General features: G+C 29.3%; 60 protein-coding genes, 3 tRNA genes and 1 other annotated feature (1 of these 64 running past the window's edge). Of the genes, 13 read left to right on the forward strand and 50 right to left on the reverse strand.

Going from position 1 to position 57671, the window contains the following annotated elements; genetic code table 11:
* Positions 1-259 precede the first annotated feature (259 nt).
* From proS to B5E92_RS03465, 21 genes are all read right to left on the reverse strand, one after another.
* Positions 260-1696, reverse strand: a complete 1437-nt coding sequence (proS, locus tag B5E92_RS03370; protein ID WP_204245226.1) for a proline--tRNA ligase — start codon at positions 1694-1696, stop codon at positions 260-262.
* Between the two features lie 66 nt (positions 1697-1762).
* Positions 1763-4795, reverse strand: coding sequence for an AAA family ATPase (locus tag B5E92_RS03375; protein WP_087299235.1), 3033 nt, complete (start codon positions 4793-4795; stop codon positions 1763-1765).
* The gene (locus tag B5E92_RS03380; protein ID WP_087299237.1) at positions 4785-5921 is read right to left on the reverse strand and encodes an exonuclease SbcCD subunit D; all 1137 of its coding nucleotides are present in this window, start codon (positions 5919-5921) and stop codon (positions 4785-4787) included. Before B5E92_RS03380 ends, B5E92_RS03375 begins: the two co-directional genes overlap by 11 nt.
* Positions 5922-5933: 12 nt before the next feature.
* The gene (locus tag B5E92_RS03385) at positions 5934-6338 is read right to left on the reverse strand and encodes a GNAT family N-acetyltransferase (RefSeq protein ID WP_087299239.1); all 405 of its coding nucleotides are present in this window, start codon (positions 6336-6338) and stop codon (positions 5934-5936) included.
* 136 nt (positions 6339-6474) lie between these two features.
* Entirely contained in the window at positions 6475-6969 is a 495-nt protein-coding gene (locus B5E92_RS03390; RefSeq protein ID WP_087299241.1) for a shikimate kinase, read from the reverse strand.
* 9 nt (positions 6970-6978) lie between these two features.
* On the reverse strand, positions 6979-8097 hold the full coding sequence (pheA, locus tag B5E92_RS03395; protein ID WP_087299243.1) for a prephenate dehydratase: 1119 nt from the start codon (positions 8095-8097) through the stop codon (positions 6979-6981).
* 3 nt (positions 8098-8100) lie between these two features.
* On the reverse strand, positions 8101-9171 hold the full coding sequence (gene aroC / locus B5E92_RS03400) for a chorismate synthase (protein ID WP_087299245.1): 1071 nt from the start codon (positions 9169-9171) through the stop codon (positions 8101-8103).
* Positions 9149-10429, reverse strand: a complete 1281-nt coding sequence (aroA, locus tag B5E92_RS03405) for a 3-phosphoshikimate 1-carboxyvinyltransferase (RefSeq protein ID WP_087299247.1) — start codon at positions 10427-10429, stop codon at positions 9149-9151. The genes aroC and aroA overlap by 23 nt, the downstream gene beginning before the upstream one ends.
* A gap of 1 nt (position 10430) precedes the next feature.
* Complete coding sequence (gene aroB / locus B5E92_RS03410; protein WP_087299249.1) at positions 10431-11489, reverse strand: 3-dehydroquinate synthase; 1059 nt, start codon at positions 11487-11489, stop codon at positions 10431-10433.
* A 61-nt stretch (positions 11490-11550) separates the two neighbouring features.
* Positions 11551-12567 carry a 3-deoxy-7-phosphoheptulonate synthase gene (gene aroF / locus B5E92_RS03415; RefSeq protein WP_087299251.1) on the reverse strand — a complete coding sequence of 339 codons (1017 nt, stop codon included), beginning with the start codon at positions 12565-12567 and terminating at the stop codon, positions 11551-11553.
* A gap of 38 nt (positions 12568-12605) precedes the next feature.
* Positions 12606-12852 (reverse strand) — a binding site (T-box leader).
* A gap of 207 nt (positions 12853-13059) precedes the next feature.
* On the reverse strand, positions 13060-13395 hold the full coding sequence (locus tag B5E92_RS03420; protein ID WP_087299253.1) for an inorganic diphosphatase: 336 nt from the start codon (positions 13393-13395) through the stop codon (positions 13060-13062).
* Between the two features lie 122 nt (positions 13396-13517).
* Entirely contained in the window at positions 13518-14069 is a 552-nt protein-coding gene (locus B5E92_RS03425) for a Sir2 family NAD-dependent protein deacetylase (protein ID WP_087299254.1), read from the reverse strand.
* Between the two features lie 179 nt (positions 14070-14248).
* Positions 14249-15169 carry an NAD-dependent epimerase/dehydratase family protein gene (locus B5E92_RS03430; protein ID WP_087299256.1) on the reverse strand — a complete coding sequence of 307 codons (921 nt, stop codon included), beginning with the start codon at positions 15167-15169 and terminating at the stop codon, positions 14249-14251.
* Positions 15170-15340: 171 nt separating this feature from the next.
* Positions 15341-16033 carry a class I SAM-dependent methyltransferase gene (locus B5E92_RS03435; protein ID WP_087299258.1) on the reverse strand — a complete coding sequence of 231 codons (693 nt, stop codon included), beginning with the start codon at positions 16031-16033 and terminating at the stop codon, positions 15341-15343.
* A 34-nt stretch (positions 16034-16067) separates the two neighbouring features.
* Positions 16068-16499, reverse strand: a complete 432-nt coding sequence (locus tag B5E92_RS03440) for a MerR family transcriptional regulator (protein WP_087299261.1) — start codon at positions 16497-16499, stop codon at positions 16068-16070.
* 137 nt (positions 16500-16636) lie between these two features.
* On the reverse strand, positions 16637-17134 hold the full coding sequence (locus B5E92_RS03445) for a GyrI-like domain-containing protein (protein WP_087299264.1): 498 nt from the start codon (positions 17132-17134) through the stop codon (positions 16637-16639).
* Positions 17135-17203: 69 nt separating this feature from the next.
* The gene (locus B5E92_RS03450) at positions 17204-17644 is read right to left on the reverse strand and encodes a GNAT family N-acetyltransferase (protein ID WP_087299266.1); all 441 of its coding nucleotides are present in this window, start codon (positions 17642-17644) and stop codon (positions 17204-17206) included.
* 143 nt (positions 17645-17787) lie between these two features.
* Entirely contained in the window at positions 17788-18906 is a 1119-nt protein-coding gene (locus B5E92_RS03455) for a 5-methyltetrahydropteroyltriglutamate--homocysteine S-methyltransferase (RefSeq protein ID WP_087299268.1), read from the reverse strand.
* A 117-nt stretch (positions 18907-19023) separates the two neighbouring features.
* Positions 19024-19161 (reverse strand): hypothetical protein, encoded by a 138-nt coding sequence (locus tag B5E92_RS15615; protein WP_204245227.1) that lies wholly within the window; start codon positions 19159-19161, stop codon positions 19024-19026.
* Positions 19136-19624 (reverse strand): flavodoxin family protein, encoded by a 489-nt coding sequence (locus B5E92_RS03460; protein ID WP_204245228.1) that lies wholly within the window; start codon positions 19622-19624, stop codon positions 19136-19138. Before B5E92_RS03460 ends, B5E92_RS15615 begins: the two co-directional genes overlap by 26 nt.
* Positions 19625-19682: 58 nt before the next feature.
* Positions 19683-19916, reverse strand: a complete 234-nt coding sequence (locus tag B5E92_RS03465) for a hypothetical protein (protein ID WP_087299270.1) — start codon at positions 19914-19916, stop codon at positions 19683-19685.
* 132 nt (positions 19917-20048) lie between these two features.
* Here B5E92_RS03465 and B5E92_RS03470 point away from each other — a divergent pair, with 132 nt between their 5' ends.
* Together B5E92_RS03470 and B5E92_RS03475 are read left to right on the forward strand one after the other, a co-directional pair.
* A complete protein-coding gene (locus B5E92_RS03470; RefSeq protein WP_087299272.1) occupies positions 20049-20930 on the forward strand; it encodes a LysR family transcriptional regulator in 882 nt (293 codons plus the stop codon).
* A gap of 95 nt (positions 20931-21025) precedes the next feature.
* A complete protein-coding gene (locus B5E92_RS03475) occupies positions 21026-22501 on the forward strand; it encodes a glycoside hydrolase family 1 protein (protein WP_087299274.1) in 1476 nt (491 codons plus the stop codon).
* Between the two features lie 57 nt (positions 22502-22558).
* Here the strand turns inward: B5E92_RS03475 and B5E92_RS03480 are convergent, their stop codons facing one another.
* Positions 22559-23479, reverse strand: a complete 921-nt coding sequence (locus tag B5E92_RS03480) for an aldo/keto reductase family oxidoreductase (RefSeq protein WP_087299276.1) — start codon at positions 23477-23479, stop codon at positions 22559-22561.
* A gap of 23 nt (positions 23480-23502) precedes the next feature.
* The gene (locus B5E92_RS03485) at positions 23503-24627 is read right to left on the reverse strand and encodes an aldo/keto reductase (protein ID WP_087299278.1); all 1125 of its coding nucleotides are present in this window, start codon (positions 24625-24627) and stop codon (positions 23503-23505) included.
* 127 nt (positions 24628-24754) lie between these two features.
* Between B5E92_RS03485 and B5E92_RS03490 the strand changes: the two genes are divergently transcribed.
* The 3 genes from B5E92_RS03490 (at position 24755) to B5E92_RS03500 (ending at position 27223) form a co-directional block, all read left to right on the forward strand.
* The gene (locus tag B5E92_RS03490; protein WP_087299280.1) at positions 24755-25522 is read left to right on the forward strand and encodes a YdcF family protein; all 768 of its coding nucleotides are present in this window, start codon (positions 24755-24757) and stop codon (positions 25520-25522) included.
* Between the two features lie 67 nt (positions 25523-25589).
* Positions 25590-25934, forward strand: a complete 345-nt coding sequence (locus B5E92_RS03495; protein WP_087299281.1) for a hypothetical protein — start codon at positions 25590-25592, stop codon at positions 25932-25934.
* A 227-nt stretch (positions 25935-26161) separates the two neighbouring features.
* Positions 26162-27223, forward strand: a complete 1062-nt coding sequence (locus B5E92_RS03500; protein WP_087299283.1) for a WYL domain-containing protein — start codon at positions 26162-26164, stop codon at positions 27221-27223.
* A gap of 355 nt (positions 27224-27578) precedes the next feature.
* On the opposite strand, the gene B5E92_RS03505 is transcribed toward B5E92_RS03500, so the two are convergent.
* From B5E92_RS03505 to B5E92_RS03515, 3 genes are all read right to left on the reverse strand, one after another.
* Positions 27579-27654, reverse strand: a tRNA-His gene (locus B5E92_RS03505).
* Positions 27655-27680: 26 nt separating this feature from the next.
* Positions 27681-27756: transfer RNA gene (locus tag B5E92_RS03510), tRNA-His, on the reverse strand.
* 160 nt (positions 27757-27916) lie between these two features.
* Positions 27917-28258 carry a phenylpyruvate tautomerase MIF-related protein gene (locus tag B5E92_RS03515; protein ID WP_087299285.1) on the reverse strand — a complete coding sequence of 114 codons (342 nt, stop codon included), beginning with the start codon at positions 28256-28258 and terminating at the stop codon, positions 27917-27919.
* A 331-nt stretch (positions 28259-28589) separates the two neighbouring features.
* Between B5E92_RS03515 and B5E92_RS03520 the strand changes: the two genes are divergently transcribed.
* The gene (locus B5E92_RS03520; protein ID WP_087299287.1) at positions 28590-28793 is read left to right on the forward strand and encodes a cold-shock protein; all 204 of its coding nucleotides are present in this window, start codon (positions 28590-28592) and stop codon (positions 28791-28793) included.
* Between the two features lie 33 nt (positions 28794-28826).
* Here the strand turns inward: B5E92_RS03520 and B5E92_RS03525 are convergent, their stop codons facing one another.
* Positions 28827-29603, reverse strand: a complete 777-nt coding sequence (locus B5E92_RS03525) for a Cof-type HAD-IIB family hydrolase (protein ID WP_087299288.1) — start codon at positions 29601-29603, stop codon at positions 28827-28829.
* Positions 29604-29744: 141 nt separating this feature from the next.
* Between B5E92_RS03525 and B5E92_RS03530 the strand changes: the two genes are divergently transcribed.
* The 3 genes from B5E92_RS03530 to B5E92_RS03540 all read left to right on the forward strand — a co-directional run bounded on the left by B5E92_RS03530 (position 29745) and on the right by B5E92_RS03540 (position 37181).
* Positions 29745-30539: an MBL fold metallo-hydrolase gene (locus B5E92_RS03530; protein WP_087299290.1), complete on the forward strand. Its 795-nt coding sequence runs from the start codon at positions 29745-29747 to the stop codon at positions 30537-30539.
* 71 nt (positions 30540-30610) lie between these two features.
* Entirely contained in the window at positions 30611-33490 is a 2880-nt protein-coding gene (locus tag B5E92_RS03535) for a PD-(D/E)XK nuclease family protein (protein ID WP_087299292.1), read from the forward strand.
* Positions 33480-37181 (forward strand): UvrD-helicase domain-containing protein, encoded by a 3702-nt coding sequence (locus tag B5E92_RS03540; RefSeq protein ID WP_087299294.1) that lies wholly within the window; start codon positions 33480-33482, stop codon positions 37179-37181. Before B5E92_RS03535 ends, B5E92_RS03540 begins: the two co-directional genes overlap by 11 nt.
* Before the next feature lie 36 nt (positions 37182-37217).
* Here B5E92_RS03540 and B5E92_RS03545 read toward each other — a convergent pair whose 3' ends face one another.
* The gene (locus B5E92_RS03545; RefSeq protein ID WP_087299296.1) at positions 37218-38225 is read right to left on the reverse strand and encodes a nucleoid-associated protein; all 1008 of its coding nucleotides are present in this window, start codon (positions 38223-38225) and stop codon (positions 37218-37220) included.
* Between the two features lie 67 nt (positions 38226-38292).
* Between B5E92_RS03545 and B5E92_RS03550 the strand changes: the two genes are divergently transcribed.
* Positions 38293-39021, forward strand: coding sequence for a YaaA family protein (locus tag B5E92_RS03550; protein ID WP_087299298.1), 729 nt, complete (start codon positions 38293-38295; stop codon positions 39019-39021).
* An 18-nt stretch (positions 39022-39039) separates the two neighbouring features.
* Here B5E92_RS03550 and hisC read toward each other — a convergent pair whose 3' ends face one another.
* Genes hisC through pfkA form a run of 3 tightly spaced genes read right to left on the reverse strand, consistent with a single transcriptional unit; the run spans position 39040 to position 41869 of the window.
* A complete protein-coding gene (hisC, locus tag B5E92_RS03555) occupies positions 39040-40095 on the reverse strand; it encodes a histidinol-phosphate transaminase (RefSeq protein ID WP_087299300.1) in 1056 nt (351 codons plus the stop codon).
* A 12-nt stretch (positions 40096-40107) separates the two neighbouring features.
* Complete coding sequence (locus B5E92_RS03560; RefSeq protein WP_087299303.1) at positions 40108-40896, reverse strand: Cof-type HAD-IIB family hydrolase; 789 nt, start codon at positions 40894-40896, stop codon at positions 40108-40110.
* Positions 40897-40909: 13 nt separating this feature from the next.
* A complete protein-coding gene (gene pfkA, locus B5E92_RS03565; RefSeq protein ID WP_087299305.1) occupies positions 40910-41869 on the reverse strand; it encodes a 6-phosphofructokinase in 960 nt (319 codons plus the stop codon).
* A gap of 265 nt (positions 41870-42134) precedes the next feature.
* On the opposite strand from pfkA, the gene B5E92_RS03570 reads away from it, so the two are divergent.
* Entirely contained in the window at positions 42135-42476 is a 342-nt protein-coding gene (locus tag B5E92_RS03570) for a helix-turn-helix domain-containing protein (protein ID WP_087299307.1), read from the forward strand.
* 74 nt (positions 42477-42550) lie between these two features.
* On the opposite strand, the gene B5E92_RS03575 is transcribed toward B5E92_RS03570, so the two are convergent.
* The 10 genes from B5E92_RS03575 to B5E92_RS03620 all read right to left on the reverse strand — a co-directional run bounded on the left by B5E92_RS03575 (position 42551) and on the right by B5E92_RS03620 (position 50225).
* Complete coding sequence (locus tag B5E92_RS03575) at positions 42551-43426, reverse strand: zinc ribbon domain-containing protein (RefSeq protein ID WP_087299309.1); 876 nt, start codon at positions 43424-43426, stop codon at positions 42551-42553.
* Positions 43427-43434: 8 nt separating this feature from the next.
* Positions 43435-43950 carry a thioredoxin family protein gene (locus B5E92_RS03580; protein ID WP_087299311.1) on the reverse strand — a complete coding sequence of 172 codons (516 nt, stop codon included), beginning with the start codon at positions 43948-43950 and terminating at the stop codon, positions 43435-43437.
* Positions 43950-45467 (reverse strand): 2,3-bisphosphoglycerate-independent phosphoglycerate mutase, encoded by a 1518-nt coding sequence (gene gpmI / locus B5E92_RS03585; RefSeq protein WP_087299312.1) that lies wholly within the window; start codon positions 45465-45467, stop codon positions 43950-43952. Before gpmI ends, B5E92_RS03580 begins: the two co-directional genes overlap by 1 nt.
* Positions 45468-45564: 97 nt before the next feature.
* Complete coding sequence (locus B5E92_RS03590) at positions 45565-45747, reverse strand: hypothetical protein (RefSeq protein WP_087299313.1); 183 nt, start codon at positions 45745-45747, stop codon at positions 45565-45567.
* A gap of 49 nt (positions 45748-45796) precedes the next feature.
* Positions 45797-46177: a hypothetical protein gene (locus B5E92_RS03595; RefSeq protein WP_087299315.1), complete on the reverse strand. Its 381-nt coding sequence runs from the start codon at positions 46175-46177 to the stop codon at positions 45797-45799.
* Entirely contained in the window at positions 46158-46751 is a 594-nt protein-coding gene (locus tag B5E92_RS03600) for a CDP-alcohol phosphatidyltransferase family protein (RefSeq protein WP_239406382.1), read from the reverse strand. Before B5E92_RS03600 ends, B5E92_RS03595 begins: the two co-directional genes overlap by 20 nt.
* Positions 46752-46812: 61 nt before the next feature.
* The gene (locus B5E92_RS03605; protein ID WP_087299317.1) at positions 46813-47241 is read right to left on the reverse strand and encodes a GNAT family N-acetyltransferase; all 429 of its coding nucleotides are present in this window, start codon (positions 47239-47241) and stop codon (positions 46813-46815) included.
* Positions 47241-48158, reverse strand: a complete 918-nt coding sequence (locus tag B5E92_RS03610) for an alpha/beta fold hydrolase (protein ID WP_087299319.1) — start codon at positions 48156-48158, stop codon at positions 47241-47243. The genes B5E92_RS03605 and B5E92_RS03610 overlap by 1 nt, the downstream gene beginning before the upstream one ends.
* A 42-nt stretch (positions 48159-48200) precedes the next feature.
* Positions 48201-49397, reverse strand: a complete 1197-nt coding sequence (locus B5E92_RS03615; protein ID WP_087299321.1) for an AI-2E family transporter — start codon at positions 49395-49397, stop codon at positions 48201-48203.
* An 87-nt stretch (positions 49398-49484) separates the two neighbouring features.
* The gene (locus B5E92_RS03620; protein ID WP_087299323.1) at positions 49485-50225 is read right to left on the reverse strand and encodes a copper homeostasis protein CutC; all 741 of its coding nucleotides are present in this window, start codon (positions 50223-50225) and stop codon (positions 49485-49487) included.
* A gap of 254 nt (positions 50226-50479) precedes the next feature.
* Here B5E92_RS03620 and B5E92_RS03625 point away from each other — a divergent pair.
* Positions 50480-50556: transfer RNA gene (locus tag B5E92_RS03625), tRNA-Arg, on the forward strand.
* A 210-nt stretch (positions 50557-50766) separates the two neighbouring features.
* On the opposite strand, the gene xerC is transcribed toward B5E92_RS03625, so the two are convergent.
* The 4 genes from xerC to B5E92_RS03645 form a co-directional block, all read right to left on the reverse strand.
* Positions 50767-52212 (reverse strand): tyrosine recombinase XerC, encoded by a 1446-nt coding sequence (gene xerC / locus B5E92_RS03630; protein WP_087287469.1) that lies wholly within the window; start codon positions 52210-52212, stop codon positions 50767-50769.
* A gap of 19 nt (positions 52213-52231) precedes the next feature.
* Positions 52232-52432, reverse strand: coding sequence for a helix-turn-helix domain-containing protein (locus B5E92_RS03635; RefSeq protein WP_087287472.1), 201 nt, complete (start codon positions 52430-52432; stop codon positions 52232-52234).
* Between the two features lie 472 nt (positions 52433-52904).
* Entirely contained in the window at positions 52905-53141 is a 237-nt protein-coding gene (locus B5E92_RS03640) for a helix-turn-helix domain-containing protein (RefSeq protein ID WP_087287475.1), read from the reverse strand.
* Positions 53142-53143: 2 nt separating this feature from the next.
* Positions 53144-53560 carry a sigma-70 family RNA polymerase sigma factor gene (locus tag B5E92_RS03645; RefSeq protein ID WP_087287479.1) on the reverse strand — a complete coding sequence of 139 codons (417 nt, stop codon included), beginning with the start codon at positions 53558-53560 and terminating at the stop codon, positions 53144-53146.
* 574 nt (positions 53561-54134) lie between these two features.
* Here B5E92_RS03645 and B5E92_RS03650 point away from each other — a divergent pair.
* Positions 54135-54491: a helix-turn-helix domain-containing protein gene (locus B5E92_RS03650; RefSeq protein WP_087287267.1), complete on the forward strand. Its 357-nt coding sequence runs from the start codon at positions 54135-54137 to the stop codon at positions 54489-54491.
* A 155-nt stretch (positions 54492-54646) separates the two neighbouring features.
* On the opposite strand, the gene B5E92_RS03655 is transcribed toward B5E92_RS03650, so the two are convergent.
* The 5 genes from B5E92_RS03655 to B5E92_RS03675 all read right to left on the reverse strand — a co-directional run.
* On the reverse strand, positions 54647-54838 hold the full coding sequence (locus B5E92_RS03655) for a cysteine-rich KTR domain-containing protein (RefSeq protein ID WP_087287263.1): 192 nt from the start codon (positions 54836-54838) through the stop codon (positions 54647-54649).
* A 43-nt stretch (positions 54839-54881) separates the two neighbouring features.
* Positions 54882-55772: an alpha/beta fold hydrolase gene (locus B5E92_RS03660; RefSeq protein WP_087299325.1), complete on the reverse strand. Its 891-nt coding sequence runs from the start codon at positions 55770-55772 to the stop codon at positions 54882-54884.
* Positions 55773-55782: 10 nt separating this feature from the next.
* Positions 55783-56424: a TetR/AcrR family transcriptional regulator gene (locus B5E92_RS03665; protein WP_087287259.1), complete on the reverse strand. Its 642-nt coding sequence runs from the start codon at positions 56422-56424 to the stop codon at positions 55783-55785.
* 191 nt (positions 56425-56615) lie between these two features.
* On the reverse strand, positions 56616-57518 hold the full coding sequence (locus B5E92_RS03670) for a conjugal transfer protein (protein ID WP_204215280.1): 903 nt from the start codon (positions 57516-57518) through the stop codon (positions 56616-56618).
* 18 nt (positions 57519-57536) lie between these two features.
* Positions 57537-57671 carry the final stretch of a bifunctional lytic transglycosylase/C40 family peptidase gene (locus tag B5E92_RS03675; RefSeq protein WP_087287254.1) on the reverse strand. It continues 870 nt past the right edge of the window, so 135 of the gene's 1005 nt are visible here — the last part of the coding sequence; its start codon lies beyond the right edge, outside the window; the stop codon is at positions 57537-57539.

Here is a 57671-nt window from a genome sequence, read left to right on the forward strand (position 1 = left end):
ATTAGAAAATATCATAAAATGATGATGGAGAAGCGAAAAAAAGAAGCTCTAATTAATTAAAAAGATCCAAAAAGTCCTTGAAAAAAAACTGATTTTGAAACAGATACCCTTATTGCGCCTAAAAAAGGCTTTTTTTTTAGGCAAAAATTAATTAAAAATAGCAAAAAAATTAAATTTTCCAAAAAATAATCTTCAAAACAAAAAAAGAAGCTGTAACGCTTCATTAAAGGTTAAAAAAACCTCCTTTCGTTACAGCCTCTTAATATGACTTAGCAAAATAAACAACTTTTTTAGCTGGCTTTCCACATACTGGGCAAACATCACTAAACGCTTCTTCGTCTTCTTTAATACAACGACTAGTAGCAGTAGTATCTGCTTTAATTTTATTTTCGCATTCTTCATCACCACACCACATGATTTTTACATATCCGCCTTTAGTAGCAATAATATCTTTGAATTGATCATATGTTGTAGCTTGTCTAATATTTTCATCACGATGTTTCAATGCCTTTTGATACATTTCATCATGAATAGTATCTAACAATTTATTAATTGTATCAGGTAATGTTTCATCTAATGAATAAGTATTTTTAGTTCCATCGTTTCTTTTAGCAATAACGCAAGCATTATTTTCAATATCACGAGGTCCAATTTCAATTCTTAGTGGAATACCACGCATCTCAGCATCCGAGAACTTCCATCCAGGTGTTTTATCACTAGCATCAACTTTAGCACGAATACCTGCTGCTTTTAATTGTTCCATAACTTCATTAGCTTTATCAAGAACACCAGGTTTTTGTTGTTGAATTGGAATGATCATTACTTGAATAGGAGCAACTCTTGGTGGTAAAACTAAACCATTGTTATCACCATGAACCATGATAATCGCTCCAATCAAACGTGTTGAAACACCCCATGATGTTTGGTAAACATATTCTAATTTATTTTCTTTTGATAAAAATTTCATATCAAATGCTTTTGCAAAACCTTGTCCAAAATAGTGACTTGTTCCTGATTGTAAAGCTTTACCATCATGCATTAAAGCTTCAATTGTATATGTTGCTTCAGCACCAGCAAATTTTTCTTTTTCAGTTTTACGACCAGTAACCATTGGAATTGCTAATAATTCACGAGCAGTGTCTTCGTAAATCTTTAACATTTGCAATGTTTCTGCCCAAGCTTCTTCTTTAGTAGCATGAACAGTATGACCTTCTTGCCATAAAAATTCAGCCCCTCTTAAAAATGGTCTAGTTGTTTTCTCCCAACGAACAACAGAACACCATTGATTATATAACTTAGGTAAATCACGATAAGAATTTACAATTTTAGCATAATGTTCGCAAAAAAGTGTTTCAGAAGTTGGACGAATTAATAAATTTTCTTCAAGAGTATCTAAACCACCTTTTGTAACAGTTGCACACTCAGGAGCAAACCCTTCAACATGATCTGATTCCTTTTGTAATAATGATTGGGGAATTAATAGCGGCATATATACATTTTCATGCCCTGTTTCTTTGAATTTTTTATCCATATATTGCTGGATCATTTCCCACATTGCATAGCTATAAGGACGATAAATAATAAATCCTTTAATACTGCTATAATCCATTAATTCCGCTTTTCTACAAACATCAGTATACCACTGCGCGAAATCATCTTCCATTGCTGTTATCGCTTCATTTTTTTTATTAGCCATCATTTCTCCTCATTTCATTATAATCTTTCCCTATTTTACTATTAAAAGCTATAATATGCAAGATAGTTATTCAATTGATATTTTTGTTTGCTTATTTATTCTTGTAAGAACTATTTTTTGATCAATACGTTCTTTTAATTCACTAACATGTGAAATAATGCCAATTAATTTACCATCTTGTTGCAAATCTATTAAACAATTAATTGCCTGATCCAAAGACTGGCTATCTAAAGAACCAAAACCTTCATCAATAAACAACGTATTTAACTCAATACCACCAGCATAATCCTGAATCATTTTAGAAAGCCCTAATGCTAGTGATAATGCTGCTTTAAACGATTCTCCGCCAGATAATGTTTTAACATCACGAATCATACCACTTTCCATATCTAAGACATCTAAATCTAAACCTTGCTTACCAGCACCCTTACTTCGATTATCACGACGATATAATTGATAACGGCCTTGAGACATTCTTTTAAGTAAAACATTGGCATATACTAAAATATTTTCAAAATAAGCCGCTAACACATAACGCTCAAAAGAAATACGATATTGATTTTTACCAGAAGCAACCTCGCTTAAATCTAAATAACACTTATATTTATCATAACTTTTGCTTAACTTTTTATCGATTGTATTAATATCATTTACTGTCTTTTTAATTGTTAAAAACTGCGCCTGATTAATGTTTAATTGTTTAGCCTTGGCATCTAACTCTTCTTTTAGAATTTTAACATCTTTTTCATATTCTAAAAGATCGGTTTTATTTTGATTAGTTAATTCTTTTTCTAATTGCATAATCTGCTTTTCTAATGTTTCTCTAGAAACTAAATAATTTTGATACTTATTTTCCAATATTTCTAAATTATCAATATCTTTTAAAGCTAATAAAAACATCTCTTCATTTTCAAATAATTGTTTTAATTTAGTTTGATATTCAGGAAAATATTTTTGATAGTTATTATTTTGTTCATCAATTTGTTTTTTTAACGATTCTTGTTTCGAATTAAGCTTTATTGTTACTTCTTTAATTTGTTGATAGTTTTGTTCGGTTTGAGTAATTAAATTAGTTAATGACGTTATTTTATCTTGCTTTACTTTTATGGTTTTAGCAATCTGTGAATCATCAAAATCTTTTAAATCATCATTTTGACTGTTTCGACCAATTAACTGATTTATCTTTGCTTGATATTCTTGAATTAAAAGATTATTTTTATCAACTGTTTTACTTAATTGTCCAACATCATTTTGGTATTTTTCGACACTAACTTTCAGTTTTTTTAAATAACTTATTTCTTCACTTATTTCTTTAGCATTTTTTAATAAATGACGCTCTTTAATATTAACTGACCCCAATACTTTAATAAAAACTTCTTTCCCTAGTTCATCATCAATACCTAATCTTTTAGCATCTTCATCTAAATGCTTTTTCATTAATTCAGTTTCTTTATGTTTTAACATCAGTTCATTAAAAATTTCATTTCGTCTTTCACTAAAATGATCAAACTTCTGTTTTGCCCTTTTTAAATCATCATGATCGACAATTTCAAAATCTATACTAGCTGGATGGGGATGCTTTAATGAACCGCAAACAGGACATGGCTGATTATCTTGTAACTGGCTAGCTAAAATACCTGCCTGACTGATTCGATAACGATGTTCAATATCATCGTAAACTTTCTTTTCATACTGATAATCTTTTTCAATATCTTGATATTGTTCACGAAGTTCACAACAACTATAATCACTTAAAACATAATTATCATACTCACTATTTAAAGTATGGATTTCTAATTTATGCTGATGAATTTTTTCATATTCCTGGTTTGTTAATTCATACTTACTTTTTAATGAATCCAAGCGACTTATAGTTAAAGTATCTTTTTCAATTAATTTATTATATTTAGCTAATTTATTTTCTAATTCAATGTTTTTGTCTTTTAAAAGCTGCCATTTTTTTTCAACCTTTTCTTTTTCCAAAATATCCTTTTGATATTCAGTAAAACGTTTTTTTGTTTCCAACAACTTTTCATATTCAATTTGTTCATTTGCTAATTGATTACGATAATTAGGAATCTGTTGATATTTTTCTAATTGCGTATTCAAAACACTTTGTTTATTTGATAATTCTTTTTGTAAATCATCTAATTGTATCGTTAATTTATCAAGATTTATTTTAGTATTTTTTACTTGATTATAGCTATTTTGTAATTTAGTAGCTTTTTTTAATTTTGTAATTGTTTCTTTTAATGAATTATACTCAACTTTTTGTTTTTCAATTTTTTCAAATTTATTTTTTAACTGTTCTAATTGTTCAAATCGTTGATTTATCAAACGATGAAGATTCAATTCCTGATTCTTTTTATTATACTCATTTTGTACTTGGCGATATTGCTTTTCCTCTTTAGTAATTTTATCTTGATACTCTTTGATATACTCTTCTAAATTAATTTCATTATTTTCTAAATTTAAATTTTGATATAAAAGATTACGCTGATTAAATAATAAATCATATTTACTTTTATATTCCCGCACCTCATCTTTTAAGCGTTCTTGTAATAAACCTAAATTATCTGTTTTAAATAAATTTCTTAATACCTTTTCTCTATCTTCACTAGTTGCATAAATCAATCTAGTAAATTCACCTTGAGCAATCATTACAATCTGTTTAAATTGCTTATCATCAATACCTAACAATTCTTTGATCTTTAAATTTACTTCCTTAACCCCTTCAATCATTTTGCCATCAGGCATTGTCAAAATTGCACTAGGCATTTTTGGAGTTTTACGATTAGTTAAATAATATTTAGGAGAACGTCTAACTTTGTAGTTTGCTTGATGTAAAACAAATTCTAATTCTACATATGTTGGAGTGTCATTACCAGCTAGATCACTACGAAATTGTTCGCTACTACGTTCACTACCACTTGAAACGCCATATAATGCAAACATAATAGCATCAAAAATCATAGTTTTACCAGCTCCGGTAGGACCTGTGATTAAAAAAAGACCATTATTAATGAAATTTTCAAAATCAATATTAACAGTCTGTAAATATGGCCCAAATGCTGACATTGTTAATTTTTTAGGCAGCATTATCATCACCTCCAAGCAAAATTTCTGTTACAATTTTTTTACCCTCATCACTTAATTGTTCGCCTTTTATTTTATTATAAAACTGCTCAAACAATTCTACGGGATTTAATTTTTCAAATCCACTATCAGCTTTAGTCAAATTATGTTCATCCTGTTCATTTACTAAAGATGGATAAGTTATTTGTAGAACATTTAAAAATTTAGATCTTAAATAATCGATGGCATTTGGAATCAATGATTTATCTAATAATTCAATCGCAATAAAATCTAGATTATTACCTGGATAAGTATCAGCCATCAATTCATCAAAATAGCCACTGATTTTGATTAGATTTTGTTTAGGCTTAAGACTAATTAATTGATAAGATACATTTTTATTGCTGATTTCAACATCAACAATACTTTTACTTTGATTAACTTCATCAAATGAATAAGCCATTAAACTACCACTATAACGAATTGCTTCTTTAGAAATTTTTTGTGGTGCATGAAGATGTCCTAAAGCAACATAATCAAATTGCTTAACTAAATTAACATCAATAATTTCTGTTCCACCTACATTTAAAATAGCTTCACTATCACTTCTAATATTATCTTGATTACCGGCAATAAATTGATGCGTAATTAAAACATTGGTTTTAGAATAATCTATATTTTGATTTTTTAAATAGCATGCAAAAGCATCCTGATATGTAGTAATTTTTTCATCTTTAAATAAATAACGAATATAAGAAGGTTTAAAAAAAGGCAGTAAATAAAAATTCACTCCATCTATTGTAACAGGTTTTAATTCTTTAGGTGGGTAAGCTTCAATATATAACCCTTCTTGTTTTAATAATCCACTAGCAAATTGCAAACGACTTGCACTGTCATGATTACCAGCAATCATCAACACTTTTTTATGATGTTTTAAAATCACTTTAGTTAAAAAATCATTTAAGACATCAACTGCTTCATTACTTGGGATACTACGATCATAAATATCACCTGCCATGATCAATACATCAATATCATTATCAACTAAATAATTGCATACCTGATCTAATAAATCTGCTTGAATATCTAACAAGCTTTGCTGGTAAAGCCATTTGCCAAGATGAATATCTCCGATATGAACAAATCTCATTTTTATACTCCTTTATAATTCTATTATATAAATTTCTTTAACTCTTTCATCATCCCTGAAATCTTTTTGATATTCTGGTGGTATCGTTTTTGTTTCAAGATATTTAGCGTTTAATTTTTTTATCGTTTTTTTAGAAGCAATATTATCAGGTGAACAAGTAATTACTAACTGTTCAAAGCCTAATCTTTTAGCTATCTTTTTTAGTTTTATTACTGCCTGATAGGCATAATTATGACCACGGTATTGCGGCTCTACACTATAGCCAATATGGCCATCATAATAACGCTGCTCGATTGTTCCTTCACGTAAAACAATTTTTCCAACTTCTTCATTATTTACCTGAATTATAAATATATAATATGGTTTCCAGCCTTGAGGTAAATCTTTATCGACATATGCTTGTTTAATTAATTCCATTTCTCTCACCTAAGCTAAATTATAGCATAAATATAAATCATATCGAGACAAAGAATAAAAAATACAGGTATAAGTGAAATGAACACCATTATTTGCATGTCCAAATAACGAAATCCATTTCAACATCCTGTATTTATTAATTATCATTAATTATTGAAATAATATTATTAACAATGTTTTCTAAACTGCTATCATTAATCAAATGATAATCACAAGCATCTAAATATAACTGGTGTCTTTGTTTATCAAGATCATAAAGTTTTTGTGGTCCTTCTTGTAATAATGGTCGTGAAGCAACATGAACATCTTCGATAATATTATCAATAGGACGATCAATATAGAAAACAATTCCATTTTTCTTCAAATAATCAATATTTTCCTTTTTTAAAATAACTCCACCACCAGTAGAAATTATATGGCCTTGAATATCAGCAAGATTTTTACAACATGCTGTTTCATTTTGACGAAAATAATCTTCGCTAATTGCAAACATCTCATTAATTGATTGATTATATTTTTCAACAATATATTCATCAATATCAATAACCGGACGCTGTAATTTTTCAGCTAATAATTTAGAAATAGTAGTCTTACCACAACCCATGATACCAATTAATACAATATTTTTCATTTTAACCCCCTATGCATGTTGATAATTTCCAATTACTCGTAGTGTTAAACATTTAGTTTTCATTTGTTCAAGTGCCAGTTTAACATTATCATCATGCAAACTGCCTTCAAAATCAATATAAAAATAATATTGCCAGCGTTTATCTTTTATTGGGCGCGATTCTATTCTTGATAAATTAATATGATGGTCTCTGATTGTTTTTAAAACACTATGTAAACTTCCAACTTGATGTTCTAAAGTAAAAACAATACTAACACGATCAGTTTGTTCATGATCTTCTAAATGTTTACCGATAATAATAAACCTTGTATTATTACTTTGTTCATTATGAATATTTTCTTGAATTATATCTAAATTATATAATTTAGCAGCAATTTTTGAAGCAATTGCTCCTTTAGTTTTATCATTACTTTCACTGACAAATTTAGCTGCTGCTGCTGTATTTGAATAATCATGAACAGTTATATTTTGATGAGCTCGTAAATAATTAGACGATTGCATAATTCCTTGAGGATGGCTATAAACATCTTTAATATCTTCAATTTTTGCACCTTTTAATCCAAGCAAATGCTGAGTAATATCAACGCTATGTTCGCCAACAATATAAAAATCATAATCACGAACTAAATCATAATTATCGTTAATAGCCCCGGTTGATGAATTTTCTAAAGGTACGATACCATAATCAATTTCATCATTTTTCAAAGCTTCATAGACATCTTTAAAATTAACATAATTAATATTATTAACATCACCAAAATACTCAAGCATCGCCTGATGAGCAAAAGCCCCAGGTACTCCTGCATATCCTACTTTTACATTTTCATGTTTTCGACAAGCTAGATGATAAGCATCTTTTAAAGGAATGAAAGTAGCCTGATAACTTTTTCCAATATCCATGATGTCTTGAACAAATTTTTTAGCATACTCTTTTAATTCACTATTTTCAATTCGAGCCGCATTTTTTTCAATTACTTCATGTTCACGTTGAGGCTGGAAAATTTCCATATCATGCGCTAATTTATAGGTTACTACTTCTTTACTTAACGACATCCGTTTTTCAAAAAGTTTTATTAATTGTTTATCTATTTCATCAATTTCTTGTCGACACTGTTTTAAATCTTTCATAATCTACCTCACCAAATCTAACATTGCTAATGCAGCCATCGCTTCAACTACAACTGTTGCTCTAAAAACAATACAAGGGTCATGGCGTCCTTTAATAGCAAGGGTAGTATTTTCCTGATGTTTTACATCAATAGTTTTTTGCTCTTTTCCAATTGATGGTGTTGGCTTGATTCCTACAGTAAAAACAATTGGCATACCATTAGAAATACCACCAGTAATACCACCATTATTATTAGAAGTAGTTTTTACTTTTCCCTCTTTATCATAATAATAACAATCATTAGCTTCACTACCATATAATTCACTGATTTTATCATTACCAAAAGCAACTGATTTTACCGCTGGAATAGAAAATAATAAACTTGATAAATGACTTTCAATCGAATCAAAAAATGGTTCCCCAAAACCAGGTTCTAATCCAACTATTGCACATTCAATTTTTCCCCCAACTGAATCTAAATTCATTCGAGCTTGATCAACCGTTTCAACAAACTGATCATAAATTTCCTGATTAATTACTGGATAATGCTGCTTGCTAAGATAATTTAATGTATCTAATGATAATCTTTGATCAAAATTTTCATCATATATATTTTTAATACTTAAAATATGTGCCCCAATATAAATCCCTTTTTGCATTAAAATCTGCTTTGCAATAGCACCAGCAAAAACAATTGGCGCAGTAATTCTACCTGAAAAATGACCACCACCACGAACATCATTAAAACCTTTATACTTAACAAATGCTGGATAATCACTATGACCAGGACGCATTTTTTCTTTCAATAATGAATAATCTTTAGAATGCTGATCACTGTTATAAATCATCCCGCAAAGAGGTGCCCCAGTTGTAATTCCATCTTGAATACCGCTAATAATTTCTACCTGATCAGCTTCTTTACGGCTCGTTGACATTTTATCCTGCCCTGGCGCACGGCGTTTCATTTCCTTTGCTACAGCATCGAAATCAATTTTAATACCACTTGGCAAATTTCCAAGAACAATTCCGATTGCTTTTCCATGCGATTCACCAAAAATTGTAATTTCAATATTATTTTTCCATGTCGATGACATCAATAATTCCTCCTAATGATTGATAGTCTTGCCAAAAACTTGGATACGACTTTTCAACGCATTCCATATTATCTAAAATAATTGGTCTATTACAGCGAGTAACAGCGATAGCTAGCATCATAGCAATTCGATGATCAGCAAAACTTTTACAATTACCACCATCAAATTCTTTTACGCCATTTATAATCATTCCCTCATCTAGTTCTTGAACTTTACCACCAATTTGATTAATTTGGGTAGTTGTTGCAACAATTCGATCACACTCTTTAATTCTTAGTCTTCTTGCATTAACTACTTCACTTTTACCATTAGCTAAAGCCAAAGCAACACTTAAAACTGGAATGACATCAGGACATTGACTAGCATCAACCTTTATAGCACTTAAATTATCGCTAATAACTTTAATACCGTCACTTACAACATCAATCTTAGCTCCCATAGCCGCTAAATAATCTAATATCATTTTATCGCCCTGTAAAGAATCTAAATTTAAATCTGTCAAAACTACATCATTACCAATCGCACCGGCAACCAGGAAAAATGCTGCCTGAGAAAAATCAGCCTCAACGCGATAATTATGCGGATAATATTTTTGATTGCCAGGAATTTCAAATTTTTGATAATCATGATTTATTACTTTTATTCCGTATTGATTTAATATTTGTAAAGTTAAATCAATATAGCCTTTAGATTCTAATGGCGATGTAATTTTTATTGTTGAATCACCATCTAAAAGCGGTAAAGCAAATAATAATCCTGTAATAAACTGTGACGAAATATTACCAGGTATTTTAAAACAATCTGGCTTTAATTTTCCATTGATATATAAATCTAAAATATCTTGTTTATATAAATAACCTATATTTTGCTCATCAAAAATTTCATAATAAGTATCTAATGGTCTTTTTCCTAAATTACCACGACCTGTAAAATGGACTTTATTGGAACAAACAATAGAAATAGGTACCATAAATCTTAAAGTAGACCCTGATTCTTCACAGTCGATCTCACAATTTTGTTTAGTATAAGTAGTAGTTCCATCAATAATTAAATAATCATCATATTGTTCAATTGTAGTACCTAAAGATACCATTGCTTTGATTGTTGCTTGAATATCCTTTGAATATTCAATATTATCAATTCGACTAATTCCCTTAGCCAAACTAGCTGCAATTATTGCTCGATGAGCTAATGATTTAGATGGTGGAACCTGAATAGTTCCTGATAATTTAGTTGGTGTTATTTTTACTGCTGTCATTTTATATCCGATCCTTTGCTTTTATTAATGAATAATCACTTTGATAAACATAACTATCACCAATATCTTTTAATAATATCAATGATAATTTTTTATTTATATTTTTCTTATCTAAACTGATTGCATCGATTAATTTTTCAGTTTCCACATTACTAACTACTGGTAAATGATACTTTTGACAAAGTTCTTGTATTTGTAGATGCAATCCTTGTGGTGATAAATTATGTTCTTCAGCAATCTTTGTAAGTTGTACCATTCCAATACTTACTGCTTCACCATGTGAATATTTTTGATAATGATAATATTGTTCTAAAGCATGACCTAAAGTATGACCAAAATTTAAGACTAACCGATCACCAAAATCAAATTGATCTTTTTCAACTACATCACGCTTAATATCAACACAACGATATATAATTTGATCAATATCTTGATATAAATCATTAAAATCTTGATAACTATTTAATTTATCAAATAATCTTTTATCTTTAATACAACCGTATTTTATTACTTCAGCCATCCCATCATAAATAAAACGTTCTGGTAAAGTTTTTAAAGTAAGCGGGTCAATCAATACCATTTTGGGATGATAAAAAGCTCCAACTAAATTTTTTCCCTCTGGTAAATCAACCGCTACTTTACCACCTACTGATGAGTCAACTTGAGCTAATAAAGAAGTAGGAATCTGAACAAATTTTATTCCTCTTAAAAACGTTGCCGCCACAAATCCAGCCAAATCTCCGATGACACCACCACCTAAAGCAATAATTAAATCTGTTCTTGTCAATTTAAAATTCAATAATGCTTTATATAACGATGGTAAGATATCAAACTGTTTTGATTGCTCTCCGTGTTCTACTATTACATGATCAACTAGATAATCTTTACTTAAAAGATCCGTCAATTGTTTACCATAATAGCCATAAACCTGATCATCGGAAATTATCATTATTTTATTGCCTTGAAATATTTGTTTAATATATTTATCTGCATGATTTAAAATTCCACTTTCAATATAAATTGGATAACTATTTTCTTTTAAAGATACCATTAAATCCATCGTTATAACTCCTTATATAATATTTTGTATGAAAATAAGACTCTTTAACTACTAGCAAAGATTACATTTTTTTACCAACTACAGTAGCAATTTGTGATATCTGTTTTAATAAATTTTCATATTTTTCTGGTCTTAATGATTGTGGTCCATCGCATAATGCTTTTTCTGGATTGTTATGCACTTCTACCATTAATCCATCGGCTCCCGCTGCTATCGCTGCTTTTGCCATTGGTTCTACTAACCACCATTTTCCTCCGGCATGACTTGGATCGATTACTATTGGTAAATGAGTTAATTTCTTTACTACTGGGATTGCCTGTAAATCCAATGTGTTTCTAGTATAGCTTTCGAATGTTCTGATCCCTCTTTCACATAAGATGACATTTGGATTTCCACTTGCCATTATATATTCTGCTGACATGATCCATTCTTCAAATGTTGCACTCAAGCCTCTTTTTAATAAGATTGGTTTTTTAGTCCCGGCTCCGACTTTTTTCAATAAATCGAAGTTTTGCATATTTCTTGCCCCTATCTGGATCAAATCAACTTTTTCATTGAATTCATCTAAATATGATGCATCCATCAATTCCGAACAGATTGGCAGTCCTGTTTCTTTTTTAGCTGCTACTAAAATATCTAATCCTGATGATCCCATTCCCTGGAATGCATATGGTGAAGTTCTTGGTTTGAAAGCACCACCTCTTAAAATATTAGCTCCTGAAGCTTTGATTGATTTAGCTATTTCAATTACCTGTTCTTCACTTTCAACAGAACATGGTCCAGCAATCAAAGCCAGATTATCACCACCAACTTTAACCCCAGCTACATCGACAATTGTATCTTCAGGATGAAAAGCTCGGTTAGCTAATTTATATGGTTCAGAAACCTTCATTACTTTTTCAACACATTCTTCTACTTCAATTACTTTAGGATCGATTCTGGTAGTATCTCCTACCATTCCAATAATTGTTTGAATTTCTCCTTTTGATACATGTGGTTCAGCACCATTATCACGAATTATCCCTTCAATTTTTTTAATATTTTCATCATTAGTATGCGGTTTTAAAACAATAATCATTTAATTTTCCTCCTTATATAACAAAAAAACTCGTCCTAGCAAAGGACGAGATAACTTCGTGGTACCACCTTTATTCACTAATAGGTCACCCTATCAGCCTCATCAAGTACGCCATATTAATTATGGTTCATACTCTAACACGATAACGGGTGTTCCCGGAGATGCCTACTATTTTCAACATTCTACTCCTTGATGTATTCAACTATTTGTTTGGATATCGTCACACCACACCGATACTCTCTTTGCCTAAACGCCTAGCCTACTAGTTCAATTCTTCGTATTTAATTTATTATGTTATTAACATAATACTAGTAAATAATTTTTTTGTCAATTAATAAATATTTATTTTTTTATCTCTTCTAACGCCATTCTAATTAGTAATAGGATTACCATACAAAAATAACTTATTATATAATGACTAAACTTTATTCATTTAATCATCTTTTGATTATTTCGTAAATATAGATATACATACATTTATAATGCTAGGGTTCATCTTATAATTATATGTTTAAAAAAACGTTCTTGAAATTCTACTAAAGCTTCAATTTGCTCATTACTATAGTTTTTATTCGTTGGAACTATTACTAATTTATCATCATTATCATCGATTCTATGAATCAATGCGATACATTTTCCAGTAAAATATTTTATTGGTCCAAATACTCCTAATATATAACAATCTAATTCTTCACTATCCCCACTAATGGTATTTGGAACATACCCATAATTAATTGGATAAATAAAACCATAGTCAGGATGTTTACTTCCAAATTCTCTGTCTATTTTAACCTCAAGAATCCTTCCAACATATTTTTTATTATCCAAATTCAGTTACCTCCATAAATAAAATTTGTATAAAACATATAATAATATATTAAAAGCATCCTATTTTCTTACTGTACTGATCCAAAAGTTTTATACTGATACTCCTTTTTTTAAAATCATATTTACTTAATCAATTTATCCAATACTTTCCTAACATTATGAGCAGCATCATCTTGAATTTCAATAATTCTTGCTCCCCTTGACTTAGCAACCTCTCTTAAATCAACAGCTATTGCGGTATGATAAGAACATCCAATCACTAAAAATACATCACCAGGTCCTAGACCATAAACCATTTCATATGCTTTTTGATAATTTGGCGCAGGGTCACCATATAAAACCGGCTTATTATATAATGACCAGGCTTGATCCATTTCATCATCTTCAGGTAAACCACCATGCATTTCTAATGCATCACTTCCAGCCAACTTATGTAATCCGTCAATATTCATTGTAATAACTGGAATTTTATATTCAGCTAAAGCAATATGGGCATCATTTGGTTTTGCCCCATTCATATTAGCTTTTAATTGTCTAATAACTTCGTTATATTCTTCATGATGAGTATTAGCATAATCTCTAAACAACTTTTCTCTAACTTCAGGCTGTTCCATAAAAGTAGGAATATTAGATTGCTTTGATATTCCCGCACCTGTAAAAGCTAAAATTTTCATTAAAACCATCTCCTTTATTTTATATTAAACATTTAATTTTAAATTATAGTTATTTTTATTTGCAATAAAACTTATTTATCATAATTATACTTGATTTATAGTATAAAATAAAATAAAAGATACTCAATAGAATAGTAATTAAACTCTCAAGTATCTTGCAATAACACTAAAACAACATCTTATAATTCATTTGTTTTATTAGACATATTATTATCAATAAATTCAATGAATGGCTTTTTATTTACCTCATCCATGTTTTTTATATACCACTCATATGACTCTTTTAAACCATCTTCTAATGATAGTGTTGATGATATTAAAGTATCTTGATTTGTAACATCCAAATAATATTCGTAATCATAAAAACTAAAATATTTTCTTTGATTTATATTATCATAAACATTTATAAACTTAGGCTTTTTATTCAACACACCATAACAAGCTTCTACCCATTCTTTGATAGTAATTGCTTCTTTATTTCCTACATTAAAAATGTGTTGTACCGGTTTATTTTCTATAAGAAAATCTATAACCCGACATAAGTCTTTAACATGGAAAAATTGTAATTTCATTGAACCATCTTTAGGCAAATAAAATGGTCTATCATCAATTGCACAATCAAAAACAAAAGCTTCTCGATATACATTATTCATCGGTCCATATAAATATGGTGGTCTAAGAATATAAGCATCACTCACTCTTTGCATAAGTGTTTTTTCAGCAGCGATTTTATCAGTCCCATATTTTCCCCAAAACTTATTTTTTGCTAAAACACTATTCTCTTTAAAAGGCTGACTGCCATATTCAGGATAAACCGCACTAGAACTTATCATGATATATTGTTTAAAATTACCTAAACCATCTAATAAATCATTAATATCATTTTCATTATATGCAACAACATCGATAACTACATCAAAACTCATATTCTTTAACTTTTCTTGCAGGTGATGCCTATTGACTTCAATTAGTTTAACTCCTCGAGATTGCAATCTTGTATTTCTGTTTAATACATAGACACTATCTCCTTTAGAAACATAATACTCAGCGATATATCTACTTAAAAAAACCGTACCACCTGTTACTAATATCTTTTTCATCTTTTTCTCCATATTCTTTTTATTAATTGAACAATAATATATTATCAAATATTTTTAATTGGGTCATATTTAGGTAAAGATGAAGCAAATTTATTTAGATTAATAATTTTAAATTTGTCGTTTTTTATAAAAATTACAACTTATTACTTATAATAAATATTTTTCGTTTTATCAATCTTTTCTTGCTTTAAACATTCCCGCATGTGTTGTTAAATAAAAAATCTTATTTTTGTCAAAATAATGTTTTAAATATTGGTAAAATTGCACTTTTTTTCTATATAACGGTTCTAAATTAGGACTCAGTCCTTTTCCGCTTAATATAAATTGATAAAATAAATCCATATCTGTAATTTCATAAGTTTCTTTACGATCAAATGATTCAACATTGTAAAAATATTTGATTAATTTTTCTTTACCATTTTCATATCCAAATCGGTTATATAATATCTCTTGATCAAATGATATTTTAGAATCAAATTTTTTTAACATCTCATCTCTTTCTACCATCATATCCTTAGCTATTGTCGAACAATATATAGTACCTCCTTTTTTTAGTACCCTATATATTTCTTTTAAAGCCTGATCTAAATTTTCAAAATACATTAAAACATGATTAATGATTATAATTTCAAAACTTTCATCATCATATGGCAAATGAAAACAATCAGCCAAATCAAAAGATTTTATTTGTGAGATGTCATAAAGTTTCAAATAACTTTCATCTATCATCTTTTGAGAAATATCACTTAAAATTATTTCAATATTTTTAGGAATCCTATCTTTATTACATTGCCATAATGTACCATCTCCACAACCTATTTCTAAAATCTTGTCACTATCGTTAAATTGATAATGATCAAACATCCATTCATGAAAGTTTTGATCAAAATGGGTATGTTTATGATGAAATAAAACCCTTGTTTTTTAATCCATCTGGTGTTTCAAATTGAAGTTGTAAATTTTGTCTATTTTGAATTTGTAAAAATTTTGTATATATTTTTGAAATATTCATGTTATTTTCATTTTGTATTTCATCAATAAGAGATAACATTATTTTAGTATTAGTTAACTGTATATTTAATAAATCTTTTTGCATGACTATTTGTTCTTCAATGTTTTTATCCTTAATAATGTATTTGATTTCTTCTAGAGTATAGCCTGCTTTCTTTAAAAGCTGTATTGTCTGTAATTGTATAAAATAATCTTCTTCAATATATTTTCTACCATTTTCAATAACTGGTATAATCAAATTTATGCTTTCATAATATCTTAAAGTTCTAAGTGTTGTATGAGTAATATTTGCAAATTCTCTATAACTATATTTTTCCATTACCTTCACCTCTTGATTAGATTATAATTTGGAACGTAACGTCACTGTCAACTGAAATTTCTATTAATATCTTTTATTATTTTAATCCAAATTATTTATACCCATATCAAAAGTATACATCATTCTATATCAATAAATTATTTTTTTAGCTTAACAGGAATCCAGATCTCACTATATGCATAATCTTCTTTATATTCATTCATTTTAGTAAAAGAAAAGGAAAAAGAAAATGCTAATTCATAATTAGAAGCAGGCAGCCATTTTGAATATATTTTGGCCATCGTATTTTGTAGTGTAGAAGGAAATGGCCCTTTATTTGGAAAAACTGCCCATGTACAAGCTGGCATTGAACACTTATCAAATTGATTACTAAAATCCTCTCGTGTAGTTAAAACCCCAACTAAATGTGTTAAATGGCCTTTTTCTTCAAGAAAATCGCTATCAGAATCATAAGATACATTTACTACTTCAAATGGTTCAATATTTTGTAATTCACGTAACTCCTTCCATTGATTTTCTGTTATTCCTTGTGTCAATTTTACTATTTCGTTATTTACACCTTCAAATTGCAAGGCTACGCGTTTACTGACTCCAACAAAATTAAATGCTTCTTTTTCAACAATTTTAAAATCCATACTTTTCTCTTTAAACGATAATAAATTCTTTAAAAAATCATTTATTTTAATTCATTTATTAATAACTTCCTATATTTTTTTCTGATATATTTTTTCAATCTTTCCATGCCGATTTTCTTTATAATCACATATTTTAAAGCCATATTTTTCATATAAATTTACATGATCTGATACTATATATACTGCTGTAAATCCTAAACTGCTTGCATAATCAATAGCCTTATCTATCATTTTTTTACTTAATCGGTAACCTCGATATTTTTCATCAACATAAATATAGCCAATAAATGGTCTATAATTTACATCTTTAATGCAATCTTCTTTAGTAAATGTACAAAAAGCAATAATATTATTATCTTTTAAAACAATCAAAACACGCTGCCAATCATTAAAATAGTTATTAATCATTTTACTAGCTAATGATTTTCCAGCTTTCCACGGACAATTTTGGATATATTCTATTGCTTTTTGCCATTCTTTGTCATTTGATGTAATAAATTTTAATTCCATTTTATCTTCCTTATAATAGTAATATTTTAATGTAATTATTTTATCAAACAATAATATTATTTTAAATCTCTTCAATTACTTTTAGTATAATTTTAATAAACAAAAAAGAAGATCTCTTTGACCTTCTTTTGCCTATTTTAAGATTATTTCCAAATTTCATCTGCTATTTCTTTAACTAACTCTAATTTTGCCCATTGCTGTTTTTCAGTTAGTTTATTTCCAATTTCACAAGAAGCAAAGCCACATTGGGGACTTAAGCATAGTCTATCTAATGGAATATATTTTTTAGCCTCATTGATTCTAGCGATAATCTCTTCCTTATTTTCTAAAACTGGTGATTTTGTTGTAATTAAACCTAAAACAACTTTTTTATCTCCAGACACTTTTGCCAGTGGTGCAAATCCACCAGATCTTTCATCATCAAATTCTAAATAAAATGCATCAACATTTTGATTGCCAAATAAAACATCGGCTACTGGATCATAGGCACCACTATTGGCATATGTAGAATGGAAATTTCCTCTACAAACATGCATACTAATGACCATATCTTTTGGCGCATTAGCAATAACCTTATTATTAATATCTTTATGAATCTTTTGGATTTCTTTTAGTCCTTCTGGAGTAGTTCCATATGCAAGATGACCAGTTTTATCAGCCATCATTCCCCAAGTACAATCATCAAATTGTAAATTTCGACATCCTGCATTATACAAATCATCAATTACCTTTTTATAACCAGCAACAATATCATTAATTAATTCTTCATCACTTGAATAATACTTTTCAGTATTTTCTCTATTAAAAGGCATTATAAATTGTGCTAAAAATTGAGCTGGTGCAGGAATTGTTTGCTTAGCTACTGTATTTTCATCTTCTAATGCTTTAATAAATCTAAAATGATCAACAAATGAATGTTCATGTGTTAATTTAACTTTACCAGTTAAATAAGTATCATCAATCATTGCTGCCTCACCATGAAATGGTAAACCAGTATTTGTCTTAGAATGCCCTACTCCTTCAAAATCCCACATAAAATCTAAATGCCAAGTAGCACGTCTAAATTCACCATCAGTAATAACATGATATCCTAGTTTTTTTATTTTAGTTACCAAATCAATAATACATTCATCTTCGACATTTTTTAATTCACCGTAAGATATTGAACCAGCCTCAAATTCTTTTCGAGCGTTTTTTAATTTCTCTGGTCGTAAAAAACTACCGACAAAATCATATTTAAAAGGTATTTGTAAGTTACTCATTAATTCATCCTCCTATAATATCTACCGGATATTTTAACAAGCTAATTACTATTTGAAAAATATAAAAATTTATCGGTTTACTATAGTTTTTATCTATAGCAAAAAAATTTTAAGCCTTTAAATTCTTTTTGAATCATTTCCATCACTTTTTTTTAACCTTTTTAAAACATATGCCATATTCTGACCAATATTTTTCATGTTTTCGATTCCTTCTAAATCAGTTTCAACATCACCTGGTAATTGACCATAAACCATATTCCAATATGTTGAACCAACAATAATCATTTGCTGATTCAAGAAAAAAATGATTCATTGCATCCACTGCATTTAAACCACCACCACGTCGAAGTGATACGATGGATGCTCCTGCTTTATATTTAATTGAAAGGGTTTCTTTATTCATATCCAATACAACTGCAGCTCTTTCTAATAAAGCTTGCATAGATGAAGATATATTAGCCATATATACTAGTGAGCCTAATATGATTCCATCAGCAGTCATTATTTTGTTAAAAACATCATTAAAATCATCTTTATAAACACAATTTTTTCTACTATTACAAGCAAAGCAGGCACGACAGGAATTAATTTTTTTGTCATAGAGAGTTACTAATTCTGTTTCTATTCCTTCCTTATTTAACTCTTTAAAAATATATTTAATAAGTATTGTAGTATTACTATCTTTTCTAGAACTACCGTTTATTCCTATTACCTTCATCTTTTCTCCTCAATTTATTTTCATTAATACTATATTTAATTGATATAGAACAGTTATTTTATTCAATATCTTTTTTTAATTTACATAATAAATAATCCAAACTATCAATTTGACGATGATATTGATGCAATTTATCTATAAGCTTATTTCGATGTTTTGATAAAACATAAATCAACGAATCAATTTGTTGTGCTTTTTTCAATAATTTACATTTTTCAATCATTTCATGATCACATCCAGCATCCAATAAATTTTCTATAAAACAACTATTTTGATCATAATAATCTGGCAATAATATCACCCCCTATTAATTAAATAACATTCTAATTTTCAGTCATTAAAATGTCTAATATTTATAATTTATATCAAGTTATTCTTTTTAAGAATAATTATCTTCTGTATAATAAACATAGAGGTGATTAAAATGGAAATAAGAGTTTTACGTTATTTTCTAGCAATCGCAAGAGAAGAAAATATGACTAGAGCTGCAAAATATCTTCATGTAACCCAACCTACCTTATCTAAACAAATAAAGCAATTAGAAGAAGAAATTGGTAAAAAGTTATTTATCCGCAGTAATTATAGTATTAAATTAACTGACGAAGGTCTTCTTTTAAGAAAAAGAGCTGAAGATATTTTAAGCATGGTTGATAAAACGATGGAAGAATTCCAGGCATTAGATGATATTACTGGTGGCGATATCTATATTGGTGCTGCTGAATCTGAATCATTTAGCTATTTTGCAACAGTTGCTAAAGATTTACAGCTTCAATATCCAAATGTAAAATTTCATTTATACAGTGGTAATACTGAAGTTATCGCTGAAAGACTAGATCGAGGTTTATTAGATTTTGCCATAATTGTTCAAGAAGTAGATTTATCTAAGTATAACTATATTAAAATACCTACCAGTGATACTTGGGGAGTTATTATGCGTAAAGATAGCCCACTAGCAAAAAAAGAATATATCACTATCGAAGATTTAATTGATCTACCTTTAATTGTATCAAGACAAGGAATCACTGAAGATTATCCAAAGTTATTTAAAGAAAAATTAGATCAACTACACATTGTAGCAACTTTTGACCTTATTTATAACGCTTCTATCATGGTCAAAGAAGGATTTGGCTACGCATTAAGTTTTGATAAAATCGTCGATACTAGTGAAAATAGTGAGCTTTGTTTTCGAGTACTAAAACCAGAATTAAAAACTAATATGTATATTATCTGGAAAAAATATCAAGTATTTACACCTATTGCTGAAAAGCTATTATCAAAGATGCAACAACACTTCAATGATAGATAAATAGAATAATTAGATATAAAATATAAATATTGGATATTTCTTTACCATCTTTATACAATAAAATCATCAAAATTTTATTGAAAGGATGGATAATAATGAGTTTTAAAGAAGATTTTTTATGGGGTGGCGCTACAGCAGCTAATCAACATGAAGGAGGCTATAACAAAGGAGGACGTGGCCTAAGTACATTTGATGTTGTAACTGGTGGTGGATATAAGGTTCCTAGAAAAGTTACTTTTAAAACCGCTAACGGGAAAATAGGTGCAGTTCCTGTTGATAGCACTATGACAGGACCAGTACCAGAAAATAGTACAGGCTATATTAAAGAAAATACTTATTACCCTAGTCATGAGGCGACTGATTTTTATCATCATTGGAAAGAAGATATCGCTTTAATGGCCAAGATGGGATTTAAATGTTTTCGAATGTCAATTAGCTGGTCTAGAATCTGTCCTAATGGTATGTATGAAATCAATGAAGAAGGACTTAAGTTCTATGATCTTATCTTTGATGAGTTATTAAAATTTGGTATTGAACCGGTGGTGACAATTAACCATTTTGAAATGCCTATGTATTTAGCTGACCATTATGATGGCTGGCTAAGTCGCGAAGTCATTGATTTTTTCCTTTTTTATACTAAAACTATTTTTGAACGTTATAAAAATAAAGTAAAATACTGGATGACATTTAATGAAATCAATGTCTTATCTGGATGGTGTCAAATCGGCGTTCATAATAATAATCCTCAAAATTTATATCAAGCTCATCATCATATCTTTGTTGCTAGCGCGAAAGCTGTTAAATTAGGTCATCAAATTAACCCCAATTTTAAAATTGGAATGATGGTATCTTATACACCTAGTTACCCAATGACATGTAAACCAGAAGATGTTATGGAAGCAATTAAATTTAATCGTCAAAAAGAATTTTATATGGATGTTCAAGTAAGAGGATATTATCCTGAATATCAATTAAAGAAATTTGAAAGAGAAAATATTCATATCAAAATGGAAAAAGATGATTTGAAGATTATTGAAAATGAAACTGTAGACTATATTGGTTTTAGCTACTATATGTCAACTGTTTCTTCAACTGATCCAAATGCTAAAAAAACTGAAGGAAATCAATTTATAGCATATAAAAACCCTTATTTAAAAACATCAAATTGGGGTTGGACTGTCGATCCCCTTGGACTAAGAATTGCTTTAAATCAAATTTATGACCGTTATCATAAACCAATGTTTATCGTTGAAAATGGTTTAGGTGCCAAAGATGTTATTGAAAAAGATGGAACTATCAATGATGATTATCGTATTGAATATTTAAAGAATCATATCAAAGCAATGAAAGATGCTGTTGAATTAGATGGTGTTGATTTAATCGGATATACAGTATGGGGCTGCATTGATATTGTTTCAGCAGGAACTGGAGAAATGAAAAAAAGATATGGTCTTGTTTATGTAAATAAACACGATGATGGAAGTGGCGATTTTTCTAGAATAAAGAAAAAATCGTTTAATTGGTATAAAAACGTTATTCAAAGTAATGGCGAAAGCCTCGATAATTACTAAATAAAAAAGAAGCATCGCTTCTTTTTTATTTAGTGTGTTAAAGCATAAAACCAAAATCTATGGTAATGGTTTATCACTAGCTAAATATAAATCATACCATTGTTGTCTAGTTAGTTTAACATTTATAGCCTCTACACTTTCTTTTAAATGAACCGGTGAAGTTGTTCCAACAATAGGCTGCATATTAGCTGGATGACGTAATATCCAGGCAATAGCAATAGCCGTTTTACTAACATGGTATTCATTAGCTAATTTTTCTAACTCCTGATTTAATTTAGCGTAATCAGGATTATCAATAAATGTTCCTTCAGCCCAAGAAGCCTGAATAACACTCCATGGTTGAATAGTGATATCATTTAAACGACAAAAATCTAAAACGCCACCATCTTTATCTTGAGCCCAATCTTCTTTCATATTCATATTTAATCCTGAATCAATCATAACAGAATGAACAATTGAAAGTTGTAATTGATTAATGATGATTGGATATTTTGAATACTTTTGTAATAATTTGATTTGATATGGCGTATGATTAGAAACACCAAAATATCTTACTTTTTTACTTTCATACAATTCATCAAAAGCTTCAGCCACTTCTTGAGGATCACATAATGCATCAGGTCGATGCAATAATAAAATATCAACATAATCGCAATTCAATCTTTTTAAAGATTCATTAACACTATTAATGATATGTTCTTTAGAAAAATCATAACGTTTACCTGGAACAATGGCACATTTAGTTTGAATAATCATCTTTTCACGATATTCAGGATGTTTTTTTAAAACTGCTCCAAATAATTCTTCAGATTTTCCCCCACCATAAATATCAGCATGATCAAAGAAATTAATGCCTAAATCTAAAGCTGTAGCAATTAGCTCTTCAACTTCTTCAACGCTTTTATCAGCAATTCGCATACATCCTAAAGCAATCTTTGAGACCTTTAAATCTGTTTTTGGTAATTGATAATATTCCATAATAAACTCCTTTTATATTATTTTTAATTATCAAAATTTAAATATTCAGAAACTTTTTGTAAATCATCACGAATTGAAAGTTGTTGTGGACATAGTTTTTCACATTTACCACACTTACGACAATTTTCAGCTTTAGCTTCTGGTTTCATGCTTGCTAGTTTATCCTTGAATTGTTCATGGCTATCATAAACAAATGCATTATTCCAGTATTTAAAATTGCTAGGAATATCGACACCAAAAGGACATGGCATACAGTAACTACATCCAGTACATCCGTTTTTCATACGAGCTTTTAAAGTATCACGAACTTCTTGAATCAACATTAATTCATCTTGATTTAAATATTCAAAATTTTCAAATGTCTTCAAATTATCAAGTACTTGATCGTAAGTTGACATTCCACTTAAAACTACTTTAACATTTGATAAACTAGCTACATAACGTAATGCCCATGATGAAATACTAGCATCAGGATTATAATCTAAGAATTTTTGAGCAATATCTTTTGGTAAGTTAGCCAAAGAACCACCTTTAATTGGTTCCATAACTACAATTGGTACTTGCATTTTTTCAGCTAACTGATACCCTTTCATACCAGCTTGAATATCCATATCCATATAATTTAATTGTAACTGACAAAAATCCCAATTATGATATTCCAAAATTTCTTTAAATACAGGATATTCATCATGAAAACTAAATCCTAAATAACGAATTTTTCCAGCTTCTCTTAATTTTTCACACATCCCAATCAAATCATATTCGATTACTTTTTGCCATTTTTCACTATCTAAAGCATGTAATAAATAGAAGTCAACATATTCAACATCTAATCTTTTTAACTGATCTTCAAAAATCTTTAAAGCCTCTTCTTGACTATTAACCTTCCATACTGGTAATTTTGTTGCCAAAAAGAAACTATCACGACGATATTTTTTTAATACTTTACCAACAAAAGGTTCACTATCGCCATTATGATATGGATAAGCAGTATCAATATATGTTACCCCTGAAGCGATTGCTTTATCAATCATTTTTTCGGCTTCTGTTTCATTAATCTTACCATCTTCAGTTAATGGAAAACGCATACATCCAAATCCTAATAATGATGGTTCAATTCCTAATTTTTCAAATCTTTTAACTTTCACTATTATTTCCTCCTACAACATACTTTTATTATACTACTAAGTAATAAATTAGTGCAATTTTAAATATTTTTAAGAAATTTCTTTAAATATTTATGATAGAATGATAAAAAGGAGTTTTTTAAACAATATGATAAAGAATTGTCGAATATTTGATTATTTATTAATTACTTTGAGTATAATTTCAATCATTTATTTTATAATCTTAGTAATTAATTCTAGATTTATAACTGCTTATTTTATTTACCCTATTTTTTCAATAATTACTGGTTTTTATAGTTTTTATGAACTAAAAAATAAAGTTAGTATTTTATCTAATTTACCCAAAGGGATAAATTACAGTATCAAAGCTATTTTAATTTTAGGAATTACAGTATTTGTAGTAATTGAAAGCTTAATTATTTATGAATCTAACAATAAATATAATCATGAATGTGATTATGTAATTGTTCTAGGAGCTAGATTAAATGGTTCATCGCCTTCACCATTACTTCGCTATCGATTAGAAGCAGCTTTACAATATCATCAAAAATTTCCTAACACTAAAATTATTGTTAGTGGCGGTCAAGGCGATGGCGAAAATATAAGCGAAGCCAAAGCAATGAAAGATTATTTAGTAGAAAAAGGTATTGATGAATCACTTATTATTACCGAAGATAAAAGTACTAATACAAATGAAAATATTATTTATAGTAAAGAAATTATTGAAGAAAAAACAAATAAAGATTATGATGTTGTAATTATTACTAATGGTTTCCACTGTTTTCGAAGTAAACTGCTTGCAAATAAACATAATTTAACAGCCCATACATATGCTGCTAAAGAAAGAGATGATACTGCACCACACTATTATTTAAGAGAGTTTTTCGGCTGTTTAAAAGATATTCTTTTATCTTAAATTTCCAAAATGTTCCCATATTTATATAAAATTTACTTTGATATAATATTTTTACGGAGGAAAATCTATGTTTAGTAAATTATATATTACCATTAGGGCAAAAGATCAATTAGATGATGCCATTATTGACCCTCTTTCTTTTATTTTGATTGACTGGAACGTCGATGGTTCTTTAATTGATTGGGATATTTATCCAGATCGTGCTAAGTTAGAAATCAATATTGAAAATGACAACTATCAACATTACGATATCACCTTTCAAGGCATGCAAAATATTATGGAATTATGTTATGAGTATGAATTCGTTATGACAATCATTGATAATGATGATAGCCAGGAAATCTATACGACATATTACAGTACTTATAATTCTAGTAATTTTGAAACTGAGGTTTCTGAATTACTTAGCTAAAAGTATAAAGATTGTTTTCTTTATACTTTTATTTATGATTAAACTCCTAAAATATGTTCTTCTTCCTATAAAATCACACATAAAATACATTTTTTTACATTTGTTTTCAAAAAATTACAAATTTATTTAAATAATATATTTTTAATAACAAATAATTAATCTTATTTTAAGTTTGCGATTTTACATATTTTGCAAGATAAAGTAAAATAAATCAAGGAGGGAAGAAAATGGGAGAAATTAGCAACGGAACTAGAATTTTATTAATTCAATACCTATTAAAAAGATTAACCGATCAAAATCATGCTCTATCACGAGATGAGTTGATTTCAAGAATCAGTTCTATTAGTGCTTCTGTTTCAGGAAATACAATTAAATCAGATATTGAATCAATTAAAACATTTGATAATCTAATTAATGTTTACAATGATATACTAATTCAACCTTTTGAAAGTAATAGTGGTGGTAAGATAAACTATGTAACAAAACAAAAAAAAGGTTCTTACGTAGAAAAGCCATTTTATAGTGATGCGCAACTTATTTTATTAGCCAACCTATTAAATAAAATATCATATTTAGAAAATCAAGAAGAACCTAAACTAATTGAAAAAGTTTTATCTGATAGTTCGATATACCGTATTAATCATTATCATCTATTAGATAACATAAATAGTACTAATGATAATTCAATTTACAGTAATCTAGAATTAATAATCAATGCCATTAATAGTCATTCATGTCTAGATTTTAAATGCTTAGAGTATAATATCATTAACAATAAACTAACTGATACTGTTAATTCCCGATCAATATTGTTATATCCGACAAATATTGAACTAAAAAATGATTTAGTTTATGTTTCTGGCTATCAATATACAAAGGATGCCGATTTTGAATTAAAATATTATCGTTTAGATAGAATTACTGATTTAAAAATTTGTTACTGTCCAAAAAATATTCAAAATAAAATGGAAGCTTTTAAAACAAATACATGGCAAAAAAGCGATCCATTAAAACTTGATACTAAAAACAAAATCAACCTAAAATTACGTGTATATTTAGGTAATACTGATATTTTTGAAAAATTAGCACTATATTTTAAAAATAATATTAGCCAGATTGAACAATTTCATCAATTTATTGAAGTTTCAATTAATGACGTTAATAATGATAATGATCTACTTACAAATCTATTACAAATAGCTAGTCATGTTGAGGTTTTAAAACCAATTGAACTTAGAGATAAATTGAAAGATGAAATTCAAAGAATGTATACGATTTATCGAATATAAAATCATCGTTGAATAATCGATGATTTTTGGTCCTATAATTTAAACAGAGTATTTATAAATCTTCGTTTAAATTATAGAGCCATTTTTTATTTATCAATAACTTTACCGTATAAAAAACATAATTACCCTTTTTACATATGGTTTAATTATGTTATTTTCTTACAATAGTATATTTTATAAAATATTGGTTTATAAAATAATAAAACTAGAAACCATAGTAATTTCTAGTTTTTATTTCGCCTTTAAATTATAAATAATAAACTTTATCTATAACATTTAATTTTAAGCGAGTATTAAATTTTATATAGTGTGTTAATCTTACTTCTATTATAAAATCATATATGCCCTATATAAATGGGGCGGACGATGGGAATCGAACCCACGCATGCCAGAGCCACAATCTGGTGTGTTAACCACTTCACCACGTCCGCCATATTAAAATAAAAGTAATAAAAACTGGGGCGGACGATGGGGATCGAACCCACGCATGCCAGAGCCACAATCTGGTGTGTTAACCACTTCACCACGTCCGCCACATTAAAATAGATTTTTCGCTTAACGCAAGAAAGATTATATATAATATTTTACAAAAAGTAAAGAGAAAAATAAAAAATTATAAAAGTTTTTCTCTAATACTATTATAAAAACCAAATATTTAATAAAATCCCACTAAATAAGCGGGATTTTACCATTCTAAATCAATGTACCTTGTTTACCCCAGTTTGGATATTCATCAAAAGATACATAAATATCATCAACATCAATATTTGTCGTTTCTTTGATCATCACAACTAACTTTTCAGTAAATTCTTTTTTAGCATTTAAATCAACTTTATTATATAATTTAACAGCAATCATCATACATGGAATATCTTCGCCACGGAAATACATGATTTGATTATCTTCTAGATGTAACATTAAATTTTCTTCTTTTTTACCTGGCAAAATACTAATCAATTCCCCAGTTCTTTTAGCGATTTCATTTTCTTGACGAAGTGTCAATTTATGATTAGTTGTAAATGAAATAAATGGCATAATAAAAACCTCCTTTGTCTTATACTATATTATTCTACCATTGTTTTATTCTAATGTTAATAAGATAATGGTAGAAGTTATTATTTTATACTACAGTATTAATGTGTATTTTAAATTAACAATATTATCGAACTAGCAAAAAAGCACTCTATTGCTTTATTTATTTGATTATGGTACAATAAAAGTGCAAAAGTAGCAATATAATTTTCATAGTATCACAAGTATTAGAAGATTGTATTACCTTTATGTACCACCCACAATCCGATATTTGTGATTACGCGAGTTACATAGAGTATTTCCTTTTTGCACATATTTCAAGGAGGTACCAACAATGAGTACAGGAAAAGTTAAATGGTTTAACCAAGAAAAAGGTTATGGATTCATTACTGATGACGAAGACGGAAAAGACGTTTTTGTTCATTACACAGCAATTAATGCTGAAGGATTTAGAACATTAGAAGAAGGACAAATCGTTGAATTTACTATTAATCAATCTGATCGTGGTCCTCAAGCTCAAAACGTAACAGTTAAATAGCGTTATAAAAACCCATAACTGGGTTTTTATTTTTTAGTCAATTATTTTATAATGTGCCAATGCTTTATAAATGCCGCCATCATTAATATCACCAGTGATATATTCACAAGCTTTTTTAGCTTCATCAACACCATTTAACATAGCTATTGAATGCCCCACCGCTTTAAACATTGGTATATCATTAAGGCCATCACCAAAGGCATAACTATCTTCTACTGAAATATTTAATATTTTCAATAATTTTGTTATCCCCACCCCTTTATCATAACCAATGACTGTGGCATCAGCTGAATTATGTCCGCTATGAACATTAAATATTATACGATCATCAAAATATTTTGCAATTTGGTTAAAATGTTTTTCATCTTTAAAATGTACATCAAACATATGTGCATTAATATCAGATAATTTAAAATCTTCAATATAATAAGGATGTTTAAAATCATTTTGCATATCCAATAATTTATTAGCTTCAATATTAAAAGCATAACCATTATAACTGCCATTAAAATTATAACCGCATTTTAATTTCATAAAGCCATCCACAAAATATTTCACTTCCTGTAAAGTTAATGGTTCATCTAAAATGATTTGATCTTTATATACGATATATCTTCCATTACCACAAATAAAACCATCTACATATTTTTGATAATGCTCTTTAGCATAAATATAAGGTCGTCCTGAACAAATAAAAATATAATGACCTAATTGTTTTAGCTTATTTAAAGCCGTAATTGTATCAGCAGGGATAATATTTTTATCAGCAAAAGTTCCGTCAATATCAAAGAAAAAAATTTTTTTATTCATTATTATTTTCCTCCTCATTTAATTATACAAATAATTAAATTATTTGTATAATAGTTTATTGTAATAAAGGATATTCTTGCTTTTTTTGATGATTACGATATACTTTTTTATAAATACTAATATTATTTATATGAGGTTATTATGGAAACTTATGACGCAATCAAAATAAATGAACAAAGTTATTATATAAATGATGAAGACCAGGATTCTTGTTATTTAATTATTGGAGAAAATAAGGCTTTATTAATTGATTTAGGCTTATTTAAAAAGCCTTTATTACCTACTATCAAAGCTTTAACAAATAAAGATCTTATTGTTGTTTGTAGCCACGGCCATGTCGACCATATTGGCACAATCAATGAATTTGATAATGTCTACTTATCACATTTAGATAAAGACGTTTACTTTGATAATCAAAAATTACAGCCAGATTTTCCATTGATTGATTTTAATAACATCAAAGATTTAAAACCATATCAAAAATTTGACTTAGGCCAAATAACAATCGAAGCAATCCCATTAGCTGGTCATACTCCTGGATCAATGATTTTTTTAGATACTAAAAATCACGCTGTCTATACTGGTGATGCCATTGGTTCTGGCTGTGGTGTCTGGATGCAATTATTTCATAGTTTAAATTTAAAAATGTACCAAAAAAATCTAAAACAAGCTATTGATTACTTAGAAAAAACTGGTGTCGATCAAACATGGAAATTCTGGGGTGGTCATAACCAGCAAGAATCAATGTCAAAAGTCAGCTCATTTAATCGTCTGGATTTTGATTTAATGAAAGATATGTATCAATTATGTATTAAGTTAATCAATCATGAAATAACCGGTGTATTAAATCAAGCTCCTACTTTTGATAATCATCAGGCATTTTATGCCAGCTATCAAAAAGCAGAAATGATTTTTCAAGAAAACAGTTTAAAGTGAAATTAATAATTTCACTTTTATTATTTTGAAATAATCTATGATAAAATAAAAGCTATATCGGAGGTACTTTTATGAAAACAATAAGTGGTTTAAATTATACTCTAAAAATTAAAGAATTAATAAAAAACACTATCAACGAAGCTCAAAAAAACATTTTTGAAAATTATTATTTCATCGTTGATGATCCTCTTTTCTTTGAAGAAGCATTTTTCAAATATACTGACACTCTTTTTAATATCAGAATCATAACATATAATACTTTAATCAATAATTTATTAAACCATTATCAAATATATAACCAACAAAAACTATCTAAATTAGAAACTATCTTAATGATCAAACAAATAATCGAAACAAACAACTATATTTTTAACACTAATAACAAAATGGAATTAATCCCAGAAATCATCAATATCTTAGAGCTTTTTTATTTAGAAGAATTAGACAATCCTGATATTGAAACTCTACCAGATTTATCTAAACAAAAAATTACAACAATTATTGATATTTATAAACAATTTAAACTTGCAACGCCTAAAGATAAATGTTTTCAATATGAAGATCTTTTATTTAATCACTTTAATGATTTACTTAAAAATAATCATTATTGTTTTATAACTGAAAAAATTTTTACCAAACATCGTTATAAATTAATTAATCAGCTTGCTAGTATTAGTGACGTAACTATTTTAATGAATAACAGTGATGATAATCGTGATTTAAATAAACCATTTATAAATTATTATGATAAAGATAACGATATTATCAAAGATGATGATCTTTATTTAAATCATTTAAATACTTATACATTTTCATTGCAGGCACCAAAATTTAATGATCAAAGTCCATTATATAAAATAGCTCAAACAACACCTAAAGCCGAAATTGAAAGTGTCATTTTAAACATCTATCAAGATATTGTTGATAACCAGACTTACTATCATGATTATGCTATTTATTATCCTAATCATGAATATAAAATGTTACTAATCAACACTTTAGAACAATTTAATATTCCTCATAATCTTAGTAAAAGTCTAATTTTTAAAGAAATGAATGCTTGTCTTTCATTTCTTAAATATAAAATAAATAAGCAAAAAGATGATTTATTAGATCTTCTTGATAGCAGGATGTTAAAGAAATTCAATGATTTAAATTATCTTGATCGTATTAAAAAGAATTATTTAGAAAATAATGTCTTAGATGATCCATTTTCAAATTATGATTTTAATCAATGTGTTACTTTAAATGATTATGTCAAAATAATGCTTGAATTTATTGATCAAGAAATGATTACTAATGAAAATGTCATTACACTAATCAATTATTTTAAGGAATTTCAAAGTACTCAAGAATTTTCTCTATCTGATTTTTATATTCTGATTAAAAAAACTAAGCCTGAATTAAAAGAAGATAAAAAGCCATGTAACGATCATCTTTATTTATTAAATTATGATCAATGTTATAGTGGTATTCTTGATTGTAAAAAGGTCTATTTAACTGGAGTTAATGAAACAGTTGTTCCACTTCAATTTAAAGATACCGGTATTTTATTAGACCAGGATCTAAAAAGCTTAAAATTACCAGATTTAAGTTATCAAATCGGTTCTAATCAAAATAATATTTTAAAAGCATTAAACAGCAATAATAACTATTTAGTTATCAGTTTTGCTAATGCTTCAATAGATGGTCAGCCTTTATTAAAATCATCATTATATAATCAGTTAAATAATATGTTTGATATTAAAAATATTGATATTAGTAAAGATTATTTACATCAAAGTTTAAAGAAAAATCTTTATCTAAAAGGTCAGCAAGATTCAAAGCAAACAGCTTTAAATACAATGATTGATAAATATATTCAAAGTCGTAATCAGCCTGGTAGCCTAACAACACCACTATTTTCTAATTACCTTTCTGCTAGTAAATTAGAAACTTATAATGGCTGTCCTTATAAATATTACAATCAATATGGCTTAAAATTATATCCTTTTAAAAAGCCATCTTTTCAAACAAATGAAATTGGTTCAATTGTCCATTATGTACTAGAAAAAACTAAAGAGTTATTTAGTCAGCCGGTCATTGATGTTGACACATTACCAGATATAATTGAAAAATATGTAAACGAATATATCGATAATAATGAACTAAATGATCGTTTGAATGATTACAATAATATTTATATTATTAAAACTGTTAAACAGGATTTATTAAATACTATTATTGTATTAAATCAGCAGTTGCAAGCTTCTGATTTTGAAATTGTTGGCAGTGAAATTGAAATCAAAAGAAAATATCCAGATTTCAACTTTACTGGTATTGTTGATCGCGTTGATCAAAGTGATAATTATTTAAAAATTATCGATTATAAATCAAGTAATAAAGATTTAGATATTTCACTGGCAATCCAAGGCTTTAATATTCAAATGCTGCTATATCTTGATACTTTAGCTTCTAAACAGCAATTAGATTTAGGAGGATTATTGTATTTCAATACTAAAAAAAGAATTCTAGCCAGCAGTTTAAAAATAACTGAAGAAGAATCAAGCGAAAATTTCTTTAAGCAATATCGTATGAATGGTTATGTAAATGAAGAAGTGGTTACAAGAGTCGATAATGAATTTGAGCGTAATTCCAATATTATTAAAGCACGCTATGTAAAAAAAGATGATTGTTATAAAGGAAATATTTTAAGCAGTTTTGCTTTAAAACGATTAATTGATTATGTAACTGGTCATATTGAAAAACTATATGATAGTTTAAGTCATGGTAATATTCAAATTGCTCCTAAAGGCAGCGATGATCCAGCTATTTTCACTAAAGTTAATCCATGTACTTACTGTAATTATCGTGCTATCTGTAATTTCGATGTTTTCTATAACGAATACACTCTTGTTAATAATGAAAATTTAGAATATTTAATAAAGGAAGGTGAAGATAATGCCAATTAACCCATTAAACAGCGGTCAAGAAGAAGCCGTAACTAGTCGGGGCTGTTCAATTCTTGTTTCTGCTCCAGCTGGTTCTGGCAAAACAAAAATTTTAGTTAATCGAATCATGGCATTAATCGAAGAAGATGGCTATAATGTTGATCAGCTTTTAGTTCTTACTTTTACTAATGCTGCTGCATTGGAGATGAAACAGCGTTTACAAGTTTCCCTAGATCAGCGTCTTCAAGAAAATATCAGTGATTCTTTAAAACAACATTTATTAAAACAAAAACAGTTATTACCAAAAGCATATATAACTAATTTCCATGGTTTTTGTAGTACTTTATTAAAACAATATGGTTATCTAATTGACTTAAATAGTAATTTTGACATTACTAGCGATCCAACATTAATCAAACACCAGATTCTAGATCAGTGTATCGCTAAATGGGTTAATGACGACCAGTTTATTGATTTTGTAAACACTTATTTCCCTGATTATTATTTTGGTAAATTTAAAAACGCTATTTTTAAATTTGAAAATTTAAGCAATACAATCTACAATTTTGATCAATATATTGATGATATTAAAACTAATATATATGATCATATAATTAATAACAATGAAGATTCAATTAATACTTGGCCAATTACTAAACCAATCATTTCATTATTAAAAAAACAGGCAATAATGGGAATAAATAAAGTCTATGAACTTGCAAATTTTGCTGATAGTCATAATTTAGGTTTTTACTGCCAAAACCCTTTTGATAGTAATTCAAAAAAAGGAAGTATGCCTACACCATTTGATGCTCACTTAAAATACTATTATGATGTTATTAAAGCAATTGAAAGTAATAATCTTACTGAAATAATTAGAGCAAGCAATACAAAACTAATTAAAAGCTATGATAGTCGTGGTTTATTTAATGAAGATAACGAAGAATATAAAGCTAAGTATAATAGTTTAAAAACAAATGTTATTAAGTTCTATCGTGATAAATTTAATGATTTAGTTTATGATGATTTTGAAGAATTTAAAAAAGTTTTAACTACTTCTATAAAACCATTAGAACAGCTTGTTTTTTATCAAAAAGAATTTAAAAAAGCTTATCAAGAATATAAACAAACTAATAATTTACTAGATTTTAACGACTTAGAAGCTAACGCTTTAAAAATACTGGAGCCACAATATGGTATTGTTGATTTACTTTATCATCAATTAAAAGAAATTATGATTGATGAATATCAAGATACCAATCAAATCCAGGAAACATTAATTGATAAAATTGCTGATTATAAAGAACCAAAGATCAATCGCTTTATGGTTGGGGATATGAAACAATCTATTTATCGTTTTAGAGAAGCCGACCCTGAAATCTTTAATCAAAAATATTTAACTTTTAATCAAATACCAAATACCAAAAGAATTGATTTAAGATATAATTATCGTTCAAATAAAATTGTTCTTGATAGTGTAAACTATATTTTTAATCAAATAATGGATCAGGATATTGGTGGATTGGATTATTATTTAGACGATAGTGCTAAACTTAACTATGATTTCTTAAGAAAAGAAGGTGCTAAAGAAGTCGATGAACGTGAAGAAGTTACTGCCAAGGCATCAAAGCGTTATGATAATGAAACTCGCTTTACAAGTGAAGTTTTACTATCTTATCAAACCGGAACTACTAATGATGATGCTGAATTAGAAGCTAAAATAGTAGCTAAAAAAATCCAGGATATGATTGGAAATTTACAACTTGATAATTTTGATAAAACAACACGACCTGCTAATTATCGTGATATCGTTGTATTAATGCGTAATACTCGTAGTTTTATTGCTTTTAAAAAGATTTTCAATCGTTATCATATTCCTAGTCATATTGTTTTATCACAAGGCTTTTTACAAGAACCTGAGATAATTAGTATGATTCATGTTTTAAAAGCTTTTAATAATCATCTTGATGATATTGCTTTTACAAGTTTATTAACTGGTAATTATTTAATTAGTAATTTTGATGAAAATTTAATTGCGAAAATTAAAACTGATGAATCACTTAGTATGTATGATAATTTAATCAATTATATTAATGAGCAAAAAGATAATTATGAAATATTGGAAAAATTCATTAATTATTATCATCAAATGCGTGATTATTTTATTTATCATAGTGTTAAAGAAGGAATAGAAAAATTTATTGATGATAGTGAATATTTAACATTTTTAGCCTCATTAATAAACGGTAGTCAAAGAGTAGCTAATATTGAATTATTTATTGAAAAACTAGGAGAAATGAATGATGATTCTTTAAATAGTATTACCACTAAATTTACAAACATGTTGGAAAATGGTATTGGTGTTTCTCCTGCAACCGTTTCTAGTAATGATGATAACGTTGTTTCTTTTATGACAATTCATAAATCAAAAGGTTTAGAATTCCCAATTGTTTTTGTTTCTAATTTACAAAATAAATTTAATTTACAAGATGCAAGAGAACAGATCATCAGTGATAAACGACTAGGAATTGCAATCAAGCCCCGGGTTAAAGTTGATTTACCACCATATCGTGATGTTGTTGTTGAATATGAAAATAAATATCGTAAAGTCATTGCCAGCTACCAGACCAATGAAGCTATCAATGAAGAAATGCGTATTTTTTATGTTGCTTTAACAAGGGCTTCTCAAAAATTAATTTTAACTGGATTAATTAAAGAACCTCAAGATATCATTAAATATCAAGAATACGTAATAACTAATGGAACAGATTTTATTAAAAATCCACAGTGTCAGGATAAAGTTATTTTGTATCATAACGCTAGAATGCAAAATAGTTATATGGATTGGCTAATGGTTTCATTAATGAGTCATGATAATATCATTGAACAAGGAATCAATAAAAATTTATTAGACTCTAATCATGAAGATGAATTAATCGAACAAATTAAACATAATTTCCAAACTATTATGATTCATCAAAATAAAAATCTGATTCAAGATAATACTAAACATAGTAAATTTTCAATTAAGATTTTTAGTCATGATGATATTGAACAACAGATTATTATCAATAACTCACAAGAATCAAAATTAGATTTAAAAAATTATCAGCACTATAACGACTTTGTCTATCCATATCCAACCAACCTTGATAAAGCTATTGCTGTAACTAGAAAAATCGAAGATGGTGACCGTAGTTTCAGTGATATTAGTTATGATAGTAATGATATTAATGTTGATGCTAGTACGCGAGGAACAATTATTCATAGTTTCTTAGAACATTTAAAAATAATACCAGAATTAGATTTTAAACAAGAAGTTATTCGTTTAAAAGAATCTAATTTATTTAATGATGATGAATGGTCCATTATCGAGCGATATTTACCTCATTTACAAGAATTTGTCGCTAGTGATGTCTTTAGCTTAATGGCAAATAGTCAGCATTTATATCAGGAAAAAGAATTTTCAATGCTTGAAAACGGACAAATAATCCATGGTATTTTTGACGTTGTATGTATCAATAATGATGAAATAACTGTAATTGATTATAAAACTGATAATTTAAATAAAAATACTGATGATAAAACATTAATTGCTTTACATCAGCCTCAATTAGAGTATTACAAAAAAATCTTAGCTCGTATTTTTAAATCAGCTAAGATCAAAGCCATCGTCTATTATTTACATATTGACCGTTATGTATCATTTTAAAGAATCAAGGAATAGCAAACGCTATTCCTTATTTTTTTACTTAACTACAATATCTTGAATATTTTTTAAAATGATTTTTGTTTTACCATTTTCATCAATTTCTTTTTCAATATCAATACCATCTAAATAATCTTCAACATTTAATTCAATAATTCGATCATCATCTAAAACCAGCTTACAACGTGACATTCGATCTAAAGAAATTGGAACATTAACAATTTCATCATCTTCTTCTATTCCTAAATCTTTCATGATTGTTTCTACTTCTTCACTAGCATTATAATCATCACCCATTACTTTTTTAGCTAATTCTAATGGTTTTACTGGTCGATGTTCCATGACTAAATCCACTAATTCTTTTTTTACAACTGGTAATGGATCTCCATCGATTACATTATATTGACTATCTACTTTTTTAACTACCTTATTAACAATGCTCATTTTTTGTTTATCAGTAAGCTTTGGTTCACCTTTAATATACTGTTCATTTAAATAATATCCCGGTTTACCATCAATCATAAATCTTTTTTCAATGATTGATAAAATACTATCTTCAACATTGATAATAATTGCTTCTTCAACTGCTGTAGTTTTATTTGGTAAAATCTGCTGATTAACAAAGCGTATACTTTGTTTTCCATCAACTTCTTCAATTAAACTCATTGGCATTGTTTTATAGTTTAATTTAATTACTAAAATATATTTTTTACCATCAACTTTCAATTCAACAAACATTAAATTAGCATTAGGCATTTCTTCAATCTTAGTACAAAGATTAAAAAGATCTTGAGTAATCTTAATAGATTCTTCTTTGAATGTTTCATCACTTTCTAACATATTTCTAGCTGCTTGTAGTAAATGATGCTGACTACCAACTACTAATTCTTTAATACCAGTATTTTCTAAACATTTTTCAATTTTTTTATCATAATATTCAGTTGTTCCTTCTACTAAATTGATAAAAGTATCCGAATAAATTACTTTACTATGTTCTAAATCCAACATATGAATCAATATTTTATCAATTATAATTGTATTATTCATCTTTTCATCACCATGACAAGTATACCATATTTAAGAAAAATACGATATAATAAACTCGGTGATAAAAATGAAAATAATTATAGCTCCAGCTAAAATAATGAAAAACAAACAATTAAATATTAAACAGACTGATTTATTATTCCCTAATAAAACTGCCTATCTTCATCAATACTTACAAAATTTTAGTGTTGAAAACCTTCATGATATGATGAAGATTTCTTTTAAGATGGCCCAAACAGTCTATGATTATTATCATAATGATGATATTAAAACTACACCTGCCCTTTTTTGTTATCAAGGAACAGTGTTAAAACAGCTTAATTTACAAACTTACGATGAATCCGATTTTGACTATTTAGATAAATATTTAACTATTTTATCAGCATATTACGGTATTTTAAAATACAATACTGGTATTACTCCTTATCGCTTAGATATGACGATGAAATTAAATATCGATCTTTATCAATATTGGCAACAAGAAGTTGATGATTATTTTAAAAATGAAGATTATCTTATTTCTTTAGCGTCTAACGAATTTGTGAAAATGGTCAATCATCCTAATATCATTAATCTAGATTTTGTTGAAGATCGAGGTGGTAAATTAACTCGTAATTCAATGTACGTTAAACAAGCTAGAGGGAAAATGTTAGAGATAATGGTTAAAAATAAAATCACGTCTTTAAAAGATATCCAAGAAGTAACTTTTGATGATTATGTTTATCAGCCGTCTTTATCAACTGAAAATAATTTTGTCTATCTTCGTGATGGTAAAAAAACATATAAAAAATTATAACCAGATTAACTAATCTGGTTATTTGTTTAAGTATTCTTTTAAAAAGGCTATTAAGCGCTCCATTTGTTCATCACTGCCAATACTGATCCGTAAATATTGATCAATTCGTTCTTGATTCCAATGGCGAACAATAATTCCCGCTTTTCGTAACGCTAAAAATAACTCTTCACCATCAACATCAGGGTGTCTAACAAAAACAAAGTTAGCATAACTGTCTGGAACTATAAAACCTAAATCTTTAAGTTCTTTTTTTACTTTTTCTCTAGTATTAATTATTTTTTGACATTTATTTTTAGTATCTTGATCATCTAGAATGCTAGCTAGACATACTTGTTGAGCTATATAGTCAATTGGATAAGAGTTAAAAGAGTTTTTAACATCATATAGATGACTAATTGCCTCTTCACTTCCTAAAGCCACCCCAAGACGAATTCCAGCTAATGAACGTGATTTTGAATAAGTTTGAATTACTACTAAATTATCATACTTATTAATTAACGGTACACAACTTTTGCCACCAAAATCTATGTAAGCTTCATCAATAACTACGATACTATCAGGATTATTTTTTAGCACGGTTTCAATAAAATCCAAATCAACTAACAAACCAGTTGGTGCATTAGGATTAGGAAAAATGATACCGCTGTTAGGCTGATTAAAATCAGTAACGTTGATACTAAAATTATCATTTAATCTTACTAATTGATAATTAATCTGATACAAATTACAGTATACCGGATAAAAAGAATAAGTTATATCTGGAAATAAAACCGGATCTTCCCCATTAAAAAAAGTTAAAAATGTTAATGCTAAAACTTCATCAGATCCATTTCCTAAAAAAACCTGTTTTTCATCTAAATTATAATAATCAGCTAAAGCCTTCCGCAGCGTATTAGCGTCACTGCTTGGATATAGTCTTAGTTTTTCAATATCAATATTAGCTAAAACTTCCTTTACTTTATCACTTGGGCCATATGGATTTTCGTTAGTATTCAATTTTATCATATCAACAATTTTTGGTTGTTCCCCTGCAACATATGGTTCAACGCATCGTAGTTTATCTTGCCAGCTCATTTTTATTCCCCCTTAAATATTTATCATTTCTGCAATTAAATCAGCTACATGTTCTACTTGTTTATCAGCATGTTTACAAATATCATCTTCAACATGGTTAAAAGTATAACCCCAAGTTGCACTTTCAAACATACTAATATCATTATATGAATCCCCTATTGCATAACTGATTAATTTGTCATCAAGCAAGTTGACTAATGTTTCAATCCCCGTTCCTTTAGTACAATTACTAGGTGTAATATCTAAATAAATAGTATTTAATGTACCATGGGCTTCAAAGTCGTAATTTTCTTTAATATAATTTTGAATTTTCAATAAGTTATCAATATTTTGATCATCCTGATGTAAAGCAATGATATCAAATTCTTTTACCAATGGATATTCTTTTAAAAAATTATAATCATTACTTTCAATAATCTTACCATTATGATCATATTCATAAGTAACGCCTTGAAAATATGCCAAGGTTTTTTGCCCATCATAGAAATACAACCATAAATCAGGATAATTTAAGCAATGTTCAATAATCTTAGAACCAATTTGATTAGAAATCACTTTTTTAAACAATTCTTGTCCTTGATCATCAATAATCTGTGCTCCATTATTTAAAACTAAATAATCATATTTTAAATCTAATTGTCTAATTGCCTTGATTGCTTCTTCATAATTACGCCCCGTATTAAAAGCAAACAAATGACCACTTGCTCTTAATTTTTCAATCATTTCTTTATCCTTATCATAAAGCAAGCCATCTTGATTCATAATTGTTCCATCCATATCACTAAATAAAATCTTTTTCATTATTACCTCCAGGCTATACCAGATCTTCAAAAAGCTGATATAACATTTGATTATTTTTATTTACTTCTGTTAATGCTTCATCAATTTTTTTAGCAACTATTTGACTATCAACTAAACAGACACATTTACCATTTTCACCATGTTCAATCAATTCAATTGCTTTATTAGCCATTCTTGAAGCTAAAATTCGATCTTCGGGCACTGGTGAGCCCCCACGTTGAATATGTCCTAAAACTATCGAACGCCCTGAAAATCCAGTTTCATCGCTAATTCGCCTAGCTAACTTTTCGACATCAAATATTTTTTCACTAGCAATGACAATCGCATGTCGTTTATTATAGACAGTTTCATTTTTTATTAATTCATCAATAATATGCCCTTCATCATAGCCAGTTTTATTTGTAATAACTAATTCACTACCACAAGCTATCGCTGAATATAAAGCCAAACTATCAGCATTATTACCCATAACTTCAACAACAAAACAACGATGATGAGAGCTAGAAGTATCCCGCAATTTATTTACTGCATCAATTATATTATATAAAGCAGTATGAAAACCAATCGTTTCATCAGTACCATTAATATCATTGTCAATAGTTCCAGGAATAGCAATACAATTTATGCCTTTTTTTGACAAAGCTAAAGCACCACGATAACTACCATCTCCTCCAATGACTACTAAATTATTAATTTTTAAATTTTTCAAGTTTTTAACAGCCTGATCTTGAACATTTTCTTCTTTAAACTCTGGTAACCTTGAAGATTCTAAAATAGTTCCGCCTCGTGCTAATATTTCTGAAACGTCACTATAACCCAATTTCTTTATTTTTCCAGCTACTAAACCACAATAACCTTCATAAACACCATACATTTCAAAACCATGCTGGATCCCCACTCTAACAAGTGCTCTAATTGCTCCATTCATCCCTGGGGCATCGCCACCAGAAGTTAATATTGCAATTTTCTCCATTTTACACCCCTCCTATTTTTATAAAAATATATTGCCCCTATATTGTTATTTTTACAAAACCGTTTTGATTTATGATAATGATTATAACATGTTTCTATCCGATAATAAATCTCATGTGATTTATATTTAAATATTATGTCAAATTTTTCCTAGATATCACAGTAATAACACATATAGTGTGCATTTACTAAAATTATTGTCCATTTTGTGTAAATTTTTATTTTTCGTCAAATCTTAACCTATAATACAGTATGAGGTGTAAAAGATGACTAGATTAACTGGAGAAAGAATTGCATATTTACGTGATGAACATAATCTAGAACGTAAAGAACTTGCTAAGATCATCGGCGTTAAACCCCGCACTTTAGCTGCTTATGAGCAAGGAACACGCGATCCTAGTACTAAAGTATTAAGAGCTATGGTCGAGTACTTCAATGTTACATCAGATTATATTCTTGGTTATACTAATAAACCAATTAATTTAGATGAAATACGTGATCAAGAAAATACCTATATTGATTTACCAATTACAATTCAAGTTTCTGCATATAAATATAATATCGTTAAAGATTTTGTTGAATTTATTGCTAATAAAAAAGAAGATTAAGTTACACACTGCATTATAAGTTATTTTATGCAGTTTTTTATCTATAACAAAAAAACTGGAGCAGTACTCCAGTTCTATACCAATTTTTCTAAATCTATTTCTGTTTGATATGTTAATCTAAATCGATAATCTTTTTCAGCCCCTAATATTCTCATAGCAACTTCAGTTTCATCCTGATTATCATTAACACCAAGACCATAATTACCTAGAGTTAGAGTTTGGTTATTGAAATCTGTTTCTAGCGCATTGAATTTTTCAGCAGTTTGATTATAGCACTTAAATTCCTGTTCACCATTGAACAAAGTTACTATTTCTTTAGCAAACTGACAACTTTGATCATTTATCTTCATTGCTTCGAAATTTTCAAATCCACTAGCATTATATTCTACATTAATACTATTAGTTTCACCAGATAAATCATAAGATAAAGCTATCTTAATACTTTCATTTTCATTAATTGATAAATCATAATTAATGTCACTATAAATATTATTTTGATCAGTTACATAAAAATTATAATCTTTATCAAAATCTACATCACCATATTTACTAGCAATTGTTTTTAAATCAGCCTCTATATTTTCAATTTTCTCTACATATGGATCACTATTTTTAACTAAATCACTAAAATCTTTTAATGATCCAAAATAGTATTCAATTATTTCACTACTAGCATCTACTTCTCCTAATGGACCAACAGTTATCGCACTTTCTGGTGTCGTACCATTACCACTTGCAGTTGCCATATCTTCACCTAATAGACTACCAAACATAAAAGTTGTTAAAACTGGTGAAAAAATTAAAATTAAAGCTAAAATTGTATAAATATAGTTAGGAAAAGAATTAGTTCTTTTCATTGGCTGATAGCCTTTTTCTAATCGATTACCACAATAGGGGCATACTTTAGCGCTATCAGGAATATTCTTTTTACAATATGGACATTTTTTCATTCAATCACCTACTCATAAATATTTGTCATCCAAGACTTAAATTCTTCAATATATTTTTGCTTTTCTTGAGCTTGTTTATCTTCGTCTTTTATCTCATAGTATTCTTGACTTAAATAAGTATACTCATCAATTGTTTCACCTTTATTAACTAATTTTAGCGTAGGTGTCCAATCAAAATCAAGTTCTTCCCTGATATTATCATAAAAATCAATTTCTTCCTTGCTAGCACCTTCTTTAGAAGCCGCATCACGAAAAGCCTGAATATTTAAATAATAAAGATATGTCCCTTCATTTTCTTCTATATAGGAAGTCAATATCGGGTAGAATTCCTGACAATCCTTGCAATCAGGACGGCCAATATATAATACAAATAGTTCATCGCTATTTAGTTTTTCCTGCAAGCTTTGATAATCAATCTCATGAATTCCTGATAAACTGATATCTTTTTGAATATGCATAGTGGATGCTTTTTGGCATCCACTAATAGTTAAAATTAAAATAATTAAAGTAATTAACTTTTTCATTATTTAAGTAAAGATTGTCCATCCATTTCTTCAGGAATTTCCAATCCTAATAATTGTAAGATAGTTGGTGCTAAATCACCTAATTTTCCACCTTCTTTTAATTCTAAATGAGAATTAGTTACAATTAAAGGTACTTCATTTGTTGTATGTGCTGTAAATGGATTACCTTCTTCATCTAATAACATTTCACTGTTACCATGGTCAGCTGTGATTAACATAGTTCCACCTAATTCGAATACTTTGTCATAAACAGCACCAACACATTCATCAACAACACTTACTGCTTTGATTGCTGCAGGAATAACTCCAGTATGTCCAACCATATCGCAGTTTGCAAAGTTTACAATAACAACATCATAGATATCTTTATCTAATTCAGCGATTAATTTATCTTTTACTTCATAAGCAGACATTTCTGGTTGTAAATCATAAGTAGCAACTTTTGGAGAATTTACTAAAACTCTTGTAGCTCCTTCGATTTCTTTGTCTAAACCACCGTCAAAGAAGAAAGTAACATGAGCATATTTTTCAGTTTCTGCAATACGTAATTGTTTTAATCCTTTAGCTGATAAATAATCTCCTAAAGTGTTAGTTAATTTAGCTAAAGCAAAAGCAATTCCACCATTTACACTATCTGCATATTTCATCATACAAACAAATGTAATATTTTTTGGAACGTTTTTAAATTCATAATCATAGAAACCATCATTTGTAATTACAGTTGATAATTGAATAGCTCTATCTGGTCTAAAGTTAGCAAAAATAATTGAATCACCATCTTGAACTTGTCCATCAACATTTTTGTTATAACCTGGTACAACAAATTCATCATATACTTCTTTTTCATATGAATCTTTAACATATTGAACTGGAGATTCAAATACTTCCCCTTCATGATTAACAATTGCATTGAATGCTAATTCAACGCGATCAAATCTCTTATCACGGTCCATTGCATAATATCTTCCAGAAATAGTAGCAATTTCACCAACACCGATTTCTTCAATTTTATCAACTAATTCTTGAACGAAATCTACACCACTATCAGGAGCAACGTCACGTCCATCTAAGAAAGCATGTACATATACTTTTTCTAAACCTTCTTGTTTAGCTAGTTTTAATAAAGCATAAATATGTTCATTAGAAGAATGAACCCCACCATTAGATAATAATCCCCAAATATGTAATTTTGTATTATTATCTTTTGCATTTTTAATTGCTTTTAAAAATTCTTCATTTTGATAGAAACTTCCATCAGCCACTGCTTTATTGATTAAAGTTAATGATTGATAAACAGTTCTACCAGCACCAATATTTAAATGACCAACTTCACTATTACCCATTTGTCCATCAGGTAATCCTACTGGCATTCCTGAAGCCTTAATTGTAGTTGTTGGATAAATAGCCATTAGATCATCTAGATTAGGGGTATTTGCAAGTTTAACTGCATTCCCATCAATTCGTTCACTTATTCCGTATCCATCCATGATACATAATACAATAGGTCTTTTTTTCATTTATAATTCCTCCGTTTTCATGACAATTATAACTTGTTTACTTATAATAATCAATAAATTAAAACAACTATTGATAGTTAAAATCAATAGTTGCTACTTACTTTTTCTTTTTAGGGGAACTTAAAATGTACATTCCAAAAAAACAAAGTATTAATGGCCAATAACCCTTAACATAATATGCAATTGTTGCTACTATTCCTTGAAAATCCTGAGTTCGGTCCATTGTCAAAATTATCCCTAAAATTATTAAAACAATTCCCGCATTTTTCCTAAAATCCATTTTGATCACCCTTTATATCATATCAAGAGCAATCAAATGAATTTGTCGATTAAAGAATCGAACGAGCAAACTGCATTAATCTGCTTAATTCAATTGGTTCCTTTCCTTTTTTTGAATAAACATAGATTTTTTCATGATCATGATATTCAAACTTGTTTGAATGAATAATACTATTAATATCACGACGAATTTCTTCATCAATATGAATAAACATATTCTCTGACATTTTTCTAAGCAAAATACATAAACTTGCCAATGCCAATTCTAAATCAAAATAGGAATGAATGAGATCTTTTTGAATAACTTCATCATCAAAAACACCTTTTTTTTCTTTTAGTTTATCAATATAATTCAATACCGCATCAACACTATTTATTTCATCTTCAAGCATATCTAAATAGCATTCTTCTTTAATCAATCTTTTGTTCATCTTTCAACTTATCCTTATCTTTTATCATCTGTCTTAATTCTTTTGCGTATAATATAAATGACAAAAACATCAACGCACTACTAGTAAAAATCATTATTTGACTTGGTATAGTATTTGGGATATGCAAACCAATCAATAATATTACTACTACATAAAAATAGGCTGTTGCAATTTTGCCCCACCATGAAGCACCCTTAACTTTAACACCATAATCATATAAGTATAAACCAACAATACCTAACATTCCATCCTTTAAAACAATTATCACTAATAAAATCCAAGCTAATGGATAGGTAAATAAAAGAGTAATTGCAATCGTAAATTGGGTTATTTTATCAGCAATAGGATCTATTAATTTCCCAAAATCAGTAATCATATTAAACTTACGAGCAATAAATCCATCTAAAAAATCACTCAAACCTGATAAAACTAAAATAAAAGCTGCCGCAACATAGTGATACTCCCACTTGGCATAAAAATAGACAAGTAAAAATACAGGTATTAATAAAATTCTAAAATAGCACAAACAGTTTGGTATATTAAAAAAATTTGTTTTATCTTTCATTTTTTCCATATTAGTTCCTCTTTTAATTAATTATAGTATTCTTACTAAATATGTCAATAATTGCCAACTTTTATATCTTTTTTACCATTGTAATATGAGGGCACCACTCATCATAATAAATATCACCAAAACTTTCATATCCTAGTTTTTGATAAAAATTCATTGCTTGCTGTTGAGCTGATAGTTCTATTTTTTTAAACCCTAATTTTTGAGCCTCTTTTTCTAATCTTTGAACAGCTTTTGCTCCTAAACCATGTTTACGATATTGTTTTAATACTGCAATACGCCCTAAAATCATTGTTTCTTCATCTTTTTGATACATTCTAGCTGTTGCCACAGGATGACTATCTAAATATAACACTAAATGATAAGCACTATTATCAATATCATCAAATTCATTTTCAAAACCTTGTTCTTCTACAAAAACTGCTTGTCGAATCATTTTTGAATCATCAAAATTAACTTTGCCATGGTTTAATTGATATGTAATTTCATCCATTATAATTTCCCCCATTTTTCTAATTGTTGATTTAAATAAGTTACAATATCATGATATACCTGTTTTTTATTTTTCTCATTTAAGATTTCATGACGCATCTTTTCATACAATTTAGCTTCAACATTATAATAACCCTGATTTTTTAAATGATTAACTGCCTGATAAAAAGATTTTTGATTGACTAAACATGGATCTTCATTTCCTGAGATAAATAAAATTGGTAAATCAGCTTTAATATGATAATCAAAATTTTTATATGTATTAATCATTAAGTCTAATAAATTATAATAACCATTTACTGTAAAATTAAAATTACACAACGGATTGCTATTATATTGATCAACTACATTACTATCACTACATATCCATTCGTTAGGTTTGTCAAAACCATGATTAAACATTCCAAGTGACATATAATGCATTAATTTACTACGATAATGATCTCCTTTAAATTTAGCGATAATACTACAAATCATCTTACCAAATATCGCTAATTTATTTTTACTAGGACTACCACAAACAATTAGTCCATCAATAGCCTGACTATAAAACCGCAAATAATTTCTCACTACTAAAGACCCCATTGAATGACCAAATAAAAATATTGGTAAATCTGGATATCTGTTTTTGATATAACATGTTAACTGATAAACATCGTCTATCAATACCTGACTATTCTTTTGATAAAAATAGCCTAAATCATCTTTATTTAAAATACTAGCACCATGACCACGCTGATCATGAATAATAACTCCAAAACCATTTTCATTTAAATATTTAATAAAATCTAAATAACGTTCTTTATGTTCACACATACCATGAACTATTTGAACAATTGCTTTGGATTGTTTACTACATGATACAATTACTGAAAGTGGTAACTGATCAGTTTTTGAATTTATTGTAAAACTTTCCATTGTATCCCCCTTAAATTTAAATAAAAACCTGTTTAAAACAGGTTATTTTGAAAGCTGTTTAATTGTCGTTTCAGTAATCTTAAGTTTTCTCTTTCTTAAAACTAAATTAACCAGTTCGCTAATTAAAGAATAGATACACGCTGCTGATGGAACAGCAATAATTGTTCCAAATATTCCAAATAAATCACCAAAAATAAAGATTGAAAGAAGAACCCAAATTCCTGGTAAACCAACAGTTCCACCAACAACCCGAGGATAAATAAAGTTGTCTTCGATTTGTGATAATATTTGGAAATAAACCATAAACCAAAAAGCTTGAAAAACATTTTCAGATAAAATCAAGAACGCTCCTACAAACATAGCCGCAATCGGACCAAAAAATGGAACAAATGAAAATATCGAAATTACTGTAGCAATAAGTTCTGGATATGGAAATCCAAATAGCAACATTGTACTGTAGTATAATATCCATAAAATTGCCGCTTCAACTAATTGACCAGTAATAAAACTAGAAAAAACGATATTTGTTTTATGAGCGTAGTGAAAAATTACTCGTGTTATTTTATATCCAAATATAGCAGCGATTAGTTTACGGAATTGTCGTAAAAATTTTTCTTTATTACCAAGTAAATATAAAGAGAAAATAAAACTTGTAAAAACTACACCAAAAGTAGATAAAAAATTGGTTGCATTTGCCATTATGCCATCGGCATTTTTAGTTAAAAAGTCTAATAATCCTTTTACTATATTTTGCCAAGGCATATTTATTAACTCATTTATACTAGTAATATCATTAGTTCTAAAATCAATATTAAAATACATGAAAATCTTATCAATGTTATTAAAAATAGAACTTATTATATTTGATATATTACTAATCAAAGTTATTAAACTTTCAATAATATTAGGAATAATTATGCTCGCTAGCGTAATCATTAAACAAACAAACAAGATCAAAGTTATAAAGATTGATAATCCTCGTTTTTTACGATAAATAAAACTTTCAGGCTGAAACTTTTTAACAATGCGTTCTTCAATTATTTTCATTGGCTGATTTAAAACATAAGCTATTACAATACCAAATAGTAAATATTCAAACAAGCCAACAAACTGGCTAATCATCTGAAAAATATTACCAATATTAAATAAAATATATATTAAAAAAACCGTGAATCCTGAAATAATTATTCCCGGCTTAACTTTTTGCTTCAATTCTTCATCTATATTGAAGATTTTCAATCCAATCAACTCCCTTTTTTTCTATTATACCACATCAAATTAAAATTAAAACCCCATTGCCTTTAAGCAGTGAGGTCTTACAAACTATTATTCAATTAAATCAACTATATCTGCCAATGTCTTTACTTTTTTAAAATCCACGACATCATAGTCACCATCATGATAACCAAAATCAGCATTATTGATATGTGTAGTTGGATCATTGATCCAATCTTTACATGAACTATGAACTTGATTAATACCTGTAAATTCAATCAATTCTTTAACATTCTTTTCATTAATACCACTACCAGCTAATATTTCAATGCTATTACCATAAGCATCATGAAGATATTTTATCATTCGTCTACCTTGATAAGCCTGATTTTGTAAACCACTAGTTAAAATACGATCAATACCAACAGTTATTAAGATATTAATAGCCTCATCTATATCTACAACACAATCAATAGCTCGATGAAAAACTGCAGTTTTATGATATGACTTAATAATATCTACCATTTCTCTTGTTTGTCTAATATTAACTTCACCTTCATTAGTCAAACAACCAAAAGCAATACCATCAGCCCCGTTATCTAATAAAATCTCAGCATCAAGTTTCATAATTTCAAAATCTTCATCATTGTAACAAAAACCTGCTCCTCGTGGTCTTACCATGCAAATAACTTCTAAATCAGTATCTTCTTTAATTTTTAATAAAGTTGCCAGCGATGGAGTTAAACCACCCAAATGTAAAGCACTATTTAGTTCAATTCTTCTTGCTCCACCTTTTTGAGCTTGAAGAGCATCATAATAACTACCACAACATACCTCTAAGATATTACTCATCGTATCAACTCCTAACTTGTTATTATTATAGCACTTTTTTAATAACAATTATAATAATTTGCTTTTTGAAACAAGTAATGTTAAAATCATAGGGACATATTAACTATACTCGATTTTAGATAGTAATAATCGACATTTAAAAATTAAATATGCCCCCGTAGCTCAGTGGATAGAGCAGTGCCCTCCTAAGGGCTAGTTGGAACAAACGCCTTTTGATATGATAACTAGATAAATTTGAATAGATTTTTAATAATGTCCTCGTACCTCAGCAGGATAGAGGGTCCGCCTCCTAAGCGGAACGTCGCAGGTTCGATTCCTGTCGGGGACGCCACAAACAACGCTGAAAGCCTTGATTTTTCTAGGTTTTCAGCTTTCTTTATTTATGGCTTTCTATCTCTGCTGAAAAAGGACTTTTTTTATTTTCAATATTTTGTATTCGATTATTTGTTAAGACTATTGAGGAAGTAGGCTTGCTAACACTTTTTCTATTTCTGGTGAAAAATCACTGGATTTTGGAAAATTTGCTAACACTTTTGAAAAATTACTTTTGAAGTGTTTGCTTTAAAAGCTGTTCTTTCATCTCTGGCGACAGGGATTTGAGCAACTCCAAGAGTGCCATATCACTATCAGTCAAACCTGTATGTTGCTGTTGGTTGTCCATATCGTCATTGAGAGTAGAATAAAACTCTCTATCCATCTTCTGTGCATTGAAACGTCTGTCCTCGTCAATGATTTTAGAATAAACATCTGTAACCATTTCTGCTTCTGCATGACCTGTATCACCCTGTACGGATTTCACGTCACCATTCGTCATTTTTAATTTGTACCCTGTACTCAAATGACGTAGGCTATGGAATACAACAGTTTCATAGTTGTTTTCTTCGCAGAGCTTTTGGAATCTATCTCTGACAATGCGGCTTTCCACAGGGTTTCCATTTTCTAATGCAATAACAAGGTTATAATCGTTATATGCACTTCCGAGAAATTCTTTTAATTCCTGTTGGTCTTTTTTATACTGTACTAATAATTCAGCAACAGTTTTCGGTAGCCAGACAGTTCTATTACTTGTTTCTGTTTTTGGTGTTTTCAAGACAAGTCTTGTAGTACAGTGTGGTTTCTGTGTTGGAAAAATCTTGATAATATCTTTTTCTTTCAATTTCTGCATTGCTTCTGCATTTATTCTTGAAAGTTCCTTATTGATGATTACCTTTGCATTATTTGTAGCAATGGATTCTTCGTCAATAATCACATCTTCCCATGTAAGACCTGTAATCTCACCAATACGCATAGAACAGGAAAAAGCTAAGTGCATACAGATTGAAAGTAAATCATCTTCCGCAGCTTTTACCGCTTCACGGAATGTCTGTATGCTCCATACTTTTCGTCTGACTTTAGGTACTTTTGGTAAAGTAGCTAATGACGCAGGATTTCTTTTGTTTGTGTCAATGTACTCCCAACGGATAGCTTGGTTTAAGGCACAACGGATAATGTCATGTATTTTTTTGATGTTAGCTGGTTGTACGCAACGACCAGTTGCTTTTCTGTTTGCTCGTGGTACTTCTGGAACGCTTAATAAATCGTTGTAGTATTTTGATAGGCTTTTAGTTGTAATGTCATTGAGTTTCCAATCACCGATAATCGGATTGATGTAATTTTCAATAGTACCTACCTTGCCACTGAATGTACTAGGCGACCATTTAGATGTGCCATAGAGATTGACAAAAATCTTTAGGAACTCACGCAATGTAATATCCTTGTCAGCAACTTCCAAATCCTTTTTAGAATCCTCGATTTGATGTGCAAATTGTTCCTCTAAAGGAACTAACACATATCCATATTTTTCTTGATAGTATTCTATAAAGGCTTTACGCTGTTTTGCTTCTTTTCTTGTTTCCAGCGTGTCCCATTTTTGCTTTCTTTCTCCAGTATCATTTAAGTACCAGTAAATAACGGAAAAACTTGATTTTCTTTGTTTGATTGTAGCCATATATTTCTCTCCTTAACAGTTAAATTTGATTTAACCATTTATCGAAAGAAACTTTTGATACTCGTATAACTCGACCAACACGAACATAACTAAATTGACCGCTTTTTACCAATGAATAAGCTACCTTTTTGCTAACTCCTAGTTGTTCAGCAATTTCCTCTACTGTATAAGTCTTTTTTTCCTTTTTTAAGGGTTGTGCATTTTGTGTATCACTTATCACTAATAAGACTCCTTTCGTAGTGACAGCAGCAAAACACACTCGTTTAATGAAGTTATTATATCACAACTCCATGAAATGAGAACATATATTTTGCTGCTGATAATACCTTTTCTTCTAAACAATCAGATGGCTTTAGCAAGCTCCACAGGACTTTCACCTTTCCCATTCTGATGGGTGAACCGTGTCATACGGGTGTATCATTATCCAGATATACAGGTCATGGCTAAACGACCATTCCAAAAGTCGCTCACAGATCATTGCATGAATCGCTCACTTTGTTTTGAAAGGTCATGGCGTACAATATCCGCTGGCTCGCTGCATATCAAACGTATCTGATTGTTTTATTCAGTTGTCAAAGAACACCCGACTGTATTTGTCAGTCTGTGAAAATCCATTATCTGAAATAATAGACTTTCATAGATTGACAAGCGGAGCATAAGGAAAGGGAGAAAAGCTCCGCCCGTCGGAATGGTTAAATTACGATAATCTCAAAGTTTGCAATCATATCCATCACCGCAGCCTGTATTCTGCCTTTCAATTCAGAATCCACTACCATGTAGACATTTCCGTATTCATCATACAATTTGCGTAAACTCAACTTTGATATGTAACCGTCATAAAAATCCAAGATTTCCTGTATTGCAGCTTCATCACCATTAGTAGCCGCCACAATCACAGCAAACGGTATGTGTTTTTTGCTATTATCCACTTTTATTCCTCCTCCATCATTTTTCGTAAATCTTCCAGAGTGCTTGTCCTGTGACGGTAAACAGTGGTACGAACCACATTCATAAGCTCTCCAATTTCTGCGTCAGACATATCCATAAAGTATGACAACAAAATAATATTTCGTTTTCTCTCTGGTAAACATTTGAGTGCTTTACTCAACTGGTCGTCAGATACTTGTACTTCCATGCCAAGAACATTGAACGCTGTATAATCGCTGGAATACTTGTCATAAACGCCAGCTTTATTCAATTCCAAATCCGATATTTCAGAAAATGGAACTTCATGCTTCAAGCGTCTTGAAATATCACGGTTATACTTCATTGCTGCTCTTTTAATGACTTTCTTTGTAAGGCAATCAAACTGTGCTTGAATAGCCTGCTCGAAAGAAGATGACTTCATAGTTTTTCACCTCCTTTCTGCGTGAGAGTGAATAAGGGTTGTTTTCCCTCTATCCCCCTTTCCGCACAGTAGCTACCCACGCAGCAGCTATTTGTTGCGTTTTCAGAAAAGAATTTGAAAAAAATTTTTAAGCAGCAAAAAAGCACAAGAGCATAAAAGAAATGCTGTTCTTGTGCTTTTACGATTGTTCCTGCTATGTAATGTGAAAAACCACATTCAAGGGTATTTTGTACCGCTGTGAAAGTTAGATTTTTTTTGACAATAACGGATATGTCGAAAAATGTTGTCTATACAGGTCTTTCAATGCGGCTACCTCCCAGAGCCGCTAAAACAAAACCTATATGCTGTTTTTTGATGGAAAAAAGAAAAAGGCGGCTTTTAAACCGCCATTGAAGTAAAGATATTTTTTGACACGCAAAAATGGTACTGTTAATAACGGTTTTTTTTATTTACCGCTAGGCAGCACTCCTTTTAAGCTTTTACGCATAATAGGAACTGATAAACCATACTATACGTTTTTTTGTACCTGTTAGAAAATCAACAGGAACAGTAAAATATAGTGAGGTGATTACATATGCGTAAAAAAGAAGATAAATATGATTTTAGAGCTTTTGGTCTTGCAATCAAAGAAGCTCGTAAAAAGCAAAAATTAACTCGTGAGCAAGTGGGAGCAATGATTGAGATTGACCCACGCTATTTAACAAATATCGAAAACAAAGGGCAGCACCCAAGTTTACAGGTGTTCTATGACCTTGTATCATTACTTAATGTTTCCGTTGATGAATTTTTCCTGCCTGCGTCTGATCTGGATAAAAGCACCAGAAGACGACAGTTGGAAAAACAACTTGACAGCCTTTCCGATAAGGATTTAATTATCATGGAAAGTGTCGCTGATGGAATCATTAAATCTAAGAAAGTGGAGGACGAGTAATCCTCCACTTTTGGCTCTTAAATAAAATAAGCCGATAACCCAAGAAATTTCATTCATTCTCGGTATTATCGGCTCTGCGTCTTAGCGTCTGGCTCTTTGATAATTTGTATTATTAAGCACCTATTAAAAGCTCTTTTCCAAAAACGTTTTTATGTTCAGCTCCGCATTTTTTCATTATGATTTTTAACGACTGTTACCTGTAAATCCTTTGCTTCAATCAAACTTTCCTGTTTGCACTTTGGGCAGTAGAGGGGAAAGTTTTTCAGTTCCGTATCTTTCCGTATCTGCAACCTTGTTTTATTCCCACAGACAGGGCAACGTACCCATTCAGATACCATCTTTGCCATATTATCCGTCAACCTCCTGTAATTATATAATTAGTACAAATTACTACTTTTTTGTAAAGTTAAAAACTGCTTCTTTGATTTCTTTCTCATGTCCAACCATTAAATGTCCACCGTTTTCAAAAGAAAGAAATGTGCAGTTTGGGAAGCGTTTTACTACATTTTCCGTGTCGGCATAGTTTATTAGCTTATCGTCTTTTGCTTGAAAAATCAGTGTTGGAGCTTGTAAATCTTCAATAGGATAACTATCAAAATTTCTTGCCATATCGGAATTAGTAACAGAAGCGTCCAGTATTACGCCATTTTTTCTACTACCACAAGGAAGCATACTATAAATTGTGGATGGCTCCATACCCATAACAAGATTGAATAATGGACTAATTAAAAACATAGCATAATCATTACATAAAAAAGCGGGCGGTCCGGCATATTCCATATACTTTTCCGGCTTTTCTATATATGGCATAGCGGAGCAATATAAAATTAAGCCTTTTATTCGTTCAGGATAATCCAATGCGAACCGAATAGCAACGCTTCCGCCAGCCGACGTTGCCAACAAATATACTTTATCAATTCCTAAATTATCCAATAGTTCAACATAAGCCTTTGCCTGTTCAGCAGGTGTCCCATCACCCAAAATATCACTACCTAAATATCCAAATCGTGAGGGAGCTATAATTCTATAATCAGAGTTAAAATCTTTACATGTATCATCGGATTGGTCATAGCCACCAAAAATTCCATGAACAGATAGGATTGTTTCGCCCTCTCCCGTATCAACGTAACTCATATTGCCATAACTCAATATAGCTGTTTGAACCTCATAAGCGGCAAGCCGTTCTTTGCTTGCTTTTACCGCTATACTACACCGTATTCCTTGAACAATTAGATAGACTGCAAGAACAAGCAGAATACCTCCTATAACATATATTATCATGTGCTTATTCCTAGCCTTTCCTGTTGTCCTTTTCGTTGTCATTCCTTGTTCCTTTATATGTTTTACAAAATTCTTGCACCACTAAGGTAAGTTCATGTTTGGCTTCCTCTATCTCATTAGGGCGCATATCATATTTTTGAAGCAGATAGAATATAGGTGTGTAAAAACGCAGAGCAATAATATGAGGATTTTCCCCTTTGATAACTTTTGCGTCTATAAGTTTAGAAAATATTTCTTTTTCATGGTCGATTGCTCTAATAATAAAAAAATCTTCAAACAGCCGGTTAATTTCCGGGTTATGGTATCGTTCTATCATCAGCATTTTACGAAATTTTGCTGCCACATTATCCTGCAAATAAAACATAAAAAGAGCGTTTGCAACCTCGATAAGATGTTCTTCAGCAATCGTTTCATAAGAGAATGAAGCTGTCTTACTTCCCGGTAGCTGCATATTATTTCTGATATTTTCCATTCGTTCTGCAAAAACTTCAACACAAGAATTAAAAATGTCTTGCTTACTCTTGTAGTGTTTATATAGTGATGGTGTTTTTATGCCTACGGCATCGGCAATCTCACCGACATAAACCGCACTATATCCCTTTTCCGCAAACAGTGTCAGCGCTTCATTCAAAATTTTCTGTTTTGTTGTCATTCCACTACCTCCTGAGCTAATTCAAATTAGCCTGTTACATTATAGGCTAATTTGAATTAGCTGTCAATGGACTTACAGAAACTTTCACCCAATTTTCATCTTACCGAAAAACGGTATAGTGATAAATATGTTTTAAATTGTTAGACAAGGCTTGCTATATAAATATAATATCTAGCAAGTCTGTTTTCAATTTATTTTACAATCTTCCAGTTACTATCTTTTTCCAGCGTCAAGTCAAACTGTGAAATCTGCGTCGCCTTTGTTCTCTGGTCGAGATATTTCACCGATACCGACACTTTGACCTGTTCACCATCTTTGATAAAGATAGGATTTACCAGCTCCGAGAACACATAATCGCAGTTTACAGGTTCAAGCACATTCCCAGATACATAGTAGGCAAGTTCCTTTTCGGTTGCAGTCGGATAGAGCTTGAAGAAAGTTTCCAAGAACTCTGTCACTTCCTCTGTTGTGGCAGCGTCCACCGTTCCGTCAGATTCCTTTGTTTTTGGTTCATAGCTGGATTTTGTTGGTGTGCTGCTGATGGTCGGATTCTGTGTGATAACCATGTTTCCGTCACTATCTACATGAACCACCACCATATAAGCGGAAGTATAACCGATAGACTGTTCACCCTCCGTTACCGTCTGATCTACCGAGTAGACAACGGTAAAGTCGTCTGTTCCAGCATCTTCTATATCCCATATCTTCACATCTGTGACCGTAGAGCTTGTAGGTATATCCTGTCTTACCGTATCAACATTCAAATCCTGCAAGCTCTTTGTCAGATAGTTATTGATGGCTGCGGTTCGTGCGTCAATGGATTCCTGCGTGTTGTTCCAAGAATAGTAGACTAAAGCAAAGGATTTTACAAAGTTCTCTATCTTGTTGGTATCAACGATACGCTGTTCAATGACTTCTTTCTCATGTACCGTGTGCATATCAATAGCGGTGAAATTCTTATACACCCCAAAGCTGACACTTGCAATCAGCACCAGCCATAAGGCAATCACGGTTTTCTTATGCGTACCTATTTTCATCACAGGCACGTGTCTTTCTTTTTTGGGTTTCGATTCTTTGTCCTTTTTCTTAAATATCATAGTACCATTTCCTTTCTATTTCGTTTTTACCCGTCCAGCACCAATCAAATGTTGCTGCCAGTACGAGCTTGTTAAATCTGCATATCCGATAGGATTTCCAGCGTGATACATTCTGTTGTTTCCTGCATAGATTCCCACATGAGTAACATA

The organism is Erysipelatoclostridium sp. An15, assembly GCF_002160675.1.
In the GTDB taxonomy this organism is placed as follows: Bacteria; Bacillota_I; Bacilli_A; order Erysipelotrichales; family Coprobacillaceae; genus Thomasclavelia; species Thomasclavelia merdavium.

Excerpts from the sequence above, each read along its gene's own strand:
- proS (WP_204245226.1), bottom strand. The coding sequence starts at position 1,696 with ATGGCTAATAAAAAAAATGAAGCGATAACAGCAATGGAAGATGATTTC.
- B5E92_RS03375 (WP_087299235.1), bottom strand. The coding sequence starts at position 4,795 with ATGCTGCCTAAAAAATTAACAATGTCAGCATTTGGGCCATATTTACAG.
- B5E92_RS03380 (WP_087299237.1), bottom strand. The coding sequence starts at position 5,921 with ATGAGATTTGTTCATATCGGAGATATTCATCTTGGCAAATGGCTTTAC.
- B5E92_RS03385 (WP_087299239.1), bottom strand. The coding sequence starts at position 6,338 with ATGGAATTAATTAAACAAGCATATGTCGATAAAGATTTACCTCAAGGC.
- B5E92_RS03390 (WP_087299241.1), bottom strand. The coding sequence starts at position 6,969 with ATGAAAAATATTGTATTAATTGGTATCATGGGTTGTGGTAAGACTACT.
- pheA (WP_087299243.1), bottom strand. The coding sequence starts at position 8,097 with ATGAAAGATTTAAAACAGTGTCGACAAGAAATTGATGAAATAGATAAA.
- aroC (WP_087299245.1), bottom strand. The coding sequence starts at position 9,171 with ATGTCATCGACATGGAAAAATAATATTGAAATTACAATTTTTGGTGAA.
- aroA (WP_087299247.1), bottom strand. The coding sequence starts at position 10,429 with ATGACAGCAGTAAAAATAACACCAACTAAATTATCAGGAACTATTCAG.
- aroB (WP_087299249.1), bottom strand. The coding sequence starts at position 11,489 with ATGGATTTAATGGTATCTTTAAAAGAAAATAGTTATCCAATTTATATT.
- aroF (WP_087299251.1), bottom strand. The coding sequence starts at position 12,567 with ATGATTATTGTTTTAAAACCGCATACTAATGATGAAAATATTAAAAAA.
- B5E92_RS03425 (WP_087299254.1), bottom strand. The coding sequence starts at position 14,069 with ATGAAAATTTTAGCTTTTACAGGTGCGGGAATATCAAAGCAATCTAAT.
- B5E92_RS03430 (WP_087299256.1), bottom strand. The coding sequence starts at position 15,169 with ATGAAAAAGATATTAGTAACAGGTGGTACGGTTTTTTTAAGTAGATAT.
- B5E92_RS03435 (WP_087299258.1), bottom strand. The coding sequence starts at position 16,033 with ATGTTTGATCATTATCAATTTAACGATAGTGACAAGATTTTAGAAATA.
- B5E92_RS03440 (WP_087299261.1), bottom strand. The coding sequence starts at position 16,499 with ATGGAAAAATATAGTTATAGAGAATTTGCAAATATTACTCATACAACA.
- B5E92_RS03445 (WP_087299264.1), bottom strand. The coding sequence starts at position 17,134 with ATGGATTTTAAAATTGTTGAAAAAGAAGCATTTAATTTTGTTGGAGTC.
- B5E92_RS03450 (WP_087299266.1), bottom strand. The coding sequence starts at position 17,644 with ATGGAATTAAAATTTATTACATCAAATGACAAAGAATGGCAAAAAGCA.
- B5E92_RS03455 (WP_087299268.1), bottom strand. The coding sequence starts at position 18,906 with ATGAGTAACTTACAAATACCTTTTAAATATGATTTTGTCGGTAGTTTT.
- B5E92_RS15615 (WP_204245227.1), bottom strand. The coding sequence starts at position 19,161 with ATGGTTTATGGTCAATTACCAGGTGATGTTGAAACTGATTTAGAAGGA.
- B5E92_RS03460 (WP_204245228.1), bottom strand. The coding sequence starts at position 19,624 with ATGAAGGTAATAGGAATAAACGGTAGTTCTAGAAAAGATAGTAATACT.
- B5E92_RS03470 (WP_087299272.1), top strand. The coding sequence starts at position 20,049 with ATGGAAATAAGAGTTTTACGTTATTTTCTAGCAATCGCAAGAGAAGAA.
- B5E92_RS03475 (WP_087299274.1), top strand. The coding sequence starts at position 21,026 with ATGAGTTTTAAAGAAGATTTTTTATGGGGTGGCGCTACAGCAGCTAAT.
- B5E92_RS03480 (WP_087299276.1), bottom strand. The coding sequence starts at position 23,479 with ATGGAATATTATCAATTACCAAAAACAGATTTAAAGGTCTCAAAGATT.
- B5E92_RS03490 (WP_087299280.1), top strand. The coding sequence starts at position 24,755 with ATGATAAAGAATTGTCGAATATTTGATTATTTATTAATTACTTTGAGT.
- B5E92_RS03495 (WP_087299281.1), top strand. The coding sequence starts at position 25,590 with ATGTTTAGTAAATTATATATTACCATTAGGGCAAAAGATCAATTAGAT.
- B5E92_RS03500 (WP_087299283.1), top strand. The coding sequence starts at position 26,162 with ATGGGAGAAATTAGCAACGGAACTAGAATTTTATTAATTCAATACCTA.
- B5E92_RS03515 (WP_087299285.1), bottom strand. The coding sequence starts at position 28,258 with ATGCCATTTATTTCATTTACAACTAATCATAAATTGACACTTCGTCAA.
- B5E92_RS03520 (WP_087299287.1), top strand. The coding sequence starts at position 28,590 with ATGAGTACAGGAAAAGTTAAATGGTTTAACCAAGAAAAAGGTTATGGA.
- B5E92_RS03525 (WP_087299288.1), bottom strand. The coding sequence starts at position 29,603 with ATGAATAAAAAAATTTTTTTCTTTGATATTGACGGAACTTTTGCTGAT.
- B5E92_RS03530 (WP_087299290.1), top strand. The coding sequence starts at position 29,745 with ATGGAAACTTATGACGCAATCAAAATAAATGAACAAAGTTATTATATA.
- B5E92_RS03535 (WP_087299292.1), top strand. The coding sequence starts at position 30,611 with ATGAAAACAATAAGTGGTTTAAATTATACTCTAAAAATTAAAGAATTA.
- B5E92_RS03540 (WP_087299294.1), top strand. The coding sequence starts at position 33,480 with ATGCCAATTAACCCATTAAACAGCGGTCAAGAAGAAGCCGTAACTAGT.
- B5E92_RS03545 (WP_087299296.1), bottom strand. The coding sequence starts at position 38,225 with ATGAATAATACAATTATAATTGATAAAATATTGATTCATATGTTGGAT.
- B5E92_RS03550 (WP_087299298.1), top strand. The coding sequence starts at position 38,293 with ATGAAAATAATTATAGCTCCAGCTAAAATAATGAAAAACAAACAATTA.
- hisC (WP_087299300.1), bottom strand. The coding sequence starts at position 40,095 with ATGAGCTGGCAAGATAAACTACGATGCGTTGAACCATATGTTGCAGGG.
- B5E92_RS03560 (WP_087299303.1), bottom strand. The coding sequence starts at position 40,896 with ATGAAAAAGATTTTATTTAGTGATATGGATGGAACAATTATGAATCAA.
- pfkA (WP_087299305.1), bottom strand. The coding sequence starts at position 41,869 with ATGGAGAAAATTGCAATATTAACTTCTGGTGGCGATGCCCCAGGGATG.
- B5E92_RS03570 (WP_087299307.1), top strand. The coding sequence starts at position 42,135 with ATGACTAGATTAACTGGAGAAAGAATTGCATATTTACGTGATGAACAT.
- B5E92_RS03575 (WP_087299309.1), bottom strand. The coding sequence starts at position 43,426 with ATGAAAAAATGTCCATATTGTAAAAAGAATATTCCTGATAGCGCTAAA.
- B5E92_RS03580 (WP_087299311.1), bottom strand. The coding sequence starts at position 43,950 with ATGAAAAAGTTAATTACTTTAATTATTTTAATTTTAACTATTAGTGGA.
- gpmI (WP_087299312.1), bottom strand. The coding sequence starts at position 45,467 with ATGAAAAAAAGACCTATTGTATTATGTATCATGGATGGATACGGAATA.
- B5E92_RS03590 (WP_087299313.1), bottom strand. The coding sequence starts at position 45,747 with ATGGATTTTAGGAAAAATGCGGGAATTGTTTTAATAATTTTAGGGATA.
- B5E92_RS03595 (WP_087299315.1), bottom strand. The coding sequence starts at position 46,177 with ATGAACAAAAGATTGATTAAAGAAGAATGCTATTTAGATATGCTTGAA.
- B5E92_RS03600 (WP_239406382.1), bottom strand. The coding sequence starts at position 46,751 with ATGGAAAAAATGAAAGATAAAACAAATTTTTTTAATATACCAAACTGT.
- B5E92_RS03605 (WP_087299317.1), bottom strand. The coding sequence starts at position 47,241 with ATGGATGAAATTACATATCAATTAAACCATGGCAAAGTTAATTTTGAT.
- B5E92_RS03610 (WP_087299319.1), bottom strand. The coding sequence starts at position 48,158 with ATGGAAAGTTTTACAATAAATTCAAAAACTGATCAGTTACCACTTTCA.
- B5E92_RS03620 (WP_087299323.1), bottom strand. The coding sequence starts at position 50,225 with ATGAGTAATATCTTAGAGGTATGTTGTGGTAGTTATTATGATGCTCTT.
- xerC (WP_087287469.1), bottom strand. The coding sequence starts at position 52,212 with ATGGCTACAATCAAACAAAGAAAATCAAGTTTTTCCGTTATTTACTGG.
- B5E92_RS03645 (WP_087287479.1), bottom strand. The coding sequence starts at position 53,560 with ATGAAGTCATCTTCTTTCGAGCAGGCTATTCAAGCACAGTTTGATTGC.
- B5E92_RS03650 (WP_087287267.1), top strand. The coding sequence starts at position 54,135 with ATGCGTAAAAAAGAAGATAAATATGATTTTAGAGCTTTTGGTCTTGCA.
- B5E92_RS03655 (WP_087287263.1), bottom strand. The coding sequence starts at position 54,838 with ATGGCAAAGATGGTATCTGAATGGGTACGTTGCCCTGTCTGTGGGAAT.
- B5E92_RS03660 (WP_087299325.1), bottom strand. The coding sequence starts at position 55,772 with ATGATAATATATGTTATAGGAGGTATTCTGCTTGTTCTTGCAGTCTAT.
- B5E92_RS03665 (WP_087287259.1), bottom strand. The coding sequence starts at position 56,424 with ATGACAACAAAACAGAAAATTTTGAATGAAGCGCTGACACTGTTTGCG.